Here is a 49,150-nt window from a genome sequence, read left to right as displayed (position 1 = left end):
GGCGGGCACCGGACAAAGCATCGGCGGCTTGAACAAGAACCGCAAGAACGGTATTGGGCTTCTCGTCTTCGTGGTGGGCCATGATAGCGTGAACGATCTTCGGGGATTCGCCATACTTGCGCGCAAGCTCCGCGCCAATAACCGCGTGGGATCCCTCGACCTCGTGATCAACCGCCTTGCCCAAATCGTGAAGAAGGCCGGCGCGCTTGGCTTGCTTAACGTTGATACCAAGCTCGGAAGCCATGATGCCGCAGAGGAACGCAACCTCAAGAGAGTGTTGGTAAACATTCTGGCTGTAAGAGGTGCGATACTTGAGGCGACCGATCAGCTTCAATATTTCAGGGTGAATGCCGTGCACACCAAGGTCGAAAGCAGCCTGATCGCCGGCTTCTTTGATAGTCTGCTCAACTTCCTCTTCGGCCTTGGCCACAACCTCTTCGATGCGGCCGGGATGAATGCGGCCATCAGTGATGAGTTTTTCCAGGGCAATCTTTGCCACTTCGCGGCGAACCGGGTTGAAACCGGACAGAATAACCGCCTCGGGAGTGTCATCGATGATGAGATCAATACCGGTAGCAGCCTCCAATGCCCTGATATTCCGGCCTTCACGACCTATAATCCGCCCTTTCATCTCATCCGAAGGGAGCGCCACAACCGACACGGACCGCTCGGCAACGTACTCGCCCGCGTAACGTTGGATGGCCAGGGCCATTATCTCCTTCGACTTCTTGTCGGCCGTTTCGCGAGCCTCCTCCTCGATGACCTTGATCCGCTTGGCGGCATCGAGCTTGGCCTCGCTCTCCATGGCATCCATGAGGATTTTCTTTGCCTCTGTAGACGAAAGGCCGGAAATACTCTCAAGTTTTTCCCTTTGCTCCGCAATGAGACCGTCAAGCCTCTCTTCCTTCTGAACAAGTCCTTGCTCACGGTTAAGAAGCGCCTGATCCTTTTTCGTAAGGTCAGCGTCGCGTTGGTCAAAGAGGTTCATCTTCTTATCGAGATTCTCTTCCTTCTGCTGGAGACGTTTTTCCAGGGCCTGAAGATCCTTGCGCTTCTCCTTGGCATCTCGCTCCGCCTCAGCCTTTGCCTGAAATACTTCATCCTTGGCCTTGAGTTCTGCTTCCTTGGTTATCGTTTCCGCTTCACGCTTTGCGTCATCGACAATCTTTGACGCAAGCTCTTCTGCCTTGCTGACGAGGGTGTCGGAAATACGCTTGCGCAGCATGTTTCCCACAAAGTATCCAAGCCCGGCGGCTGCAAGGATTAGGACAATGGCGATTTCTATCTTCAATGTCTTGATACCTCCCTTGATCTATTGATAACCGTGAAGAGTGATAACTCTCTTCTCGGTGATAATGACATCGACTGCGACGTCATGGGATTCCGCGACAATCTCGTCCACAAGCTGGAAGTCATAACAAAAGGCGACAAGCTTCCCGCTCCCTTCAAGATGATGGAGCGCCCTGTCGTAGTAGCCCTTCCCGAAACCTATTCGTTTTCCGGCGCGATCGAACGCGACACCGGGGACGACAACAAGGTCAGCAGCATCCGGGGGGTAGGCTTCGCCGGTAAGGCACGGCTCGGCAATCCCGAACGCTCCCTTGGTCATCTCGCTTGGGTCTGAAACCTTGACAAAGCGGAGGCAATCCCCACAGACCACCGGAAAGATCACGATCTTTCCTTCCTTAAGGGCGGCCTCCATCACCTCGCCCGTCTCCACCTCTCCTCCGATAGGTGAATAGAGAGCAACAATGCGGGCCTCAGCAAACTCAGGAAGCGCAACAAATGCCTGCTGGATAAGACGCCCAGAATAGCGCCGTTCTTCGGCGGCCAAGGTGCGCCGTTTATCGAGCATGCATTGCCGAAGCTTTCTCTTGGGCATGGAACCTTATAAACAGCTGTGTTGAATAAAAAAGAAGCTTTGTGGGACGGAAGTCGTCCCGGAATCGGGTCTCCGGCAGGAGGACGGGGGGAGGAAAGCTCAACCAGCAACAGAGGGGGCGTATGCTTTAGAGTAAATCGAATATGGCGTGTGGTTACGGCATTACGTCAATCGTGCTTACCCTTTCGGCATCAGATGAACTTCTGCAGCCTGCTATCAGTGAAACAGATAGTGCCTTAAAACAGCATCAAAGCCATTTCTGTCGTAACTGATCGAACTTTCCAGACCAAACCGTGCTGCTTTATGATGAAATCTCCCCAGGGGAGACCGCGAAACCACTTACAACCGCCTATACTTTCAGGGAAGAGCGCTGTCGATACGTTTGACCAACCGACTCATGACTTCCTTATCGGCCTGTCCCTTTTCCTCAAGTTCCCGTGAAAGAGAGAGGCATGATTCAGCCAGATTCATTAGTGCAAGAATTATTGGTACCTGGGGATCGCCGACTACCGGCACCGACGCCTGAGCTTCGGCCAGCTTGCGATTAACGAGTGCCTCCACTTCACGCACATGCTCGGAGGAAGCCGAGCTCTTAACGGTAATCTCCTTGCCGAGCACGCTGATGCGGTGCGAAGCCTTCACGGACATCAAATCCCTTCGAGCTTCCTCAGAACACCGTCTATTCTTGACTTGACGGCATCCCGCTCCTGCAGGAGCCGACCGTTTTCCTCGCGAAGGACGTCATTCTCCCGCTTAAGGGCGGTGTATCGTTCTACGAGAGTCTCAACGCGCCGTTCGAGATCGGTGAACAGTTCTGTGTCCATGGGATACCTTTTTTGGCCTAAAATACTATTGCAGAGCCCCCGTGAAGTCAAGGCAATTATTGGAAGAGTGCATCCACGAACTCGGCCGGATCGAAGTCCCGAAGGTCGTCGACACCTTCCCCGACACCGATATAGCGGACCGGAATTCGGAACTCATTGCAAATGGCTGCAACGATCCCTCCCTTGGCCGTGCCATCCAGCTTGGTAAGGGCGATGCCGGTCACCTCGGCAGCCTCTTTGAAGAGCTTGGCCTGTGAAAGGGCGTTCTGGCCAGTGGCGGCATCGAGGACCAAGAGCGTTTCGTGGGGGGCGCCGGGAATCTCGCGGTCCATGATGCGACGGACCTTCTTGAGCTCTTCCATGAGGTTTACCTTGGTATGGAGCCGCCCTGCCGTATCAACGATGAGGACGTCCGCCTTGCGGGCCACGGCAGCTTTGATGCCGTCAAAGACCACGGCGGAGGGATCGGCTCCTTCCTTATGGCGAACCACGTCGCACCCGGTCCGCTCGCCCCAGATCTCGAGCTGCTCGGCCGCAGCGGCCCGGAACGTATCGCCGGCCGCGAGTACTACTTTTTTCCCTTCCCGCGAGAACCGGGCGGCGAGTTTGCCAATGGTGGTCGTCTTGCCAACGCCGTTGACACCAATGACCATGATGACGAAGGGGGAGGCGGAATCAACGGCGAGGGGTCTCACATCCCGGCTCAACCGTTTGAGAATCTCATCCTTGAGGGTCTGACGAAGAGCCGCACCATCATTCAATTCATTGCGAGAGAGCCGCTCTTCCAGTATCCGGATAAGTTCCACCGTGGTCTGGACACCGATGTCGGCGGTGATGAGAATCTCTTCGAGTTCCTCCAGAGTGTCAGCATCGATCTCCTTTTTGCCGAGAACAAGCCGGTCGATCCGCCCCACGAGGCTGTCGCGGGTCTTGCTGAGCCCTTGGCGCAAGCGCTCGAACAACCCCGGCTTGCGCTCCTCCGGCTCCTCGGCCTGAACAGGATGTTCAGCCACTTCGGTCCTCTGCTCGGGAATCGGGTTTTCCTCTGCCCCCTCGGCACCGGCAATCTTGTTCCACAACCCCTTGATGAAGCCCTTTTTTTCCTCCGCCATATCAGTAAATCTCCTTGAGCAAAATAGCCTGCACGTGCTCGAATTTGACCATTGCCCACCCGGCGATGGCTTCCCTGTCGAGGGTCAATACCAACAAATAGTCGTCTCCAATGGGGCCAAGGATCACGCGCTGGTCAGCCAGCGTGATAACCGCCTCACGGACGGGATCGGCAGAAAGCCGACCCTGAAGCTCTTTCATCCGGGTCAGAATGATTCCCAGATGGGCCGCGGTGATTTTCAACTCATAGTCGTCCCTGAGGGCGACATGATCCACCGTCTCCCCCTCCCAGTCGGCAATGATCGCGCCGGTGGCTCCGGGAACGGACTGCACCAGCTGGGTCAGGATCGCTTTGAACGACACCGGTCGACCTCCTCTAATTCAGTTTGACAGAAACGATCTTGGACACCCCCGGCTCCTCCATGGTGACGCCGTAGAGGGTGTCGGCAACCGCCATGGTCGCCTTGTTGTGGGTGATGATGATGAACTGGGAAATCTCGCTCATTTCCCGCACCATGTCGTTGAAGCGCCCGATATTGGCATCATCGAGGGGAGCATCAACCTCGTCGAGCAGACAAAAGGGTGACGGCTTGATGAGGAAGATGGAAAAGATGAGCGCCACGGCGGTCAAGGCCTTTTCCCCCCCTGAGAGGAGGGTCACGTTCTGGAGTTTCTTTCCGGGAGGCTGGACGATGATATCGATGCCGGTCTCCAGAAGGTCCTCTTCGTTGGTAAGCTTGAGTTCAGCACGACCGCCACAAAAGAGGCGCGGAAACACTTCCTGAAATTTCTCATTCACAAGATTGAAAGTTTCGAGGAACCGCTTGCGCGTGGTACGGTTGATCCGCTGGATCGCCTGCTGGAGCGAATGGAGCGACTCCTCCAAGTCGGCCTTCTGGCCCGACAGGAAAGTGAAACGCTCGTCCAGTTCCCGGTACTCCTCGATGGCGGTTAGGTTCACCTCCCCCATCTCGTCGATGAGACGCGAGAGCTCTTCCTGGCGCTGGGATGCCGTTTCCTCGTCGAAGGGGGTGTCGGCATACTTCGGGAGGAGGGGCAGCATCTCAAGCCGGTACTTCTCCATGAGTGATGTGACGAGATGGTTGAGTTCCAGGGTAAGCTCCGACTGCCTGAGTCTATCGGTGGCAACGGCATTTTTCGCCTGCTCGGCAAGGACACGGAGTTCCCGGAGAGCACCTTCCTCGACCCGGACCGCCTCGGCCTGGCCGTCGAACTCGCGCTTGAAGGTCGCGCTGGCACCTTCTGCTTCGGCGTGGCGCGCCAAGAGGGATTTCAGCTCGCCATCACCGCCGGCAAGAGAAGCAACCAACCGCTCCCGCTCCTGAGCGCACCGCTCCCGCTCTTCCCGATGTCGGGTAATCCGCGCCTGAAGGTCTGACAGGAGTTCTTCGGTCCGCTTCAGGGCGCGGCTGGCCGCCTCCTTTTTCTCCCGAAGCTGGGCTCCCCTGACCTTGAGGGTGGTGACCGCCTCACGGGCTGCGTCAATCTCGCGCTTCCTGACCGTGAGGGTTTCCTGGAGCCGCTCAAGCTCTGCCTCAAGAGTTCCTTTTTTCTCTTCGCGAACGGCTTTCCGCGTATCGGCATCCACGATCTCACCTTCAAGGGTCTCACGCTCCTCCCGGAGCTGGTCGTCCTCCATGCCGGTGACGGCAAGCCGCTCCTCGACGCGCTGGACTTCCTCCTTTGCCCGGATGAGATCCTTCTCGGCGTTGACGAGCTGGATATCGGTCTGGTGGAGGCTCTGGCGCACCTCCCGCACCTCCTCCTCGGTGCCGGCCCGTTCCTGCTGTGTCCGGCCCCGCGTAGCATCGAGATCATCCAGCACGGCAGTGAGACGCTCCACCTCGCCGGTAAGCTCCCGAATCTCCCGTTTCTTGTGGACCAGCCCCGGACCTGCAGCTTCCGTCGACCCGCCGCTCACAATCCCGCCGCCAAAAGCAACGTCACCACGAAGGGTAACGAAGGTACTGTGGGGGTGAAGCCGCGAAAGGGAACAGGCCGTCGCAAGGTCCCCCACCAGATAGGTGCCCGCCAGGATATGCTCCACAACGGGGTTTCGTCCTTCGGCAATGGTGACGTGGGAAAGGATCGGTACCGCTCCGTCAGGCGCGGCGTCACTGCCCGGCATGGAGGGGATTCCCGCAACCAGGGAACAGCGTCCACCGCCGCTCTCGGAGAGGTACGCGAGCGCCTCGAAGGCATCAGACTCCTGGGGACAGACCACGTACTGGAGCCGCTCGGCCAGCACCGCCTCAAGGGCGGTCTCGAACTCGGGCTCGGTTTCAACGAAATCAGCGATGACGCCGGCGAAGCGCCCCCTGAACGTATCTGCCAGCAGGAGATTCCTGACCCCCTGGCCGTAGCCGGCAAACTGGGCCTCCAGTTCCTGAAGCGAGTGGAGGCGTGATGATTTCCTGCTCAGTTCATCGCGCCGGGAAGCGATCTCCCGGTCAAGGTCGGCGAGTCGTTCCCGCAACTCCGTTTCCCGGCGGGTGAGCAACGGCAGGCGCTCCTGAAGCTCAGTCTTCTGGTCGCCCAGTCCTGCAACGGCCTTCTCGAGTTCAGTGGCCCGACCCGACGATTCCACGAGCCGCTCATTGAGGAGGAGCCCCTCGCGACGGTTCCGCTCGACCCGTTCGGCAAGCCCTTCCAGGCGCCGAGTAGCGGCGGTGCGCTGGTTGTTGAGCTGGGCCACCTCGGCCAGGAGGGAAAAAAGCTCCCGCCGCACCTCCTCAAGGTCGGTGGAGAGCTCCCGTTCGGCAGCAGCCATCTCTTCCAGTTCTTTCTCACGGGTGGCGAGGGTGTCTTCTTCTCCCGCCGCCTCGACAGCATAGGTGCCGCTCTGCTCCACGAGGCGGGCAAGTTCTTCACCAGCCGCTGCAAGCTGGCCCTCCAACCCCTCAAGCTCTCCCACAAGCCGTTCTTCCTGCCGTTCAAGCCCCCCGAGTTCCTTGCGCTGGAACTCGATCCTGCTCTCGTGCCCCTGAATCTCCCCCTTGAGGGAAAAAACCACTTCCTGAGCTGAGGCCAGGGACCGTTCCCGCTCCACCAAGGCTAAGCGCCGTTCGTCGAGCCCCAGTTCGCGCTGCTCCAGGTCCGCCGTCAGGGTGGAGGCCCGGGAAACGCTCTGGCGAAGCGCCTCCTCCACCTGCTCCTTGGCAGCATCGAGAGCTATGAAGCGCCTGACCGTGGCAGCCACCTCGATCTCCCGGAGTTCCTCCCGGTACTCCCGGAACCGCTCGGCCTTCTTGACTTGGCGTTGGAGCGAGTTGAGCTGCCGCCGGATCTCGGCCAGAATGTCGCCGATACGCAGGAGATTCTGACGGGTGAGATCGATCTTTTTCAGGGCCACCTGCTTCTTGGCCTTGAACTTGGTGACTCCGGCCGCCTCTTCGATGAGGAATCGCCTCTCCTCGGGCTTGGAGTGGAGGATCATCCCGATCTTCCCCTGCTCGATGATGGAGTAGGCCCGGGCACCGACACCGGTATCCATGAAGAGCTCGGTGATATCCATGAGCCGGCAGGGAGTCTTGTTGAGGAAGTAGTCGCTCTCACCGTCGCGGTAGAGGCGGCGCGTCACCTGGATTTCGCTGTAGTTCAGGTATTTCGCCGGCACCCTCCCGTCTTCGGTGGAGAAAGCCATGGAAACCTCGGCCATGCCGAGGGGTTTGCGGGATTCGCTCCCGCCGAAGATGATATCCTCCATGGATTTGCCACGGAGGTTCTTGGCCGACTGCTCCCCCATGACCCAGCGAATGGCATCCACCACATTGGACTTGCCGCAACCGTTGGGGCCAACGATGCTGGTTATCCCCTGCTGGAAGTCGAGGGAGACCTTGTCCACGAACGATTTGAAGCCGGATATGTCGAGGCGTTTAATTTTCATAAATCGTGTCATACTATCAGAGAGGAGGGTGTCAATGCAACCAGACCAGCACCGTGTCCGACCTTCCCCCATGACACGAAGATGGTTGCCTCCCCGGGCCGCCGGAGAGTATACTCTCCAGCGGCCCAGACTAAACGAAAGGTCCACTTCCCATGATCTCCCGCGGCGCAAAGACCCTCCTCATCTCCATACTGCTCATCCTGGGCATCCTTGCCGGCGGGGTCGCGATCTTTTTCCTGGCGCACTTCCATGAACTCGACACCTACAAGGACCAGATCCTTGCCGAAGTCCAGAAGAGCCTTAACCGCCAGGTCACGTACGAGAAGGGGGAAGTAACGTTCCGCTTTACCCCTGCCTTCAGCTTTACCAAGGTTGTCATCAAGGAACGGGACGGCCTGACAACGTTCGCCACAGCAGACCGCGTCAGCTTCCGTCTTGCGCTCCTGCCACTCCTTGAAGGGAAAGTCGTCGTCGGAAAGCTCATGGCGGAACGGCCGACCATCCAGATAATCCGCAATAGGGACGGCACCTTCAACATCAGCGACCTGCTGGAAGAAAAAAAAGGGGCTCCTCCCCTCCGGATGAGAGGGATCAGTATCCACGACGGGAAGATTACCTTCACCGACCAAGCGGCAACCGCCAATGGAGTTGTGACCAGGCTGGAAAAGACCGCTCTGGAACTGGACCGGATCGTCCGCGGCAAAGAGACAGAATTCACCATAGCAACCACCCTGGCACAGGGAGCGACCACCGGGACGCTTTTCGCCCGCGGCTTGGCAGATCTTCCGCGAGAGGGGCATCCGATGACGGAAACGCGCATCGATGCGAAGGTCGAGGCCAGGAATCTTTCCGCTGCCCATTACTGGCCCTACTATGGCCGCTTCGTCCCCTTCGATCCCCTAGCGGGGCTCTTCGATGTCAAGGCATCCATCCATGGGACGGCGGCAGACTTCACCTCAAAGGGGACAGTCCACGTCGCCGGGCTTCGCTTTTCCTATCCCAAGGTCTTCCACGCCGTTCTCACCCCTCGCGACCTGCAACTGAACTACAAGTTGAAGCGGGATCGGTACCAGGTTGACGTCTCCGCGGTCGATTTCCGGATGGACGGACTCATGGTCAAGGGGAACTGCGCCATCAGGGACATCAACACCAATGATCCGCGGATCGTGGCCCGGGCCGTCATCGATCCCTTCAAGCTGGAGAGGTTCTTCTACTACATCCCCTTCGGCATCATCGCCGACGATGCATCCCAGTTCATCGAACGGTACATCAAGGCAGGAACGTACCGGTTGGACGAGGGACGGCTCGATGGCAGGGTGAGCCAGATCCTCCACATGGAGAAGGACCAGAACTACAACATCCTCTCCATCAAGGCCCGGGCACTGGAAGGGGGTGTCGTGGACCTGGGGAATGGCGTCCCCTCCTTCAACAGCATCAAAGGGGATCTGTTGCTGTCGGGCAAGAACTTCATCCTGCGCAACATGTCGGGAAAGTTTGGTACGTCACCATTCACCATGAACGGAATGATTGCCGACTACCCCCTCAACACACCATCGTCCTATCCGTTCAACGCAGCATTCACCCCACAACAGCAGGAACTTGCCTGGCTCTTGGGAAAACACCTGGGCGGAGGACTTTCGTTCTCGGGGCACACGCCATTAACCATTACCGGTGCCGGGTATACGTCCGCGTATACTCTGTCCGGCCAGTGGAATCTGGCAAATGCCGGCTACAACGTAACCAATGTCATCGCCAAGCCGGCTGGAGTGGCCAACCAGCTTTCCTTCAGCATGAGCCTCTCAAAGCCAGGAATGAGCGCCTTTGCCTGCCAATACAATCTCCCCCCCCTCTCGCTGGTCCTGTCGACCCGGTATCGGCCGGGGCAAGATGTCCCCAACCATATCGACATACGGACGAACCAGTTCGAGATGGCGCCCCTTGCCCCCCTGCTCCCACGGGTGAAGTCCTATCAACCCCAGGGGAGGATACAGGTTGCGGCCCGTGCCAACGGGAGCGCGGAAACCATTGGCGGACTGAACTGGACAGGGGATGTCCTTCTTGCCGGAGCGGCATTCCAACCACCAGGGGGCATCAAGCGCGTCCGCAACATCAACGGTGGTATCCGCTTCAAGGGCACCGACCTGGAAACACCGCGGCTCTCAGCCATGCTGGGGAACTCCCTCCTCGTCGGCACGGGAACCCTGTCCAACTTTGACAACCCGGCCATCTCTCTCGAATTCTCCGCTCCCGCTCTCGACGTGGCCGACCTGGGGCTAAAGGCCCCTGAGGGAAAGAGCCTAAAAATCAAGAAGGTGCAAGGTTCCGTCACCCTTGCCCAAGACACCCTCCAGGTAAAGTCACTGTCCGGCACGGTGAATGATTCTGCCCTGAATCTGAAGGGGACAGTGGAACGGCTACAAAGCCCACGGGTCGACGTGACGGTTACCTCTCCCTTCCTGAATATCGAAGATGTCCTCCTTCTTGGTGGTCTGGAACGGAGCGCAAAAGCATCGGCCCAGAATGGCACCGCCACCATCAAGGCGTCGGTCACTGCGGATGAGGGAAAATTCAAAGGATTTCGGTTCAGGAAGCTCCATACGGTTGCCATGCTCGACAACCGGATCCTCTATCTCCAGCCCTTCGAATGCGGCGCCTTCGGTGGCCAGGTTGCGGGAACTTTCAGGGCCGACTTCGGCTCAAACGGCCCAACCCGCTACCAGGCAAATCTCAAGGCTGATAAAATTTCCGCCGAAGACTTGGTCCAGGCGCTGAACCTGAGACTCCACAATGAAATAATCACCGGCTCCCTGTCGCTTCATGCAGACGTCACCGCCAAGGGAGAAACCGCCGATGAACTGAGGCGAACCATCCTCGGCAGCGTCAAGCTTCATCTCGAAAACGGCAAACTGCGGCGGTACTCAGTGCTCTCCAAAATATTTTCCCTCCTGAACGTGTCGCAACTCTTCACATTCCATCTCCCCGATATGGTTGCCGACGGCATGCCCTATAACCGGATCGACGCAACCCTCTCTCTCAGGGATGGGATCGTGTCTTCAAAAGACTTCTTCATCGACAGCAACGCCATGAATATTTCGGCTGTGGGCTCCATTGACCTCGTCAAGGAGGAGATTGACGCAACCGTGGGGGTCCAGCCGCTCCAAACCGTCGACAAGGTGGTAAACCGGATACCGATCGTCGGCTGGATCCTTACCGGCAAGGACAAACACCTCATCTCCACCTATTTCGAGGCCAAGGGAAAGTGGAGCGACCCTGTCGTAAAGGCCGTGCCGGTCAAGTCCATGGCCAAGGGAGTGCTCGGAATCTTTAAACGGTTATTCCAGCTTCCCGCCAAACTCATTACCGACACAGGTGAAGTCATCATCGGAAAATAAAGGGTTTTTTTGCTGTTGTAAAATATTTGGGACCTATGGTACTGTTCAGCAGTTGAGAAACGTACACCATACAGGAGGACACAGGTGAAAAAGACAGTATTGGTCGCTCTTGCAGTTGCATCACTTGCCGCAGCCGGATGCAAGGAGAAGCCGAAAGCCCCTGAGACTACAGCACCGCAGCAGAGCGGCATGCCCGCCCAGCCTGGCCAAGGCCAAATGCCCAGTGATGCAGTCCACGGCGGCGCCAACCCCCACGCCGGCCTGAAGGCCGTCGAAGTACCTGCCGGTGCAGGCCATAAGGGAAAGGTTGTCTCCACCATGGACGCTGCCGGATACACCTATCTTGAGGTAGAGGAAAAGGGCCAGAAACTTTGGGTTGCCGTCATGCAAACCAAGGTCAAGGTTGGCGACGAAGTCGAGTTCCCCGACTCTCCGCCGATGGTCAACTTCCACAGCAAGACCCTCAACCGGACCTTCGAAAAGATTATTTTCGCTCCTGGCGTCCGGATTGCCGGCAAGTAATTTCCGGTAAAACCGCAACGAAAAAAGGCGACATCCTTCAGGTGTCGCCTTTTTTCGTACCACGCTCCGCCACCACCATACGCAAACGCTCCCCGACATCGGTATCCCGCGGATTGAGCCTTTTCGCCGTCTCGTATAGCTGCTTTGCTCCCCTTTGATCACCCTCCTCAAGGCGCAGGTCACCAAGTGCCAGGTAAGCAGGAACATGAGCGGGCACAAGTGAGATAGCCCGCTCAAAAGCCTTTCCTGCCCGCGTCACATCTCCCCGTGAACCATGGAGACCTCCAAGGGCCAGCCACCCCCAGGGATTTTCCGGCTGCCGCTCGACGATCTCACGATACAGGGCCTCAGCCTTTCCTATATCTCCTTTGGCTTCAAGCCACTCGCCCTGCCCAAGATTCGTCCCGTGGCAGTAGCCAAGAAACTCGCGCTGGGCAGTGAAGTCGGCCGGCCCAAACCGGGCTTTCCTCTCGACACGGGTCAATGCCCGCAAGAGCGTCTCCATCGAGCGGGCAACGAACGGATCGCGTCGCACATACAGGGCCGCTCCCCTCTCCCTTTCAAAGAGATCAGCGCCCACCCGCCCCTCTCTCACCGCTTCATCGAAGAGAGCCGTCCCGGGGTAGTATGCCAAGGGGGCCACATGGCCATCATGGGGGAGGATGTTGCTGATGAGCGTAAGGGTCGCCTGCAGGTCATCGTCAGTCTCCCCGGGCACTCCGGAGATCAGGTAAATGGAGAGGCTTATCCCGGCACGCCGGGTGGCCTTAGCGGCCCTTCGGACCTGCTCGGGGGTGATCTGCTTACCGAGATACGCGAGTATTTTCTCCGACCCCGACTCGACGCCGTACTGGACGCATTCGCACCCGGCCCTACGCATCCAGATGAGCATCTCCTCGTCCACGGCGTTCACCCGCGACTGGCAGTTCCAGAGGATATGGACCTTTTCCTCCAGAAGCAACCGGCAAAAGTCAATCACCCGATCCTTGCGAACAGTAAAGGTATCGTCACGGAGAGAAAAATAGATAAGGCCGTAGCGGTCGCGAATGGCGCGGATCTCATCGACCATGGCTCGTGGCGAGCGGAAACGGAGTGACTTCCCCCAAAAACGCGGCGACGAACAGAAGCGGCAGGCAGCGGGACATCCGCGGGAGGTGATGATGAATTCCAACTGGCGGCGCACGTCGCATCCCCAGGCATCATTCATGTGGAGTGCCGGCAGCGGGAGCACGTCGAGATCCGCAACAGGGGGTCGCTTCACGGAGTGAACCTTGGCGCCCTTGCGATAAGCCAGTCCCACTATGCCGGTCAGACTGCGATCGCCCCGCTCGACAGCCCGTGCGAGGTCGAGAAAAGTCTCCTCCCCCTCACCGAGGATCACCCCGTCCACCTCCCGATACTTAACCAGGATAGACTCGAAAGCGTGGGTTGCATGGGGACCGCCAAAGATTGTTAGACAGGTGGGGTCGACTTTCTTCGCCAAGGCGGCAAGTCGAAGGGATTCGAAACGGTTGTGGGTAAAAACGGAGATACCAAGGATGGCAGGACGCTCCCGTCGGAGCAGTTCTTCCACCTGGCGCCAGGAAGCAGTAGAGAGGTTGGCAAGGGAGGACGTAAAACCATTTTCTCTCAGAACAGCGTTGAGGTAGCCGAGCCCCGTGGGCAGGAGTGAGGTGAACGGGTCACGGGCCCCTTCTGGATGGGGCCTAGAGACGAGTAGTATCCGCATCGCTGAACTCGTGAACTATCTTCTTCGCCAGAGGGTAGTCGGCGGGAAGGAGATCGAAGCGGAGAATATCCGCGGGATCAACCCAACTGTGGTCGGCCACGTCCAGTTCGCGCAATTCCCCGCCAGTCCAGGCGCACCGGTAGGCCAAAACCAGCACTGGTCGCTCCGGGTAACGGTAATAGACCACATCATATATCCCGTGGACAGAAACATCCATGGCCAGTTCCTCGCGAACCTCCCGAACAATACATGCTTCTGGGTGTTCCTCGGGCTCCAGCTTGCCACCGGGGAACTCCCAGAGCAGCGGATAGGGAGCATCGGGCTTTCTCCTGGTTAAAAGGATCTTGCCTTCATGCTCGATAACGGCGGCTGTCACGATAAGAGGAAGCATGGACACCTCAAAAAAAAATCCGGCCGCAAGAGCCGGATTTTTTCGTGCGCAAACGACGCAGGGCGAAAACCCTATTTCAAAAGACTGACCCCAAGGGTGTCATTCGTCAAAATTTCCTCGAGCCCTTCTTCCTCAACACCGGAAATCAGGTCATCGAGTTTCAGGATATCGGGATTAACCTCGGCAATCCGCTTCGCACCAAGGAAACGGGAACGGTAGTAGGGAGTATCAACAGAGGAAATAACGACCCGACGGTCTCGCGACGAGGCGTGAATCATCTTGTTGTTGCCGAGATAGATGCCAACATGGGACGGGAAACGCGCATAGGTCTGGAAGAAGAGGAGGTCACCCTTCTGCAGGTCGCCGGGAGCAACCGAATTTCCCACATGGAACTGTTCCCGGGCCGTGCGGGGAAGAGTTACGTCGAGCTCGCGGAAGACGTGCTGGACAAAACTGGAACAGTCGAGCCCCCGACGGGTGGTGCCGCCGAAACGATACTTGGTGCCGATGAAGCTGTAGGCAGTTTTTTTGAGTTCAGAGACACCATCGACATCGAGTTTCACGCTCTTCGTGAAGTCAGCTGGACGGTTCGGGTCCAACTCCACCAACTCGCTCAGACTCTGCTCGTATTCTTTTTCATCGTAGATATCAAGGTGTTTCAGGGGCTTTTTCAGGGAAAGCTTCGCGGTAACCGTTTCATTGGATTCCACTGCCTGGAGTGCAAGGAGACGACCGGGCTTGAGTCTGCCCTTCCCTATGCCGTTCAAACGTCGCAACTCAGCCACGGAAACGCCGGTCTTCCGCGCAACCTTTGCCAGGGTATCACCTTTTTTCACCTTATAGCTGGCAGGGGTGGAAGAGTCCGCGCTTGACTCTGCTGCGGCGCGAGACGGGATGACAAGCACTGTTCCCGGCTTTATCCGGGCATTAGTGAGGTTGTTGGCCGATTTTAGATCTTTCGCACTAACGTGGTACTTCTTCGCGATAGAGTAAACGGTTTCGCTTTTTCTGATCTTGTGGGTTTTTGCGGCGTGGGACAGGGCGGGAAAGGCTAAGAGGATTACGGAAAGCGCTGTAAGTCGCAATCGCAGGCTCATATCCCCTCCTTCATTTGTTTTATTAAATTGAAACGAAAACGAGCTTTTTATAACAAACCATCTCTCATCTGTCAACCTTTATTCCCCCCCCGGCCAACATCAGCGTCTTCCCGTGGTCACGATCCTCACCCTGACGGGCTCGTCATTCAGGATCCTAAGCTGCGGCGACGGCGAGACGAGCCTTGACTCCACAACGGTGCTCTGGCGGATTCCCTCCAGGTTAATTACTTCGGTATTGAGGGTATCGAGGCCCGCCAGCACATGTTCCGGCCCCTCCACAACCACCTCCTGAGGCTCAACACGCACCCGTTGCAGCCGTTGACGCCCTGAGGGGGTCCCCTTCAGTACAGGCCGGACCTGGAGAGCCTTCTTTATCTTCTTGCTGATGCTCACTTTTACCACCGACGGATTCACGCTGGTGACCACAACCCCGAGTGGAAGGTTCAAGTCACTCTCCGTGATAGCCAAAGTATTGCTCCCTTCCCTTACTTTGGCGAGATCCAGGTCGGCTACGACATCGAGTTGTTTCGGCGACGGGATGAGACTCGAAAAGACCTTTAGCTGGGCCTCAACCTCCTCGGGACTGCTTTTCAACAACACCGCATTTCCCGGCAAGTTATGGAATTTGATCGGGACAGTGACCGTAAAAATCGCCCCCTGCTTAGTCGTTATAATGAGCCAGCTTACAAACACCACCAACGTGGTCACAAGCTTAGGGACCAGATTGCTAACCAGCCGCTGCCCCAGCGAGATGTGAACCTTCTCCTGGCGCTGGGGATAGAGGAGTCCCTGGAGTTTCTCCGCCAGACTCTCGGCAGTTGCAACTGCCTCAAGTTCTCCTGCAAGTGCCAGGCCAACCTCCCCCCGTTCTTCGGAAACGATTACCACGGCGGCATCACAGCGCTCACTGAGGCCGATTCCTGCTCGATGCCGAGTACCGAAATGACGAGGGAGTTCTGTCTTCATCGAAAGGGGAAGGTGGCACGATGCCTGGGTTATACGCCCCTCCTTAACGATAACGGCGCCGTCATGGAGAGGAGTTCCGTCCTGAAAAATACATTCAATGAGCTGCCCGTTCGGAATACTGTCGAGGGGGACACCATGAAGAAGGTAATCATCAAGCGATTCATGCCGCTGAAAGACAACGATTGCACCGGTGCGCTCTTTGGCAAGGCGAAAGATTGTTGAGGAAATATCCGCAAGATCAATCAACCCTCCGCCATCCTGCCTTCCAAAGAAATTCCGCAACAGACTGAAGCGGTAGAGGGCCTGTCGAATCTCCGCCTGAAAAATGACAATAATGAGAACAAAGAGGACCGTGCCGAGTTCCTGGAGTATCCAGCTCGTCATAAAGAGCCCCAGGTTCTTGGTTATAAAATACACCCCCACCAAAAAGACCATGCCGATAAGAACCTGCATGGCCCTGGTATGCCTGAACCAGCTGTAAAGCTGATAGGCAAGAAAGCTCATAATGATGATGTCGGCGACATCCTGCCACCGGATCACGGGAACCATCTCCTCTTACCCTTCCCTTTCTCGGTTCGCCCCCCCAAGTCCATACAGGGGACGTCCCCGGGAAACCTGCACCACCACGCTCCGAAAATCCGTTTTTTCTGGCATGGAGTGAGGTTTTGTGCTAAAAATATCGGTCTGTATGCCCAGAAAGAATCAGGATTTATACCACCATTACCCGCAAAAGGATAGAAAATTTACGATGTATAAACTGAGCGAAAAAGGCGAGCAGATCCGGGAGATGTTCTCCGACATTGCCCCCCGGTACGACTTCCTCAACCGGCTCCTGAGCTTCGGCATCGACCGGCGCTGGCGGCGCATCGCCGTACAATGCGCCCGATGGAGCGAGGGGGGAAAAATCCTCGACGTTGCCACCGGAACCGGCGACGTGGCGCTGGAAATCGCCCGCCAAACCCCCGACTCAGTCTCCATCATCGGCATCGACATCACGGAAGGGATGGTGGTGCTCGGCCGCGAAAAGGTTGCGCAATCCCCCTATGCCCGCCGGATCACCCTGGAAATCGCCCCCTGCGAGGCGATCCCCTTTCCCGACAATACGTTTGACTCGGTCACCATCGCCTTCGGCATCCGCAACGTGGTCGACCGGCGCCAGGGGCTGGCGGAAATGCAGCGCATCCTGAAGCCCGGCGGCCGGGCCGTCATCCTCGAGTTCTCCACTCCCCGCTCACAGTTCTTCAAACGGGTCTATTATTTCTACTTTCTCCGGTTGCTGCCGGCGATCGGCGGACTTTTCTCCAACTTCAGCGCCTACAAGTACCTCCCCGATTCCGTGCTGGAGTTTCCGTCGCAAGAGGAATTCAAGACTCTCATGCGATCCGTGGGTTTCCATTCCACCACCCATCGTGATCTCACCTTTGGAATCGCGACGATCTACACCGGGGAAAAAGCCGCTCAAAACTGACGCTTTCTTGACACTTGGCTGCTGTTTCCTGTATAACGCGACAGTCGTTCATCCACCACCAAGGGGCACACCATGTTCGTGCTTGCCAACTTTCTCCTGGCCGTCGCCAAGATTGCCGACATCCTCCTCACCATCTATCTCTACATTCTCATTGCACGGGCGATCATCTCCTGGGTTAATCCCGACCCCTACAACCCCATCGTGAACTTCCTCTACCGGAGCACCGAGCCGGTCCTCTCGCGAGTTCGCAGATTCCTTCCCGACATGGGTGGGCTCGACCTGTCACCGATCATCGTGCTCGTCGCCATTTACTTTCTCCAAAGCTTTCTGGTGCGCAGCATCTACGACCTTGCCTACAAGATGAAACTCGGAATGGGAGGGATGCCGTGAGAATTACCCCGCTTGACATCCAGCAGCAGCAGTTCAAGGGCAAGATGCTTGGCGGGCTTGACCCCCATGAAGTGGACGCCTTTCTCCAGACGGTCGCGGAAGAGATGGAAAGCCTCGTGCGGGAGAACGCCGAGTTAAAGGAGCAGTGCAAGAGAGCCACCGTCGAGATGGAACAAATGGCCCAGCAGGAGAAGAACCTGCGGGAAACCATGCTCGCCGCCCAGAAGATCACCGAGGAAATGAAGGCGAACGCCCAGAAAGAGGCAGCTCTGCTCGTCTCCGAGGCCGAGGTCAAGGGGGAGAAAATAGTGGCCGATGCCGAACGCAGGCTCGCCCAACTCAACGACCAGGTCCAGGAAATCCGTCGCCAGCGGCTCCAATTCGAGAGTTCCTTCAAGTCCCTCCTCGACACACACTACAAAATGCTCGCCCTTGATGAAGAGTGACACCCCTTCCGGGGAACTCAGAATCACGGAAAACGCTGATGGCGTCACCTTCTCCGTGCACGTTCAACCCCGCGCCTCAAAAAACGGAATCTGCGGCATCCAGGGGGATGCCATCAAGCTTCGCCTGACATCTCCCCCTGTTGAGGGGGAAGCGAACCGCCTCTGCACTGAATACCTCGCAAAACTACTCAAGGTTCCCAAGTCAGCCGTCACCATAATTGCCGGGGATAAGTCGCGGCACAAGACGATTCGGGTTTCTGGCGCCACGGCTCAGGCTGTTCACAACCTACTGCCCTAATTTCCCCAGTCATTTCATATATTGCGCTTCCAATCATCCACACACGGGGTTGACAACTTCCGTAGTGAATTACTATAGTGAATCAACGATTACCGCAGGAGGTTGTGTGATGCCACTCTACGAATACCAATGCACCGAGTGCAACAAGCAGTTCGAGCTGCGCCAGAAGTTTTCCGACGAACCGGCGAAGGAATGTCCTTCGTGCGGCGGTCCCGTGCAAAAGCTCATCTCCCAGTCAGGGTTCGCCCTCAAGGGAGGAGGATGGTACGCCGAAGGATACAACAGCGGCGGAAAGAAGTCTGAAGCCCCGTCCTGCCCCTCGGGCGGAAGCTGTGCCGGCTGCCCATCAGCAGCAGCGTAACCCTGCAACCCCATTCCTTTTTCCACACCATCACCTCCCCCGGCTCAGTGAGTCGGGGGATTTTAGTTTAGCTCCGGTTAAAAATCTTTACATCACAGCGACGCTTCCGTACTATTTTGGGATTGTTACCAATCCATTGACGGTGCCGGTTTCGGACCGTTCCAGGCAAAGGAGCCGTAGCATGTCGACAATCATTGACGGAAAAGCCATCGCTGCCAAGCTGAGGGCGGAAATTGCCACCGAAGTCAAGATCCTCAAGGAAAAGGGGATTATCCCCGGCCTTGCCACGGTCCTTGTGGGGGAAGACCCCGCCAGCGAGGTCTATGTACGGATGAAAGGCAATGCCTGCCAGGAGTTGGGGATGCACTCCGTTAAACACACCCTGCCGGCGACTACCACTGAAGCAGAACTCCTCGCTCTCGTGGCCCGGCTCAACAGCGACCCGACCATCCACGGAATCCTCGTTCAACTCCCCCTCCCGAAACAGATCAATTCCGACACGATTCTCGAGGCCATCTCGCCGGTGAAGGACGTAGACGGCTTCCACCCCTACAACGTCGGCCGGCTTATGGTCGGCAAGCCCACCTTCCAGCCCTGCACCCCCTATGGCGTCATGGTCATGCTGCGCGAAGCGGGCGTTGACCTGGCCGGCAAGGAAGTGGTCGTCGTGGGGCGCTCAAATATCGTCGGCAAGCCGGTGGCGCTCATGTGCCTCCAGCAGCATGCCACGGTCACCATCTGCCACTCGAAAACCCGTGATTTGCCATCGAAGGTCAAAGAGGCCGACGTGGTCATCGCCGCCGTGGGGGTTCCCGAGATGATCAAGGGGGAGTGGATCAAGGAAGGAGCAGTGGTCATCGATGTGGGAGTCAACCGGGTCGGCGAGAAGAAGCTTGTGGGGGATGTGGAGTTCGCCGCAGCATCCCAGCGGGCATCGGCCATCACCCCCGTTCCCGGCGGCGTCGGCCCCATGACCATCACCATGCTCCTCTACAACACCCTTGAGGCGGCAAAGAAGACAGGGGAAGGAAACCGGTAAGCGGGGAGCAGCAACGCCCTATGTTTTGCGAGTCCTTGATCCCCGGTCCCGGATTCTTTTATGATTGTCAGCAAACAGAAACCCTTTACCGAAATCCTCGCCGCCCTGGAGCCCGTTTCCCGGGTCTTCCTGATCGGCTGCGCCAAATGCGCCACGGTCTGCAAGGCCGGCGGCGAAGAGCAGATCTGGCAGATGCAGGAGGATTTGATCGCTGCCGGCAAGGATGTGACCGGATCGGTGGTGATCGACGAGGCGTGCCACATGCTCCGGGTCCAGCGGGATCTGCGGGCAAAAGGGGAGATGGTTAAGGGCGCTGAAGCGCTCCTCGTCCTTGCCTGCGGGGCAGGTGTCCAGTCGGTCTCCGCCGGTTCTGACCGGTTGACGGTCGCCGGCCTTGACACCCTCTTCCTCGGCAACATCCGCCGATTCGGCCAGTTCGAGCAACGCTGCTCCCTCTGCGGCCAATGCCTCCTCAACGAAACGGCCGGCATCTGTCCGGTAACCGTCTGCCCCAAGGGTCTCCTGAATGGGCCCTGCGGCGGAATGGACGAGGGACGGTGCGAAGTGAACGGCGACGCGGAGTGTGTCTGGTACCAGATATACCTCCGCCTTCGGGAGAGGGGCAAGGAGGCCCCGCTCACTGCCATCAAGCCTCCCCGCGACTTCGCCAGGAACCTCAGGCCCGGAAGCCTGAAACTCGACAAATGATTACTCCGACCCCCATGTCCTCAACCCTTCGCGAAAAGCTCGAATCAAACCGTTTTGTCATCACGGCCGAGGTCTGCCCCCCCAAGGGGTGCGACTGCGGCGAGTTCATGGAGAAGGCGCGAAACCTCAAGGGCCTTGTCGACGCCATCAACGTGACCGACAACCAGGGGGCGAACGTGCGGATCTCCCCCCTTGCCCCGGCCGCCCTCCTGACCAGGGAAGGGATCGAACCGATCCTCCAACTCACCTGCCGGGACCGCAACCGCATGGCCCTCCAGAGCGAGCTCCTGGCAGCCGCAGCCCTTGGCGTAACCAACATCCTGTCCCTCTCGGGCGATTACATCTCCTTCGGCGATCATGCCGGCGCCAAGCCGGTCTTCGACCTGGACTCGGTGCAACTTCTCCAGACCATCGCAGCACTGAACGCGGGGAGGGACTTCTCCGGCGCCCCCCTGGAGGGAGCCCCATCGTTCTTCGCTGGGGCGGCCGCGGCGCCGGAGGCGGACCCCTTCGACCTCACCCTTCCCAAACTGGCCAAAAAAGTATCAGCAGGTGCGCGCTTCTTCCAGACCCAGGCGGTCTTCTCTCCCGATCGCCTTGCCCGGTTCAGCGAGGCGGTGCGCCCCCTGGGCGTCAAGATCATCGCCGGCATCATCCTTTTGAAATCGGCCGGCATGGCCCGCTACATCACGAAAAACATCCCCGGACTCAAGGTTCCCCCCGAGATCGTTGCCGAACTGGAAGCCGCCGGTCGTCCCCTCGAAGTAGGTGTGGCAATCGCCCGGCGGCTTGCGACAGCGGCGCGTCCCTTCTGCGACGGTGTCCACATCATGGCCATGGGAAGGGAAGAGCTTGTTCCGAACATCGTGGCCGGACTACGAAACGAAGACAAGTAACAAGATCGAGAACGCAAGGAGTGCACCGATGCAGGTAAAAAAGGCAGTCTTCCCCGTGGCGGGCCTCGGCACCCGCTTCCTTCCGGCCACCAAGGCTTCACCCAAGGAGATGCTCCCCCTCATCGACAAGCCCCTGGTCCAGTACGTGGTGGAAGAGGCGGTGGCTGCCGGCATCGAACAGATACTCTTCGTGACCGGCCGCGGCAAGCGGGCCATCGAGGACCACTTCGACATCTCCTTCGAGTTGGAGGCGCTCCTCCAGGAAAAGGGGAAGAACGATACCCTCCGCGAAGTGCGGGACATCGCCGAAATGGTGAACATCTTCTACGTTCGCCAGAAGCAGGCCATGGGGCTTGGCCATGCAATCCTCTGCGCCCGGGAGTTCGTGGGTAACGAGCCCTTTGCCGTGCTCCTCGGCGACGACATCATCGATGCCGAGAAACCGTGCCTCGGCCAGCTTCTGGATGTCTACCGCAAGTACCGGGGGCCGGTTCTCGCCCTGGAAAAGGTGCCCATGGAGAACATATCCTCCTACGGCTGCGTCAGGGCCAACGGCATAACCGACCGTATCTTCGAGGTCACCGATCTGGTGGAAAAGCCGAAACGGGAGGAGGCCCCCTCGGACATGGCCATCATCGGCCGCTATGTCCTCACCCCCGAGATATTTCCGATCCTGGAGCGGCAGGAACCGGGCAAGGGGGGGGAAATCCAGCTCACCGACGCCCTCCTCAAGCTCTCGAAGGACGAGGCGATTTACGGCTGCCTCTTTGAGGGGATACGCCACGATTGCGGTGACAAATTGGGATTCCTGAAGGCCACGGTTGACATGGCGCTCAAGCGGGAAGAGTTCAATACGGAATTTGAGGAGTATCTGCGGGAACGACTGTGCAGAAGGCAGGATTGAGGCCGGTCAGCGGAGGGATCTGCTCGCTCCCCGAACGATGCCGTACTGGAAAAAGGCGATGAGGTGGAACTCGTCCCGGTCGTACCCCCTGGGAAAGGGGCCGACCGGTCCCACCATGCGCAGGGTCCGCAGCACCTCGTCATCCAGGATTCTGCTCCCCGAACTCTGCAGAATTTCATACTTTACGATGACACCACTCCTGTTGAAGGTGATTTTTACAGGCGTAACTCCCTCAATGCCGAGCCGGGCCGCTTCCTGGGGATAACGCCATACCCCGTAGATTGCGTTCTCGAACCGGCGCAGGAACGAGCCGAACTGAATATCGTCGGTATCGAGAAACTTCGTATCCCCGTCCGCCACATCATCCCGGTACTTCTTCCGGTAACTTTCCTCGATCTTCGCAAGTCTCTGGGCGCTCGGCATGAGCTGGGCCAGTTCAGGCGCTTCCGCCGACGCGCGTGGTTTGAGAATGCCCCCGCCTCGGGGGGCCTCCCGCACCGGAATCTCCCCTGTCCTGCCGTTTGTGGCCGACGGCCCCACTCCCTCGCCCCGACGGGGCTGCGGCGCGGCCTGATAGGGAACTGCAGGCCGTGACGGTATTGGTTTCGCAACGGGAGGCAGCGAGGCGATACGGTCCCGTTCCCGGTCTCCCCGCGGCGCCATTTCCCGCGGCACCCGCCGGGGTTGCTCGGCCTGACGGCGCACTTCCCTCCGCGAATCGGTCGGCATCGGTGCCTGACGCAGATCGGGAATATCCTCCAAATCGATCATGATCGGCTCCTGGCGCAGCACCGGCTTTGCCTGGGGATACAGAATGATCAGAGCGAACAGACCCACGTGAAGTAGGAGTGAGAGGGCTACGAGATAGAGAAAGGATTTTTCGACGTATTTATCAGGCATCAGGCTCTCTGCCAGGATAGGTATCCGGCAACCATTGTACGGATGCGATGCCGAAAAAGCAATCGGTCAACGGCCGGAAAAGGCCTGATAGAGGACAATGACGCCGAAGACAAGGAAGAGGACTCCTGCCGCCTTCTGGATGGTATAAAGCGATACGACTCGGATAAGCTGTCGTCCCAGGAAGATGCCGATAAGAGAGACAAGCCACAGGGCCAGGGTGGACCCCGTGAAGACCGCCAGAGGAGAGTCGTACTGGGCAGCCAGGCTCGTGGTGACGAGTTGGGTCTTGTCCCCGAGCTCGGCCAGGAGAATCATCACGAACGACGTGACCACCGGCCCCCGGGCAGACGCCTTCTTCCCTTCCTCCTCGTCAGCGTCCTCCCCTCCCCGCAGGGTGGTGACTCCGAAAAAAAGGAAGAGCCCCCCCGACATAAACTTTATCCAAAACAGCGGAAGGACCGCGAACAGAATCTTGCCAACGAGGACCGCCCCCACGTTCAGGAGGGCAAAGGCTGCGGCAATGCCCACGAAGACTTTTTTCCAGGGGTAGCGGATGGCGAGTGCCATGGCGGTGAGCTGGGTCTTGTCACCGAGTTCGGCGAGAAAAATGACGCCGAAGGTGGTCATCAGAACGGCGGTATCCACGGATCCTCCTGGGTAATGACGAATGGCACGTCATGGGATCAAATCGCCCATGAACGGTGGATGCTATAGGATTCCCTCTTCAAAAGCAAGGACAGGCGTGCCTTGAAGGAAAACCCTTGACACGGGAAAGCGGAATCATTACCCTGAAATACGTTAAAGGGGAGTAGCAATCGGCACACAGTGCCGACCCAAAGTCCGTCACCACGGTGGCAACACCCGGGCCAGGGGCTTCCGACTTCCGTCGAAGCATGCAAGACCTTTATCCAAGGCCAATTGACGCCGTGGGTAAAGGTCTTTTTTATTTGCCCCGGCAAAACCCTAAACGCGCCTGCCGCACATCAAAATCCGGGAACAAGGAAACGTCGGCAGCAACGGAGGAATCAAACCATGATGAACCGACTCAAGACCACACTGCTCCTGACCCTTCTCACCCTTCTCATGGTGGCCATGGGAAGCGCCATTGGCGGCAAGTCCGGCATGGTCTTCGCCTTCTTCATGGCCTGCGCCATGAACTTCTTCTCCTACTGGTTCTCGGACAAGATAGTCTTGAAAATGTACGGGGCCAGGGAAATCACCGAGGCGGAGAACCCGGCCTTCTACGGCATGGTGCGGCGTCTGGCTACGTCAGGCGGTCTGCCGATGCCGCGGGTCTACGTGATCCCGAGCGACAGCCCCAACGCCTTTGCCACGGGGCGCAACCCGAACCATGCCGCCGTGGCCGCCACGGAGGGAATCCTCCGCATCCTCTCCTTGGAGGAACTGGAAGGGGTCATGGCCCACGAACTTTCCCACGTAAAGAACCGCGACATCCTTGTCTCCACCATCGCGGCAACCTTCGCGGGGGCCATCTCCATGCTCGGCAACATGCTCCAGTGGGCTGCCATATTCGGCGGCGGGCGCAGCGATGACGACGAGGGGGCCGGCGGCATGATCGGCGGGCTTGCCATGGCGATTATCGCCCCCATAGCCGCGATGCTGATCCAGATGGCGGTCTCCCGCTCCCGCGAGTACCTGGCCGACGAGTCGGGGGCCCGGATCTGCGGTAATCCCCTGGCCCTGGCCAACGCCCTCAAGAAGCTGCAGATGGCATCGCAGATGGTCCCGATGCAACAGGCGACCCCTGCCTCGGCCCACCTTTTCATCGTGAATCCGCTCACGGGCGGTGCGCTCCTCAACCTCTTCTCCACCCATCCCCCCATGGAGGAGCGGATCGCACGACTGGAGCAGATGGCTTACAACAGAACCTTCTGACGCACTTCCCCGTGGGGACGGTAACGGGCCGTCCCCGCCTCCTCTACCACGACTACCATCCACGGAGAATTTACATGTCACTGCAAACCATGATGTGGCTCGGATTCGGGGCGATCATCCTCGTGATGTTCGTCATCGACCTGGGAGTTTTCAGCCGCAAGAGCCACGAGATCAGATTCCGCGAGGCCCTCACCTGGACCATCGTCTGGGTTTCCCTGGCATTGGCCTTCAACGTCTGGATCTATTTCGAGATGGGTTCCACGAAGGCGCTGGAGTTCTTCACCGGCTACCTGATCGAGCAGTCCCTGTCGGTGGATAACCTCTTCGTTTTCATCATGATTTTCTCCTACTTCCACATCACGAAGGTCCACCAGCCCAAGATACTGAAATGGGGGATCATCGGTGCGCTCATAATGCGGGCCATCTTCATCATGACCGGCATCGAACTGATCGAGCGGTTTCACTGGATCATCTACCTCTTCGGTGGGATTCTCGTAGTGACGGGCTTCAAGATGGCCTTTGGGGGGGACGAAAAGATCGATCCGGAGAAAAACTTCCTTATCCGGCTCGTACGGAAGTTTGTGCCAGTCACCAAGCGAGTCCGTGATGACCGTTTTTTCATCAACAAGGGGGGAATCCGGGCGGCCACGCCGCTTTTTCTGACCCTGGTCATGATCGAGTCCAGCGACCTGATCTTTGCCGTCGACTCGATTCCCGCTGTCCTGGCGGTAAGCCATGACCCCTTCATCGTCTACACATCAAACGTGTTCGCGATCATGGGCTTGCGGTCCCTCTACTATCTCCTCTCCAACGTCATGGAGATGTTCGTCTACCTCAAGTTGGGCGTTTCCATCATCCTGGTCTACGTGGGGGCGAAGATGCTCTTGGTGGATGTCTACCAGATTCCCATCATTTTCTCTCTCGGCACCATCGTGGGAGTGCTCGCCATCTCCATCCTCATCTCGGTCACCATCGGCAACCGCCGGGCCAAAGCGGCGCATCGGGCCTGATATCGACACTTCACCGGAAGGCGTCCATACCGTAGGGGCAATTCATGAATTGCCCCTACCCTCCCCCGTTTCCACCTCATCCCGATACATCTCGAACAGTGCCAGGAAAAGCGCCAGCACGATGGGGCCAGCCACCGCGCCCAGAAGCCCGAAAGAGGCCAATCCGCCGAGGCCGCCGATGGCAATGACCAGGACTGGCAGCTTTGCCCTGCCGCTGATGAAGAAGGGCCTGATCACGTTGTCGATGGAACTCACCGCAACGAATCCCCAGATAATGAGCCCGATTCCCTTCACGACCTCGCCGTTTGCCAGGAGGTAGATGGCGGCGGGAAGCCAGATGAGCCCCGTCCCCACCACCGGAATGAGGGCGCAGACCGCCATGATGGCCCCGAAAAGAAGCGGCGAAGGGAGCCCCGCCGCCCAAAACCCGATGCCGCCGAGAGCACCCTGAACGAGGCAGGTGAGAAAGACGCCATACATGACCGCCTTCAGAACGCGGCGAACCGTATCGGTGAGGATCTGCTTGTTGGCTTCCGTGAGGGGGATGACGGCAAGGGCATGGCGCTGGACCCGCTCGCCGTCACGGTAGATGAAAAAGAGGGTAATCACCATCAGGAGCAGCTTGATGCTGAAGATAAAGACGTTCTTGACGATCTCCTTGGAGTAGTTGAGCACCCTTGCCGCCACTTCCTTCATTTCGGGGAGGAACCGGGTGTCGATCTCAAAGCCGAGTGGGCCGGTGTAAGCCTCGATGCGCGCGATCCACGGCTTGACAACGGGATGATTCTGGATGCTCATCACCAGGGATTCGCCCCCATCGGCGGCAATCTTTTCGAGGAAACCGTAGGCGACGGCTGCCTCCTGAACGAGAAAAAAGGTAAGCCCCACAAAGGGTACGACGAGAGTGAGAACCGTGGCAGGAGTCATGAGTCCAGCGGCAAGCGTGTCCCGTGCGCCGAGCCCCGCACGCAGTCGACGATAAATGGGGAAGGTAAGTATGCCGATCACGGCAGCCCAGCCGAGGGAGTTCAGAAACGGTGACACAATGGCATAGACCACGTAACCGAGAATCGCACAAAAGGAAAATGCCACCAGCGCGTAGAAGTGTCCTCTATCCATCCTTGACCTCAGACCTTCACATCCCCGTCTTCTTCGTGACCTGAATCCGACGGTACCGTTTCCACGATCCGGACCTTGACAACGGCGGTCTTTTTCACCTCCTCGCAGATGAGGGTAAATCGGTCCCACTCAACGCGCTCCCCCTTTTCCGGGAAACGGCCAAGCCGATCGAGAATGAGCCCTGCCAGGGTATCATAGGGGATATCGTCCCCAAGCTTTATTTCCAGATGCTCCGCAAGGTCGCTGATGGAGACGAGGGCGTCCACCAGGAGGCTGCCGTCTGGAAGCCGCTGGATGCTCCCCGGCTCGCCGATGTCGTGCTCATCCTCGATCTCACCCACGAGTTCCTCCAGAAGATCCTCCGTCGTGGCAAGGCCGCTGATGCCGCCGTATTCGTCCACCACGAGGGCCATGTGAATCCGCTTGCGTTGCATTTCCTTCAGCAGCTCATTGACCTTCTTTCCCTCAGGGACATAAAACGGCGGACGAATGATCGACTTGATGTCGAAGGCAGGGTCAGTCACTATTCCCCCGAGAAGATCCTTTCCGTGGATAAAACCAGTTACGTTCTCGATGCTCTCCCGGTAGACGGGATAGCGGGAATACTTGTTTTCGAGCACCGTGTTGACCAGTTCGTCTCGCGAAAGTCCCAGATCAAGGGCGACAACGCGGGTACGGGGCACCATCACCTCCCGGACACAGGTGTGGGTAAAATCAAAGATATTGCGGATGAACTCCTGCTCGGTGGAACTGAATACACCCGCCTCGTGACCTTCCGCCACGATATGCTGGACCTCCTCGGGGGTGACGAAGGCCTGATCTCCTTCTGCCTTGATCCCCAGCACGGCGAGGACAGCCCGATTGGAGAGGGTGAGGAAACTTACCACCACCCCGGTGACGCGAGCCATGAAATTGATCGGCTTGGCCACATGGAGGGCCATCCGGTCCGCGTACTGAAGCCCGACGGTCTTGGGGACCAACTCGCCGAAAATGAGGGAAAAGTAGGAGATCAGGACCACCACGATGCCGATGGAAAGCGGTTCGGCGGCATTATGGAAAAACTTGATGGAACTCCCCTCCAGGAGGGGTTTCAGGTAACGGACCGCCGTGGCGCCGCCGACGGCCGAGGCAAGGGAGCCCACCAGCGTGACCCCGATCTGGACGGTGGCGAGAAACCGGTGCGGATCGTCTTGAAGTTGTTCGACGATCTTCGCCTTCGGGTCGCCGGCGGCGACCAGTTGCGCGATCCTGCTCTTGCGGGCAGAAATGATGGCAAGCTCTGAACCGGCAAAAAAACCGTTACCAAGGATAAGAAGGAATATGACGGCCAACTCGCCTAAAACCGACTCCAAACAGTACCTCCACAGGGCAAGTGCACAGCACGGGACCAGCGCACAATTAAATAGTTGAATAGTAGCATAATTTTGGCATAGTGAAACCGCACCCCGCGCTCCAAAACGCGCAGGGACAGTTCAGCATCAAAAGAGGTGCCTCCTTGGAATTTCGCCTCATTGCCCTAACGGCGTTGTTCGTCCTCGTGGCCGGGTGCGCTGCCGGTGATCGGTCAATGATGGCCACCCGCCCGTATCCCCACAGTCACTCATTCTACGATCTTCTGGTCTCCTGGGAGACGACCGGCAACAGGGGAAGCGTCACCATCGACGGCACCCTGAAAAATCAGAGTTACTACTACCTGAGCGATCCGGAAATCACGGCGACGCTTCTTGACGCCAACGGGAAAATCATCGGCGAAGGCACGTTCCTTTTCTTTCCGCACCAGTTCTCCCTGGATGAAATCGCCCCCTTCACCATCCGGATTCCCCTAAAGGAAGGAGAGGTTCCGAAAAGGATCAGGTTCACCTACCGCTACCGCCTCGCCGAGGAGGGGATGGCTGGCTCTCTTCGTTTCAACAGTTTCGAGGCGACACCGTAATCGCCCTAAAGACGGCCATAGCCACCGCGCCTTCCCATCCTCGCAAGCAAGACAAAGGTCACGCCGGCCACGAACCCGCCGATGTGGGCAAAATAGGCGACCCCTCCCCGCAGCAACTCCCCTCCCCCCAGCCAGGTGGCATTCAGAAACTGGATAAGCACCCAGTAACCGATAATGATGAACGCCGGCACTTCCAGGAACGTAAAAAAGAACAGGATCGGCACCAGGGTCAGAATCCGCGCCTTGGGAAAGAGGAGAAGATAGGCCCCCATGACCCCTGCCACGGCGCCGCTCGCCCCCACCATCGGAATATCCGAGCCAGGCGCGCTCATGACCTGTGCCAGGGCAGCTACCGCTCCGCAGGTGAAATAAAAGAGGATAAACCGTCCACGTCCCAGAACGTCTTCAACATTGTTGCCGAAGATCCAGAGGTAAAGCATATTTGAGCCGATGTGAAGCCAGTTGCCGTGGAGGAACATGGAGCTGAACACGGTGGGCCAGGCAAGGAGGGGGTGGGAGGTGAGGGCCGCCGGAACGAGGGCAAAGTCGGCGGAGAGCCCGCCGACAAACTGCCTCGTCCTGATCAGCCCCCGTGAGGTTTCAATGATCAGAGGCTCGTAATGACCGGAAATGCGGTCAAGGATGAAAACGATGACATTCAGAACGATAAAAGCGACGCTCACCAAGGGAAAGCGTCGCGTCGGATTATAGTCCTTTATCGGGATCACTGATGGTTAACCTGCTCCCCGGTCACTTCCCCTGCTCATCATCGCACACCTTCGGCTCACCTGGAGCAGTTCCTTGCCGGAGGTTGCACTTGCCGATGATCTTTTCGATAAGCGGGATATTCGCGCCATTCACAAAAGTACCGTCTACCCAGAAGGCAGGGGTCGACTGGATGCCGAGCTTTGCCACCACCGCCTTGTGCGCGGAGAGCAACCCCTTGTCGTCATAGGGCTTGTTCAGCTTCTCGCGGTTATTGTCGAGTTCCCCCGAATAGACCTCCCAGAGGGCTTGTTCCTTATTGTCGGCCGCCAGGATATAGCGGGCCTTCTTTTCAGCATCCTTATGCATCGCAAGGGGGAGGAAGAAAACATAACGCGTCACATCGGGACGGTTTCCCCAGTACTCATGCATCTTGCGGCAGAAGGGGCAGTCGGGGTCGGTGATCTCGATGACCACATGCTTGCCGTTCCCCACCTTCACCGCCTTCTCTTTGTCGGCCTCGGTAATGAGCTTATAGCGCTCGGCAGTGAGGCGGGTGCGAGCCTCGGCCGTCAGGTTTTTCCCCTCCCGCGTAAAAATGTCACCCACAAACACGTGACCGGTCTTCACGTTGACATAGAGAATATTCCCGTCAGCCACAACCTCATAGAACCCGTCGATATCGGTTTTTTTCACCGCGGTGGCGGGAAGCTTCGGAAAGAGCCGTTTTACGGCCGCCTCAGGGGTTTCCCCCTTGGCTTGTTCTTTCGGCGCCGCAAAGGCAGTCGGTGCAGCGAGGCACGCTGTCAGGGAAAGTGCCCCCACGAATCGTAACAGTTGAAGTCGCATAGATCCTCCGAAAGAATTTCTGGGTAATTTCGCAACCATATCCTTCAGGCAAATTGATACCATTTAATACCATATTCATCAAGTTACATCTGTGCCGATAGGGCCGGATGTTCAGGTAAGGATGTTATGTCGACAATAATTTGGGGGTTGTCTTGCAAGATGAAATATCCTATTTTGGCAGTAACGATAACGCTTATGGAAGCACGTCCGTCGCTGGTGGGCGGCCCAGTCTTCAAAACTGGTGGGGGGGATGAGAAATCTCCTCGGTGGGTTCGATTCCCATGTGCTTCCGCCAGTCAAACATAAGGTCTTGAAAAACTGAACTTAAAAGACCTTTTCACTCACAGACTCTCTTCTGGTACACCGGAAGGGAGTTTTTTGTGGTCAGACCCCACCGGAAACTTCAAGATTTACTGGTCGAGCTTGGGACACTTGAGAAGACCTTTGCTCATCTGAGGATTACAAGGAGCCGGCCAACATCCACGCGAACGCGATAGCTTAGACCTTTCCAGTAATGCAGTGGAATTACTCAATACAGCTGGTAGAATCTCTGGTACATGGACGTAATGCGGGAGTGTTCCCGCCATACGCGGCAGAGTCTGGTCCCAAATGGCTAACGCGCCGGTATGAAGTCGGCTTTCAGACTGATGCGGAGGGTGCTGTCATGGACGAGCGAAAAGAGTACGTGGAAAAACTCTCGGCACAAATCGTCGAATGGGATGCACAGATCGATCGGCTCAAGGACAAGGCGGAAAGTGCCACGCCCGAGGAGAGGTTTGACTATCACAACACGATCACGGCATTGCAGCTCAAGCGGGATGAAGCCGCGGAAAAACTGCAGGGTATATCTGCCGCCACCGATGATGAGTGGGAAGACCTCAAAACGGGAACGGAGCAGATCTGGGGCGAGGTCAAATCCATTTTGTGCGACGCTATCAAAAAGGTTACGTGAGCACAGCCCTGAACCGCCCCGCTAAGCAAGACCGGTTTTGACGGGGACATGGGGCATGCCGCATGACTGCAGTTTCCCATTTCATAGGGATTGATCAATTTCAGTTCCACACAGGTCTTGCCATCAAACTGTATTGATCTGGAGAGGATACGAATCATGGCCAAGGAAAAACTCGTTGTCATCGGCGGAGATGCCGCGGGGATGAGCGCCGCATCCCAGGCGAAGCGCCGCCGGCCCGAACTGGAGATCGTCGTTTTCGAGCGAAGCCCCCACACGTCCTTTTCCGCGTGAGGGATTCCCTACTACGTCGGCCGGGTTGTCGACAAGGAAGAAAAGCTCGTTATCCGTTCCCCGGAAAAGTTCCGGGAGAAATATGGAATCGATGCAAGGGCCCTGCATGAGGTAGTGGAAATCGACGCGGCACAGGGAAAGGTGCGGGTGCGCGATCTGCAGCGCGGCGGGTCGGCGTGGGAGTCCTACGACCAGCTTCTGATCGCCACCGGCGCGGTCCCCCTCTGCCCGGACCTTCCCGGCTCCGATGCCGTTGACATCTGCGGGGTGAACACCCTTGAAAGTGGCCTGGAGATCCGCAGGCGTCTCGACAAGGGGGGGATGAAAAAGGGAGTTGTCGTCGGGGGCGGGTACATCGGCCTGGAGATGGCGGAAGCGTTGGTACGGCATGGCCTTGAGGTTTCCCTCGTCAACAGGGCACCGCAGGTCATGGGAACCCTCGACTACGACATGGGGGCCATGGTCTCACAGGCCCTGCGCGATGTGGGGGTCAGCCTTTATCTGGAGGAGACTCTCACCGCGTTCGAGACAAAGGGGGGGAAAGTGACCGGGGTGGTCACGGACAGGCGCACCCTGCCGGCTGACATCGTGATCCTCGGCCTGGGGGTGCGCCCTAACACGGCCCTTGCCTCGGCTGCCGGCATCCCCCTCGGGGAGAAGGGGTCGATCAGGGTGAACGAACGGATGCAGACCGGCGTTGCCGGTATCTGGGCGGCAGGGGATTGCGCCGAATCGTTCCATCTGGTGAGCCGCAAACCCGTCCATATCGCCCTCGGCACCGTCGCCAACCGGCACGGAAGGGTCGCGGGGATCAACCTGGGGGGCGGCTATGCCACGTTTCCCGGGGTCGTGGGGACAGCGGTCACAAAAATATGCCAGGTGGAGGTCGCACGGACCGGCCTCCAGGAAGAGGAACTCAGGGAACTGGGGATTGAGTGGATCAGCGCCGTCATTAAGAGCCGCACCAGGGCCGGCTACTTTCCCGGCGCAGGGGGAATAACCGTAAAGGTGTTGGCGGAACGGGGGAGCGGCCGCCTGCTGGGAGGGCAGATCGTCGGGATGGAAGGCTCGGCCAAGCGGATAGATACCCTGGCGACCGCCCTTCATGCCGGTTTTACGGTGGAGGAGATGATCAACCTGGACCTGGGCTATGCCCCCCCGTTCTCACCGGTCTGGGACCCGGTCGTAATCGCTGCCCGTGAGGTTGCAAAGGAACTTTAGGAGGAATCGGGGTCGCCGCCTCAAGGAAGGGGGGCCATGCCGATGCCAGACCCGATGGAGAGATCAGTCAATGGGCCATAGGAAGCTATCCTCCGGGGCAAAGGGTGGTTCCACGGCAGCCCCGTTGAGAAGTTCACTGAGATAGCGCCAGAACCACGCCGTTACCCATCCACCCAGATCGAGCCGCTGGTAAGGACTTACCCGTGCTCCCTTCGCGAGCACTTCAGGATGCTCAGCCAAATACGTGGAAATCTCCACCTGCAAGACAATAAGCTTTCCCCGCCCATTCTCGACCTTCTGAAACGCGACGTCCAGGGCCTGCCGGTAGGGAGCGATCGTTTTCTGGTACTCGTTCTCGGCTTCGGCCTGCCCCGTCCCGCCGGCGGCAGCCTGGAGGCGGGCATGGGCCTTGCGGATCGCATCCCGGTGCTTAAGCCAGATGCCGCGCCCCTCCGCGTTCCAGAACGGCACATAGGTTTCATTGAACCATTCTTTATACATTTTGAGGAGTTCCAGATACTTGAGATCGAACTGGTAGTGGGGGGAGCCGGGGTTGCCGATGGCGGCGCTGAAGAGTTCGGCGGGGGCGACTCGCCTGGTGTAGAGCTTCCAGAGCTGATCCTTTATCTCCGCGGGCTTCCCCTTGGGGGGTGGAAGGTCGATAATACGGAACGGGATGTCCACGTTGGGGACGAACTGCGAGGCGGAAACCTCTCCCAGGAACTGCCGCTCGTCAAGGGGGGCGGGCTTGCGCGGGTCCCCCATCGCGTCGGTTTCCCGCCACTGCTTTCGCAGATCGGCCATTTCGGCTTGGCTCACGGGGATGAACTGGTCGTTGTGGACCACATACGCCGGGAGCCCCGTCCCGGTAATCACGAGCCCCACGTGGAGCGGGAGGCGCACGAACCGGAACTCCAGATCAAGCTCAGTGCGGACCAGGGAAAGGATATAGGCGATCCGGATGGCGTAGACCCCGCAGTCGTGGATGAGCTGGCCGGTCAGCGCCCGGGGGAAGGTGCGGTTCAGGTAGTTGACGCCGAAATCCTCGATGTTGTAAGGGGTGTGGGTGGTGAAGGCGAGGAGGTAGAACCTCAGCAGATCGATCACCTTGGCAAAGGCCTTCTCCCGTCCCACCTGTGGCTCCAGTGCCCGGAACTTGGCCAGGAGGAAGGTGCGCCAGTCGTCGTTATTGTGGAGCCGCATCCTCCCCTTAAGGGACTGCTCGATGAGCTCCCGGTTCTCCTTCGCCTCGGCCGTCACGGCGCCGGTTTTGTCGCGGGCCTCGCCGTAGAGGAGCTCCAGCACTTCGATCTGCTTGCGCCGAACCTGGAGTATGCGTCCAAGAGGAAGTTCCTTCTCCTCAGCAAAGGTCCCCCCCATCTCCCTTTCGTAGTATTCGATGCCGATGCTCCGTTTTTCCGCAGCCTTTCCCTCCAGAAAGATATCGAGGTGCCGCCCCTTCTTCTCACTGAACACTGACTTGGTGACTTCCACGCGGAGGCCGGGAATTCTCTTCCCTTCCTCCATTTTTCCCTCAGGCATCACCACGCCCTGGAGCCGCGCAAGCCGTTCCTTTGCTTCACCCAGCCGCCCCCCTTTCCCCTTCTCCAGGTCGGCCACGGCTAGGTCGAGGACGGCCTGGAAGGCCTTCTGGGTGCCGGTTGCCGCGGCCTTCATCAGTTCCACCAGCTGCCCGTAATACCCGGACAGGGTATGCCTGATGCTCGGCATGAGGGACCCTCCGAAAGTCGCGATCTCGGCATTGTTCCGGGCGTCCTCCTTGACGGCGTCCATGTCCAGGGCGGCATACCGGTCGCGGAGCCACCGCAGCGCTTCGATGAACCCGTCCAGCGCCCCGAGGGCCCCATCGGCGCCGGCCGATTCCAGGAATGCCGTTGCCCGCTCCACGACGGTTTCCGCCAGATACGCTTCTTCGGCATATTTTCGCCACGGCGAGGTGTATGTCTGTTCCTTCTTTTTGCGCCCCAGAAACCACTCCTGGAGCTTGAGCGCCTCCCCGTGGCGTCCCTGCACGGCCATCCGGGCCACCAACTCCCGGAAAACCGTATCGAAAATGACATAGGGGGCATTGACCGGAGGATCTTCCTTGATGAACTCCGGCACCTGACTGGCAATCTCCTTGGCGTCGCCCGCGTCGACGGCCTCGCACAGGTCCTTCAGTTTATTGAAAAACCGGAGGCGCTCGGGAAAGAGGTTTATCCCCCCCGACTCCGAAACGCTCTTCTCTTCGCCGGCGATCTCGTCAAGCACCAACTGGTAGAAGACGGTCTTTTTTGCGGCGGTCTTTTTCCGCAGGACCATCCCTTGCCGCAGATCGCCCCGAAGGATCAACCGCACCTGTTTGGACGAAGCCCCTTGGGGCAAGGATGCTCCAGACGCGGGATGCTGGTTTCGCAGACCGGTGCGGTTCGGTTTTCGGAGAAAGACTTTCATAGGGCGTCCTTGATTCAGGGCGAAGAGGGAACGGTTGCGGTGCGGACCAGAAAGAGCTCCACCCGGCGGTTCAGGGTCCGGCCGAATTTCATGCCTCGCGTACCTCGCCAGGGAGTGAAGGCATCGGCTTAAACTCAGGAGGCGGAGTCTCCATCTCTTCTACCCTCAGGCTCCTGGTCATCCTGGCCGCCCCGTTGAATCACCGTTCTCCCGTTCTGCTGAACCGTATGAACCAGTTCATGGGCCAACAACTGCCGGCCCACTGGGGTATCAGGTGCATAGTGACCTGCCCCGAACACGATGTCCTGCCCAAACGTGAAGGCCAGGGCGTTCAGCGACCGGACCATCTCTTCGGCCGCTGAACCCGTATGGATCCGCACCTGGCTGAAATCGGCGCCGAAGCGGGGCTCGAAGAAAGCCCTCTCCCCTTCGCCAAGGGGAACCCCGCCCCCCTCCAAGGCACGTATTCGCTCATCCAATTCGCCAGAAAGTGGAACTTCTCCATCACCGTCCGCTTTGAGACTGACGAGCTTTTCCTCTTCCTCCTCGGAGAGTTCGCCGGCAATCGGTGCGGCCTCACCGGCAGATTTTGCCTGGACAGCGTCATCCTCGCGGCCGGTAAGCCCGGAAAAAACCGTCCCGTCGGGCATCCGCATCACCGCGTCCGCCACGTGGTCGGCCTCGCGCTCGTAGACATCGTTGGGTGTACCGACCACCAGTCTGGGCTGAATTTTGGTGCTGCGAATAATCTGTTGAACCTCCAGCCGATTCTTACCTGGTGACCCATAGAGAGAAACCTCTGAAACTGGCGTCCGTCGGACGGGCCCAGGGCTGGTTTTCAGTTTGTCGGCGAAAGTTTTCATGTTCGCCTCCCTATTCTCCACATACTGAGGTAGCCTGCGCCATCGCCATTTCTGTTCAGGGACCGCAGGGAGAACTCACGCCGCGCCCCAGGACCGACTGGACAACGGCGAACACCCGCCGGCATCGCTCGGCATAGGCCCGCCGCTCATCATCGGAAAGGGCGCCCCACAGGGCGGGGGCGCGGAGCTGCCGCCACCAGCCGACCGCCTCGTCCCAGGTGTGGCGAAACGGCTCCCGCTGGCCTGCCAGCCCCGTCGCACGGCTGTTTTCGATATCCGCGAAAAAGGCATCCACCTCAAGGCGAACCCTCCCCATGGCCGTTGCTTCGGCGGGGCGCTGCCACTGGGTCGCGTGCCGGTATTCGTGGGTGATTGCGGTGTAGAGACGGACCACCAGCTCTCTGACAAGGTCTCGATTGGATGGGTCGATGAGGGGGCCGAAGGCAGTCGGGCCGATGAGCACCAGCGGCAGCGGGTCGGGGTTGAGCTGTGTTCGGGGATGCACGGTTATGCCGTTTCGGGGCTCACTCCGCTGTTCTGCTGGAAGCTGCTGCATTGCCCGCTGCCAGAGATCACTGTCATAGACCGGTCGGCCGCGCACCATTATGCTGAAATCGGTCCCTTTGCGCTGTCGGTCGGAGACTATTGCATCCACCATCTGCTGTCGCAACTGGTCGGAACGGGCCATCGGCATGTACGATTCCAGGTCGTTTACCGTGGCTTCCTCCAGGTCGGGGACAAGACGTGAGGGTCTGCCGGGGGTGCGTTGCAGTCGCTTCTCCGGCGTCCGGAGGCACTGGCGAATGCCTGCCGAATTTTCGCGACAGGTTTCGACGGTGGAGGGAGAACCCGCTTCCTTCCCGTCATTGAGTTGATCATAGTCACCGGCCTGGATTGCCCCGGCACGAACGATCCGGCGAACTGCCGCATCCGGAGTCAAATGGATTCCGGAAAGCGCGGCATTGTTCCGGCCAACAAGAGGGCTCGTGGCGGTTGTATGAATACGGATCATTCCCATTGGGATCTCCATCCGATGGCAAGAGTTATCACAGCTCCGTTCGGTGCACCTTCAGCCCCTCACCTCCTACCCCGCGATGGTTATCCCCAGGTTGGCAGCCTGCTGGGAGCGCCCCTTGGGCGTGACGTTCATGATGACCGCCTCCCCCTCGCTCCGGTTGCCGACATAGATGGCGGAACTCCCCATGACCACGGCGGCGTGGCTCCCCTCTATCTCGAAGACCGTCGAGGAGAGGCTGGTGTTCAGGAACGCCATCTGGTTCCCCTCGTGCAGCAGCGTCAGGTCGCCCAACAGGGCGGAGGAGAAGAGAGACGGGATCGTCCCGTCACCGCCGGCGACGATCTCCTGGATCCGCTGTTGGATGGCGGTGCTGACATCGATCCGGGTCATGCGGCACCCCGTGGCCCGGAAGGTGGTACCGGCCCCGCCGAACGTTGCCTTCCCCTGTTTCACCAGCGCATCGAGCCCCTTTACCATGCCCGCGGGGAGAGGATCTGCCGGATGGGTGCCGTAGAGGGTGACGATACCGAGGATATCGCACTCCCCGAGGGTCATGTCGGCGGCGGCATCGTCCACCACCAGGGCAACGGCGGGATGCTCCCGGATCGCCTCCACGCGGATATTCCCGAGCACCCCGGCCAACTGGACCGGGCTCACGGTGGTCTGGTTCAGAAGGACAACCAATTCCTCGTAACTCTGACGTTCCCGGGCCGAAAGGGCCGAGCCCAGTTCCTGCACCCGTTGGCCGATGGCCGTCGCCAGCTTCCGGCGCTCCGCAGCCGAAAGGGCGGCCACTACCTGGGCCACAGGGAGCACCTTACTGTTGAAGAAGGTCAGGTCGGGCACTTGGTAGAGGTCAAAGAGCGTCGGGTTGATGTCAAACAGCTTGGAGGGCCTGGCGAGGCTGGCGGGATTGGATGCCTCCAGCATGAGGCCGTGCATGGCCGCGGAGCGGACGTTATTGAACCCCACGAGGAAGCCGTCGGTGACGACCCCGTGGACCTCCACCCCCTTCAGGGAGACATCACCGCAACGGTCAAAGACCAGCGCCCCGGTCGGGGCGTCGCGGGTGATGACCAGCATGTCCGAGAGGCAGACCGCCGAGAAAGCTCTGAAGCGGATTGGCCCGTTCAAGAGATGGAGCCGCGTGCCATGGCCGCACCCCGACAGGCAGATGGTAACGCCGTCGACCTTCGGTTCGACGAGCTGGCCGGGAAACTCGTGATCCCCAGCCAGGAGACAGAGACAGATATCGCGCACTCCCTTGTCGATAAGGGTCTTGAGGGCCTCCTCCAGGGTGGCGAAGAGCCCCCCATCCTTCCCGACAGTGATCCGGCACCCCCCGCCGCCACCGGCGGGGCGGGCGCAGAGAGCGTCGAGGGCCTCCTGCACCGTGTCGATCCCCGGCTGGTTGAGATAGGTGCAGGAGCCCCCCGGCGTGTAGGCGATCTGCCCCGCGGTGACGTTGCAGAGGAGCTTCAGGGCGTCCTCCACGGTGGCAACGGTCTGTCCCTGGTAGATGCTCGTGTCGCACGGCTTGGCAAAGCCGATCTGCCCTGCAGTAACATTGCAAAGGAGTTTCAAGGCATCCTCCACCGTGGCGATGGTGCTCCCCTTGTAGACGCTTGTATCGCAGGGTTTTGCGAACCCCACGTGAGAGGCCTGGATCTCGCAGATCTTGTCGAGGGCCTCTTTCACGGTACCGACAAAACCGGCGTAGAGCCCCTTGGTGCAGTCGGCGGTGTAGGCGATATGCTCGGCGGCCAGCTGGCAGAGGCGGTTCAGGGCCTTTTCCACGTTGTCGTGGCTGGCGTCGAAGAGGCCGCTGGAGCAAGTGGTCACGTACCCAACATCGTTGGCATGGAGGTCGGTGAGTGGCGGAAAGGCGTGGCGCCGCTTGTCGGCGTCGTTCTCGAAGGGAACCACCGTCCCGTCGGCCTGAACCCGAGCCAGCCGCAGGTAGTGGTGGACGATCCCCCGGGGCTCGGCGCCGGTCAGCACCGCATCGCCCGGATCGAGGACCGCCTCCCGGACCGTGCCGAGCCAGAAATCGCCCGCCACGAAGGTCTTGCCCGTGAGGTCGAGGGTGAGCTGCAGCGCCTCCAGGTTTATCTGGACGCTGGAACCGAGGGTCACGTGGCCCGGGGCCGTGGGTAAACCGCTCGTGGTGAGGGTCACCCCCTTGTCGACACCGGCCGCCAAGGACCAGACACCGCCCGCCCGGGTCAGTTCGCAGAAGCCGTCCCAACGTCGGACCAACTCCTTGGGAGGAGCCATGGGAATCTCGTAGGCAGTCGTGATGGCGCCATGGGTGGGCGTGAACCCCGTCCCCAGGAATACCCCCAGGTGCTTCTCGGTGGTGAGGTTATGGAACTCATAGACGTAGTTGGAGGCCACGAAGCCCGGAGGCATCTTCTCCACGGAAAGGGCCTCGTACTGCTCGGCCCCGTTCTCGCTGGACCACTTGAGGATGAGGCGGGTGGGGTTTGCGGCCGTCCCCTCAACGGCGTGGACCTCCAGCCGGAAGAGGTAGCTCCCGACCCGCCCCGTGCCGGCGGCGATGAGGCCGGCGCAGGGGTCGCAGGGGTCCCCCGCCTCCAGGTTCGCGTGGAGGGCAAGGGAGAGGGTGGCGTTCCCGCGTTTCGGGATTCCCGTCTCGGGGTTCGCCGCCTCGGGGCAGGTCTTCACCTGGAGCATGGTCTGGGTGCGGGTGCAGGTGTCGGCCCCGTGGAGCCCCGGATCCCGCAGCGCGCCGTCCTCCAGGGAGGTGACGACCCGGTCCCAGACGTCGGCATAGACGATGTAGGGCCCCGTGGCAGGGAGCGCCGGGTAGCCCGGCAGGTCGGGCTGGGCACTGGCCAGAAGCGGCGCGCTCCCCGGCAGTTCCGCCCGGATGCCGTCCACGTAGAGGTCGCCGGGCAGGATCTTCCTGTCGGCCGTGATGGCGACGGCGCCGGTTCGGGGCGAGCCGTTCCCTACCACATCAGCGAGGGCCTGGAGGAGCTGCTCCCGGCAGACGGCCACCAGCTCGTTCCAGTCGGCGTCGGTGATCACCCGCCCCTGCTGCTGGTGGACGCCGGTATAGCGTTTGTCCGGCTGGAAACTGTCGCGTGAGATCTGAGTTTTCATGGGCTACCCCTGGATATGAAAGTCGATTGGAATAACACGGAGCAACCGTGTTCTCAGTCAACAAATTAGTGCAGAAGTGGAGTGAATTTCGAGTGATCCCACTTCTGGTTGTTTTTCACCATGGCATTGAGGATGGTGAGTAGTTTTCGCATGCAAGCGGTGATCGCGACTTTGTGAAGTTTTCCGGCGCTTGTAAGGCGTTGATAGAAGGCTTTTATAACCGGGTTAAACCTGGCGGCACACAATGTTGCCATGTACAGGACAGAACGCACGGTTGCTCTGCCACCGGAGATTGCGCGCTTTCCACGGAATTTGCCACTGTCCCGATTATAGGGGCATACTCCGACCAGAGCGCCAAGCTGCTGTCGGGAAATGGTCCCCAGCTCCGGAAGTGCTGCCAGTATGGTGGCCGCAGTCACAGGGCCGATGCCCTTGACACTGGTAAGGATTTCTTCTTTTGCCTTCCAGGATTCGCTGGACTGAATAAGAGTTGAGATGTCTTTATCAACGTCATCGATCTGCTGTGTCAGCCAGGCAATATGGGTCATGATGCCTTTGCGGACCGTAGGTGCAGCGGAAATCACGCGATTTTTTTCCGCCACAAGCATCTCGACCAACTGCCGGCGGCGGGCCAGCAGTGCTGCTAGATTTTGGCTTGTCTCGTCCTTGAGCGGCCTGATTTCAGGCTTGATGGCTTGGGCAAATCGGGCAATGATCTTGGCATCAAGAATATCGGTTTTCGCCAGCAGCCCGCATGCTTTGGCAAAGTTTCTGACCTGCCGAGGATTAACCACGACCACTGGCAGACCCGCTGCTGATAAGGTGCTGACAGCTAGCATCTCTAGGCCGCCGGTGGCTTCGAGAACAATCCGACAAGGGGCGTTCGTAATGAGCCACGTCGTCAGCTCAGCACAACCGGCATCATCGTTAGTCACCCTTTTCTGGTCACCAGTTGGCATGAGGTAGACATCAAGATGCTCTTTACTAACGTCGACTCCAACAACTGCATCATTGGGTTCCATATTCTCTCCAGTCCCTTTCTTGCGAAAATTCGGGCTCGTTTCGGCCCAAGCAACCGTTCGGGTTGAGGAAAGATGGACACGACGCATTACGCTCTGTGACGGGCTCAATTGGCCCAAGCAACGACCAAGCTGTCGTGTCCAATTCTGGAGAACATATAACCGGTTACTGAAACATACAAGCAACGGAGCACACGGAGAACTGCAAAAAAGATTTTCAACATAAATAACAGGTTGGCTTTTCTCCGTTGCTCCGTCGCTCCGTGTTATTAATTTGTATTTTCTCACATACTGCACGGCGGAAACGGCTTCCGGTGCAGCCGGAGGTCCGGGACGATGACCGCCTCCATCCCCACCGGGAGAAACTCCTTCAGTTTGTCGAGCACCGCCGCCATGAGGAGGCTGTAGCGCCACCCGTGGTGTACCCCCATCTCGCCGCCGTCCTCGGCCCCGAAGTGGACCGCCTCGGGAGTTGCCGGGTGGAACACGGCGCACCCCGGCTCGCCGAATTTAGCGGTGCGGCGCACCGTCTCACCCACTTCGTCGAACTCAAAGGCATAGAAGACCGGCCGCTCGGTGGTGTTACGGTGGGTGAGGAGCGCGGCGGCCGCCGTCCCCGGCGGAATCCGGGAAAACCGGATGCAGTGGGGATTTTTCAGCATTCCCGGCTTCAGGTCCAGCGTCCCGGCAAAGAGGGAGTCGCTGGCTTGGAGCCGGCCGCACTCACACAGGCCCAGAACGGTGCAGTACTCGAAGCGCGCCAGCCCTGGCACGGCCAGCTTGTCGAAGAGACACTCCCGGGCATCCACTGCCGGCTCCTCCATGGTCCCGGCGGGGACGGTGACCTCAAGGACCCGGACCGCGCACCTCTTGAGCTTCACCGTTCCGGCGGTCACCTTCAGGGTGCCGTCGATGATGAGATCCTCCAGGAGATGCTCCTGGTCCTCGTCCAGGAGCATGTCACCCGTATGGACGGGGAAGCGCCCCGGCTCGAAGAACCCCAGGGGGGGCGGTGCCGAGAGGATCACCCGCTTGGGGTGGATGTGACCCTGGCGCCAGTCAGGGGTCCGGAGATCCACGGTGCGGCGGGAGACGTCGTCGAAGCTCCCGGGGAAGCAGGGGGCGCCGTGGGGATTCACCTGGCGCCACCAGACGGGCCTTCCGGCAAAAGTGGTGAGCTTCGCGGCGGGGTTCGCGGGGAACTCACCGGCGGCCACCACCACCTCCATGGCCCGGGCAGGGTAGCGGAAATCCGTCGTGGCCGCGGGAAGGTCGGGGTGCCGGGCCGCCCAGAGGGGATGATCCTGGAAATCGTCGAAGCGGGGGTCCTCCCCCAGTGCCCCGGCCGGAAGCTGTGGCATGCCGATGCGGGGAGTGACGGCGCTCCGCCGCCACCCCTCCTGTATCTCCACCTCCATCTGTCCCACCGCCTCGGCGATCTGCTCGATGGCCGTGAGGGTTCCCTTGCGCTGCCGCCACGCAACGGCGTTGGCCACCTCGTCGCGGCGCCCCTCCTCGTCCGGCGAAACGAGGCGCACGTCAAGGAGCTGGGCAAAGTAGGGGATGAGCCACGGCTGGCAGGAGAGCCCCGACGGCGGGTTGTCGGGGAAGGAGTCGGCCAGGCGCTGGTCCATGGTGGCGCGGATCCGGTCCAGAAGCTCGCCGCAGGTATCGAGAAACCGCGCCAGATCCCCCTCTCCCCCGAATTCTACACTATCGCGAGTGCGGTAAACCTCGGGTAGGATGCCGTAGAGCTGCGTGCCGGTGGTGGTTGTCGGTTTGTCGGTGGCCATGATCGTCTCCGTTTAATCCAGCTCGCTCAGAAGCTCCCGCAGGGTCACTGCGGCAAAGACCTCTTCGTCCAGGGCGATCTGCAGGAGGCGGAGCTTCGCCTTCAGCTCGTCCACCGCCGCCGCTGACTCGCCGGTAAGCCGGACCAGGTCGGCGGAGGAACCCTCGGCCAGGTCGTGGATGGTGCGTTCCAGGAGCGGCGCGAGCCGGGAGCGGTCAGCAGCGAGCCCCACTACAATCTCCGCCTTGGTCCTGAACTCCCACAATCTGACTGGCGGGATATCGACCGTCGGGAGGTGGGCGGGGTCGATACCCCGCAGGTCGTTCAGGGTCCGGATCCCCGCCCCCCGCAGGAGCTGGCCGTAGCGGTCCCCCACCCCCTGGATGACTCCCACTCCCCGGCGCCCCACCAGCCGTGGCTTGGGTGCCGGCGGACTGGCCTCGATAGCCTCTCCCGGCGAGGGGCCTGTCGCAGCCTCCCCTTCCACAGCGACCACCAGTTGCCCCAGGATGAGAACCTCCCGGTCGCCGGCAGCCACCCTCCGCACGCTCCGGTCGCCATTGATGACTGCCACCGAGTGCTCAACGCCGGTCACCCCTTCCACAACCTGGTAGACCTCACTCAGGAAGAGATCCTGCCCCAGCTTCCGTTTCCGGAGGGAGAAGGCATCCTGAAGGGCGCTCTTCACGGCAGCGGTCACTACATCGGGATTGTAGGCGGCGGTATCCACGGTCAGGAGCACCTCCAGGGCGAAGGTGCGGGATTGGTAGGGGAGGACCGTCACCTCCACCTCGGGCACGGCATTGGCCGTGAGGAAATCGGTGAGGGTCGCGGCGAGGGTTCCCAGTGCCCCGCCACCGGCGGGAACCGCGACCACCTCCACCTTCTCGTTGCGGCCGAGCCCCGTGGGGCGGCTGAAGGCCCGGGCCTGCCAGACGCTGCTCTGGGACATGGCCAGCCAGGCGAAGTCGTCCAGGGAGACGGCCCGCTCCAGGGTGAGGAGGGTTGCCGGGGCGTTCTCCCGCAGCGACTCCACTCCTTCCCGGTCATTGCCGCCGGTGGCGGGGAGGGGTTGGCGCACCTTCTCCACCAGGCGGTGGGGCCGGGAGGGCTTGAAGGGACTTCCGGCCGGGAGGTTCCCGCTGAGCCCCGTTCCGGAGCGGAAGGTGACGCGCACGTTGTTCACGCCGCTGGGGAGGCGCCGTCCCCGCACCCCGTCGCCGAAGGCGATGAGGAGCTGCCCCGCCTCGGTCATCCTCACCGTGTAGTGGTGGTCGGTGGGCCCCGAGTCGGCGAAGCTACCCACCTGCTTCCAGACCCGTCCGGCCACGGAGAGGTCGATGGCGGCCCGCACCCCGGCGGGCTGGGTCGGATCGGCCACGAAGGAGACCTCCGCCTCGGCGAAGACGAAGGACTGGTTGGCCCGGGTGGCGTCGCCGCTCCCCAGGACCTTCTCCCCCTTGCTCTCGCCATGGCCCGCAAGGGCCACGTTGCCGGCAATGAGGGTGTTTCCACGGGTGAATCCCGCCGGCAGATCCCGGGCGAGAACCAGGGTGGTCCCCTCGATCCTGGCCACCGTGGTGAAGAAGGCGGCGGTGGCGTCGTCGGTCCGCTCCACCATGAGGACGCGCCCCTTCTCCAGGGCAGACGGCACCAACGCCAGGGGGATGCGGTTTCCGGTCACGGGCTGGCGGTTCTCCTGCCAGGCCACGGTCCGGAGCGCCTCCTTGAAGTGGGCGTAGACCTTCGTCTCCGTGAGGAAGAAGTCGCCGCCCCCCCGGTCGTCCCACCCATCTTCCGCCGTAAGGGTCGCCTCCTCCCGCGCCAGGTCGACGCTCACGGAGGCAAGCCGGGCCCAGGCGGCCTGGTGCCCCATGACCACCACGGCCAGGTCGCCGACCGTGGTCTTCTTGGGCTTGGCGGTGACGATGGCGGCCGTGAGATGGCCATCCTGCTTCTCCAGGAAGGTATCGGTCCGCCACGGCCCCACCCCCACCGGCGGCACCAGCAGCGTCTGGGGGTTGTCCAGGGGGAAGGGATGTTCGCTCTTCAGCCACGAGACGGTCAGTATGGTGTAGCCCTTGCGGAGATGGTCGCTGTCGGCCGGATGGTAGCGGGCCGCCGTCACCGTGTAGAAGGGAAGATGCTTCTGCTTCGTGGCATCCACGGTCTCCTGGACAACCCGCCGGTCGGCGAGGCGCGACCAGTCTCCGGCCACCCTGAGGGCGTAGATTACGGAGCCGGGGCTGTCCACGGGGCGCTCCTCCTGAGCGCTCACCGTGATGGTGACCGGGTAGCCGACCCGGGCGGTATCGAGCCGCAGGGGGCCCACGTCGGTGTCGAGGACAAGCCGTTTTCCGGTCACGGAGTAGACCCGGCGGTAGAGCTCTTCGGCACCGTCGTCGATGTAGATCACCGCCCCGGTAAGGAGCCCCTCAGGCTCCTCGGTGAGGCGTAGGACCCGCTCCAGCTCCGCCCCTTTGGCGGCCGGACCGATCGGGGCAAGCCCCTCGGCCGGCTTGGCGTGGATGAGGGTGTACCCTTTGCGGAGCCGGTGGGAGAGGCGCGGCGTCACCCGCACCTCGGTGTTCCCCGCCACGGTGCGCGTGCCGACGATGAGGTAGGCCCGAAGGACGCCGCTCTGCTCGTCTTCCAGGACCAGCGGCTCGCCGGTCTTGAGATCCTCCACCTCCCCTTCCAGGAGGAGAGTGTCGCCGCCGAGCCGTTCCGGGTTCCGGTTATATTCAGCGGAGCGGAGGGCGTTGAGGAGCGGGTCGACCTTCAGTTCCTCCAGGGTCTCGTAGACCACCGGTGGACTCCCATCGGCGGGGGTATGCTTCACGGCGAACCCCGCCGCAAGGGTCCCCGCCTCCTTGGCCTCGATGACGAACCGGGTGGCGGCCGAGGCCGGGGGGGCCGGGTGGTAGTCGATCATCTCCACCAAGCGCCGCACGGTATCCCACTGGGTGGCGGTCCCCAGGAACCCCTCGTTGGCGTAGGCGTCCAGGTGCTCGGCCAGGACGTGGGAGGAGCGGGCCAGGACCCGGGTGATCTCCCAGGCCCAGTCCCGCCGCGGAGCGTGGTATTGCTCCAGCATCCGTTCCTGGCGCTCGCTTTCCGTTTCGGCCAGGGGGAGCTGGGTCACCTCCTGCCAGGCGGGGAAGCGCTCGGCCAGCTCAGCCCGCAGCAGTTCCAGAAAAGTGACGGCGTTGCCGTCCACGTACCTGAAGCGGCTTAGTCCGGCGCGGTTCCAGCGGGTAAGGTCGGTTGCGGTGCTCATCCTCGGCGCCCTCCGGTCAGGGTGAGGTTGATGTAGCCCCGCTCGGGGCGGCTCGGGTCGTTGTCACATACGGCAATTTCGAGCCCCTGGAGCGGGATGCGTCCCGTGTCGGTCTGGTCCGGGTACTGGTCCCCGAACCGCTTAAAGCGGTTGAGGCAGACGTTCTCGACCCCATTCAGGGACATGAGGGTCTGGAAGAGGTCGCTGGCGTAGAGGTCTTCGCCGAAGTCGTGGCGCCCAGGCTCGAAGAAGCCCCCCGGCCCGGTGCCGAGGGCCTGGTGAACGGCGTTGCGGACTTCGGACTGGAAGTAATTCTCCCGCACCCGGATGGAGATGAACATCTTGATCCCCACGGGAACTGCGTCCTCCAGCACCACCTCCTGGCCGGCCATGCGCCAGGCCTCCAGATAGGGGCGGAGGATGGTCCGGATGGTGGGGGGCTCCGGCTCCCAGACCGGTTCCCAGATCCGGTGCTCTTGGTGGAACGCCATAACCCGCTCCCGCAGGTCATCGGGATAGGGGAGCCCCTCCTCATCGAGGGGGTGGTCGTTCCAGAGGACCGTGGCCACCCGGACTGTGGGCCACGAGCCGGTCCAGGCGCTCCAGCCGCTGGCCCGCAGCACCAGTGGGTGGTCGGTGAGCCGGTCGGCGTAGTCGGCCACGGTCACCATCCGCCGCTGGGTGTGGATGGCCCGGGGCCCTTCGAGGCGGGCCGGGTCCATGAGCAGAGGGTTGCGGCGCCAGAGTTCGTCCAGCTTCTGGTGGCGGCTCTTGCCATCGGGGGTGGCGGGGGGGTCATCCTCCAGCCCCGCCGCAGTGGCGGCGTCGTAGCCGATAAGGGAGAGGAGCCGCCGCACCGACTCGGGACGCCGCGCCGTCTCCAGGTACGCCTCCGTCGCCACCCGGTCGGCCGTGTCTGAAAGCTGGTCGAGGACCGCGGCCAGGGCCTCCACGAGGACCACCTCCAGGTCGCCGGCGGTCCAGCGGGTTCGCTCCGGGAAGCGCCCCGCCAGCTCTTCCAGCATGAGGCGGCGGAAGCTGTCGTAGTCCCGCGCGAGCCAGTCGAAATCGTCTCCCGGCTCGGGAAGGGGTTGGGGAAGCTCCACCCGGCGCTCGGCGCAGTCGGGGCAACGTCCTTCGAAGGTCAATATGCTTTTCGGGTTCTCGGCCATGGTCTCACACCAGGAATTCGTGCCGCTCGCCGTGGCCGATGGCGGCCAGGGCATAGGAAACGGTTATCAGGAGCTTCTCCCCCTCCCCTCGCACATCCACCTCCAGGCTCTTGGGGTCCACCTCCCCCCGGAGGGCCTCGGCCAGGGACGAGGAGATCCGCTTGCGGGTGATCTCCCAGAGGACCGAGGAATTGGGCTCGAAGACCAGTTGCTTGAGCCCCGCCCCGAAGTCGGGCCGAAAGACCCGCTCGCCCGGGTTGGTGAAGAGAACCTGCTCGATCTGCTGCCGCACGTGGGACCGGCGGTCGGCCGTGGCGGCCCCGTGGTCGCCGATGCGTAGTGGAAAGGCCATGTATGGTGGATCGGCCAGACGGTTCATATTGTCCTCCCAGATGGGGCTGCGGCTTTCACGCCATCTCGCCGCCGTCCTCGTCGTTTCCTTGTGCGGCGTAGCTTGGGCTACGCCTCCGCGGTCGCTCCTGCGGGTGCGACGATCTGCCGCAAATTCCGCAGCCCTTGCGTTGTGCTTTATACAAGGTACAACCACGTGGGGTTTACATCTACGACGTCATCACCTTCATGGACAAAGTACTCATCTCCCCCTGCGGAATGGGAGGCCCCGTGGGTCCCATGGCGCTGGGGTGGACGTGGGTGGCGAAGAGGGTGAGGAAGCTCTGCCCCTTGATGATCGGTTCGCCCCCCTGCCCCGCCAGCATCACCGTCTGCGCATCCACCACCACCTGCTGTCCCTTGACGGTGACCCCAGAAGCGGCCATCTCCACCTTGTTGCCGTTGGCGTCCTCGATGGTGGTGCCGCTGGAGGACATGGTGATGGTGTTGCCGTTACTGTCCTCCACCACCACTTTCCCCGCGTCGGCGTCGAGGGTCAGGGTGTTTCCCTTGGCGTCTGCCACGATCACCGTCCCCTTCTCGTCCACTGTCATCTCGGTCCCGGCCGGGTGGGCCAGACGGAACTTCTCGGCCCCCGACTCGTCGTCGAACTGGAGGATGTGGCCCGACGGAGTCTTCAGCACCCGGGTCGTGGGGGGAGACTTGGCCGCCTCCGCCGGCGGGTCGCCGCTCGCCTGCCAGAAAGTGCCGGTCCAGATGGGAAGGTTCACGTTCCCCGCCTCGAACTCAACCCAGACCTGGGCATCCACCTCGGGGACCATGAAGAGCCCCTGGTCGGCCAGACCGCCGAAGGGGAGGCTCGGCAG

At 60.2% G+C, this 49,150-nt stretch carries 43 protein-coding genes and 1 tRNA gene (2 of these 44 running past the window's edge); 17 read left to right on the top strand and 27 right to left on the bottom strand.

What is annotated here, in order from left to right:
* The 7 genes from rny to smc form a co-directional block, all read right to left on the bottom strand.
* Nucleotides 1-1,291, bottom strand: partial view of a ribonuclease Y gene (gene rny, locus GMET_RS05915; protein WP_004513446.1) — the 5' portion only. Its footprint begins 272 nt before the window's first position; only the first 1,291 of its 1,563 coding nucleotides appear in the window; its start codon is at nucleotides 1,289-1,291; its stop codon lies beyond the left edge, outside the window.
* 21 nt (nucleotides 1,292-1,312) lie between these two features.
* A complete protein-coding gene (locus tag GMET_RS05910) occupies nucleotides 1,313-1,882 on the bottom strand; it encodes a 5-formyltetrahydrofolate cyclo-ligase (RefSeq protein WP_004513445.1) in 570 nt (189 codons plus the stop codon).
* Nucleotides 1,883-2,239: 357 nt separating this feature from the next.
* Nucleotides 2,240-2,530, bottom strand: a complete 291-nt coding sequence (locus GMET_RS05905) for a cell division protein ZapA (protein ID WP_004513444.1) — start codon at nucleotides 2,528-2,530, stop codon at nucleotides 2,240-2,242.
* The gene (locus GMET_RS05900; RefSeq protein ID WP_004513443.1) at nucleotides 2,530-2,706 is read right to left on the bottom strand and encodes a cell division protein ZapB; all 177 of its coding nucleotides are present in this window, start codon (nucleotides 2,704-2,706) and stop codon (nucleotides 2,530-2,532) included. Before GMET_RS05900 ends, GMET_RS05905 begins: the two co-directional genes overlap by 1 nt.
* A 56-nt stretch (nucleotides 2,707-2,762) precedes the next feature.
* On the bottom strand, nucleotides 2,763-3,818 hold the full coding sequence (gene ftsY / locus GMET_RS05895) for a signal recognition particle-docking protein FtsY (RefSeq protein ID WP_004513442.1): 1,056 nt from the start codon (nucleotides 3,816-3,818) through the stop codon (nucleotides 2,763-2,765).
* 1 nt (nucleotide 3,819) lies between these two features.
* Nucleotides 3,820-4,179, bottom strand: a complete 360-nt coding sequence (locus tag GMET_RS05890; protein ID WP_004513441.1) for a roadblock/LC7 domain-containing protein — start codon at nucleotides 4,177-4,179, stop codon at nucleotides 3,820-3,822.
* Between the two features lie 13 nt (nucleotides 4,180-4,192).
* Nucleotides 4,193-7,723 (bottom strand): chromosome segregation protein SMC, encoded by a 3,531-nt coding sequence (smc, locus tag GMET_RS05885; RefSeq protein WP_004513440.1) that lies wholly within the window; start codon nucleotides 7,721-7,723, stop codon nucleotides 4,193-4,195.
* 152 nt (nucleotides 7,724-7,875) lie between these two features.
* On the opposite strand from smc, the gene GMET_RS05880 reads away from it, so the two are divergent.
* Nucleotides 7,876-11,115: an AsmA family protein gene (locus tag GMET_RS05880; protein ID WP_004513439.1), complete on the top strand. Its 3,240-nt coding sequence runs from the start codon at nucleotides 7,876-7,878 to the stop codon at nucleotides 11,113-11,115.
* Between the two features lie 84 nt (nucleotides 11,116-11,199).
* Nucleotides 11,200-11,637 (top strand): hypothetical protein, encoded by a 438-nt coding sequence (locus GMET_RS05875; protein ID WP_004513438.1) that lies wholly within the window; start codon nucleotides 11,200-11,202, stop codon nucleotides 11,635-11,637.
* A gap of 37 nt (nucleotides 11,638-11,674) precedes the next feature.
* On the opposite strand, the gene GMET_RS05870 is transcribed toward GMET_RS05875, so the two are convergent.
* The 4 genes from GMET_RS05870 to cdaA all read right to left on the bottom strand — a co-directional run bounded on the left by GMET_RS05870 (nucleotide 11,675) and on the right by cdaA (nucleotide 16,369).
* Nucleotides 11,675-13,366, bottom strand: coding sequence for a B12-binding domain-containing radical SAM protein (locus GMET_RS05870; RefSeq protein WP_004513437.1), 1,692 nt, complete (start codon nucleotides 13,364-13,366; stop codon nucleotides 11,675-11,677).
* Nucleotides 13,344-13,757: a (deoxy)nucleoside triphosphate pyrophosphohydrolase gene (locus GMET_RS05865; protein ID WP_004513436.1), complete on the bottom strand. Its 414-nt coding sequence runs from the start codon at nucleotides 13,755-13,757 to the stop codon at nucleotides 13,344-13,346. The genes GMET_RS05870 and GMET_RS05865 overlap by 23 nt, the downstream gene beginning before the upstream one ends.
* A 71-nt stretch (nucleotides 13,758-13,828) precedes the next feature.
* Nucleotides 13,829-14,854, bottom strand: a complete 1,026-nt coding sequence (locus GMET_RS05860; RefSeq protein WP_011365778.1) for a C40 family peptidase — start codon at nucleotides 14,852-14,854, stop codon at nucleotides 13,829-13,831.
* Nucleotides 14,855-14,953: 99 nt separating this feature from the next.
* Nucleotides 14,954-16,369, bottom strand: coding sequence for a diadenylate cyclase CdaA (cdaA, locus tag GMET_RS05855; protein WP_011365777.1), 1,416 nt, complete (start codon nucleotides 16,367-16,369; stop codon nucleotides 14,954-14,956).
* A 199-nt stretch (nucleotides 16,370-16,568) separates the two neighbouring features.
* On the opposite strand from cdaA, the gene ubiE reads away from it, so the two are divergent.
* The 9 genes from ubiE to galU all read left to right on the top strand — a co-directional run bounded on the left by ubiE (nucleotide 16,569) and on the right by galU (nucleotide 22,330).
* Nucleotides 16,569-17,288: a bifunctional demethylmenaquinone methyltransferase/2-methoxy-6-polyprenyl-1,4-benzoquinol methylase UbiE gene (ubiE, locus tag GMET_RS05850; RefSeq protein ID WP_004513432.1), complete on the top strand. Its 720-nt coding sequence runs from the start codon at nucleotides 16,569-16,571 to the stop codon at nucleotides 17,286-17,288.
* 72 nt (nucleotides 17,289-17,360) lie between these two features.
* Nucleotides 17,361-17,678 carry a YggT family protein gene (locus GMET_RS05845; protein ID WP_004513431.1) on the top strand — a complete coding sequence of 106 codons (318 nt, stop codon included), beginning with the start codon at nucleotides 17,361-17,363 and terminating at the stop codon, nucleotides 17,676-17,678.
* Nucleotides 17,675-18,124: a DivIVA domain-containing protein gene (locus tag GMET_RS05840; RefSeq protein WP_004513430.1), complete on the top strand. Its 450-nt coding sequence runs from the start codon at nucleotides 17,675-17,677 to the stop codon at nucleotides 18,122-18,124. Before GMET_RS05845 ends, GMET_RS05840 begins: the two co-directional genes overlap by 4 nt.
* Complete coding sequence (locus GMET_RS05835; protein ID WP_004513429.1) at nucleotides 18,114-18,422, top strand: DUF167 domain-containing protein; 309 nt, start codon at nucleotides 18,114-18,116, stop codon at nucleotides 18,420-18,422. The genes GMET_RS05840 and GMET_RS05835 overlap by 11 nt, the downstream gene beginning before the upstream one ends.
* Before the next feature lie 109 nt (nucleotides 18,423-18,531).
* A complete protein-coding gene (locus GMET_RS05830; RefSeq protein WP_004513428.1) occupies nucleotides 18,532-18,783 on the top strand; it encodes an FmdB family zinc ribbon protein in 252 nt (83 codons plus the stop codon).
* 181 nt (nucleotides 18,784-18,964) lie between these two features.
* Entirely contained in the window at nucleotides 18,965-19,822 is an 858-nt protein-coding gene (folD, locus tag GMET_RS05825; RefSeq protein ID WP_004513427.1) for a bifunctional methylenetetrahydrofolate dehydrogenase/methenyltetrahydrofolate cyclohydrolase FolD, read from the top strand.
* A gap of 60 nt (nucleotides 19,823-19,882) precedes the next feature.
* On the top strand, nucleotides 19,883-20,530 hold the full coding sequence (locus GMET_RS05820; RefSeq protein WP_004513426.1) for a methylenetetrahydrofolate reductase C-terminal domain-containing protein: 648 nt from the start codon (nucleotides 19,883-19,885) through the stop codon (nucleotides 20,528-20,530).
* Between the two features lie 14 nt (nucleotides 20,531-20,544).
* The gene (locus GMET_RS05815; protein WP_011365775.1) at nucleotides 20,545-21,426 is read left to right on the top strand and encodes a methylenetetrahydrofolate reductase; all 882 of its coding nucleotides are present in this window, start codon (nucleotides 20,545-20,547) and stop codon (nucleotides 21,424-21,426) included.
* 28 nt (nucleotides 21,427-21,454) lie between these two features.
* Nucleotides 21,455-22,330, top strand: coding sequence for a UTP--glucose-1-phosphate uridylyltransferase GalU (gene galU / locus GMET_RS05810; RefSeq protein WP_004513424.1), 876 nt, complete (start codon nucleotides 21,455-21,457; stop codon nucleotides 22,328-22,330).
* 6 nt (nucleotides 22,331-22,336) lie between these two features.
* Here the strand turns inward: galU and GMET_RS05805 are convergent, their stop codons facing one another.
* Together GMET_RS05805 and GMET_RS05800 are read right to left on the bottom strand one after the other, a co-directional pair.
* Nucleotides 22,337-23,230: an energy transducer TonB gene (locus GMET_RS05805; protein WP_004513423.1), complete on the bottom strand. Its 894-nt coding sequence runs from the start codon at nucleotides 23,228-23,230 to the stop codon at nucleotides 22,337-22,339.
* A gap of 66 nt (nucleotides 23,231-23,296) precedes the next feature.
* The gene (locus tag GMET_RS05800) at nucleotides 23,297-23,875 is read right to left on the bottom strand and encodes a TMEM165/GDT1 family protein (RefSeq protein WP_004513422.1); all 579 of its coding nucleotides are present in this window, start codon (nucleotides 23,873-23,875) and stop codon (nucleotides 23,297-23,299) included.
* 390 nt (nucleotides 23,876-24,265) lie between these two features.
* Between GMET_RS05800 and htpX the strand changes: the two genes are divergently transcribed.
* On the top strand, nucleotides 24,266-25,126 hold the full coding sequence (gene htpX, locus GMET_RS05795; protein ID WP_187148478.1) for a zinc metalloprotease HtpX: 861 nt from the start codon (nucleotides 24,266-24,268) through the stop codon (nucleotides 25,124-25,126).
* Between the two features lie 74 nt (nucleotides 25,127-25,200).
* A complete protein-coding gene (locus tag GMET_RS05790) occupies nucleotides 25,201-26,136 on the top strand; it encodes a TerC family protein (protein ID WP_004513420.1) in 936 nt (311 codons plus the stop codon).
* Between the two features lie 42 nt (nucleotides 26,137-26,178).
* Here the strand turns inward: GMET_RS05790 and GMET_RS05785 are convergent, their stop codons facing one another.
* The gene (locus GMET_RS05785; protein ID WP_004513419.1) at nucleotides 26,179-27,255 is read right to left on the bottom strand and encodes an AI-2E family transporter; all 1,077 of its coding nucleotides are present in this window, start codon (nucleotides 27,253-27,255) and stop codon (nucleotides 26,179-26,181) included.
* 8 nt (nucleotides 27,256-27,263) lie between these two features.
* Entirely contained in the window at nucleotides 27,264-28,607 is a 1,344-nt protein-coding gene (locus GMET_RS05780; RefSeq protein ID WP_004513418.1) for a hemolysin family protein, read from the bottom strand.
* A 143-nt stretch (nucleotides 28,608-28,750) separates the two neighbouring features.
* Between GMET_RS05780 and GMET_RS05775 the strand changes: the two genes are divergently transcribed.
* Entirely contained in the window at nucleotides 28,751-29,188 is a 438-nt protein-coding gene (locus GMET_RS05775) for an FxLYD domain-containing protein (protein ID WP_004513417.1), read from the top strand.
* A gap of 5 nt (nucleotides 29,189-29,193) precedes the next feature.
* Here the strand turns inward: GMET_RS05775 and GMET_RS05770 are convergent, their stop codons facing one another.
* A complete protein-coding gene (locus GMET_RS05770; RefSeq protein ID WP_004513416.1) occupies nucleotides 29,194-29,916 on the bottom strand; it encodes a rhomboid family intramembrane serine protease in 723 nt (240 codons plus the stop codon).
* Nucleotides 29,917-29,938: 22 nt separating this feature from the next.
* Complete coding sequence (locus GMET_RS05765) at nucleotides 29,939-30,742, bottom strand: DsbC family protein (RefSeq protein WP_004513415.1); 804 nt, start codon at nucleotides 30,740-30,742, stop codon at nucleotides 29,939-29,941.
* A 197-nt stretch (nucleotides 30,743-30,939) separates the two neighbouring features.
* On the opposite strand from GMET_RS05765, the gene GMET_RS05760 reads away from it, so the two are divergent.
* From GMET_RS05760 to GMET_RS05750, 3 genes are all read left to right on the top strand, one after another.
* Nucleotides 30,940-31,037, top strand: a tRNA-Sec gene (locus GMET_RS05760).
* Between the two features lie 369 nt (nucleotides 31,038-31,406).
* Nucleotides 31,407-31,694 carry a hypothetical protein gene (locus GMET_RS05755; protein WP_004513414.1) on the top strand — a complete coding sequence of 96 codons (288 nt, stop codon included), beginning with the start codon at nucleotides 31,407-31,409 and terminating at the stop codon, nucleotides 31,692-31,694.
* A gap of 156 nt (nucleotides 31,695-31,850) precedes the next feature.
* Nucleotides 31,851-33,206 carry an FAD-dependent oxidoreductase gene (locus GMET_RS05750; RefSeq protein ID WP_011365774.1) on the top strand — a complete coding sequence of 452 codons (1,356 nt, stop codon included), beginning with the start codon at nucleotides 31,851-31,853 and terminating at the stop codon, nucleotides 33,204-33,206.
* A 63-nt stretch (nucleotides 33,207-33,269) separates the two neighbouring features.
* Here the strand turns inward: GMET_RS05750 and GMET_RS05745 are convergent, their stop codons facing one another.
* The 10 genes from GMET_RS05745 to GMET_RS05700 form a co-directional block, all read right to left on the bottom strand.
* Nucleotides 33,270-35,660: a hypothetical protein gene (locus GMET_RS05745; protein ID WP_004513411.1), complete on the bottom strand. Its 2,391-nt coding sequence runs from the start codon at nucleotides 35,658-35,660 to the stop codon at nucleotides 33,270-33,272.
* Between the two features lie 134 nt (nucleotides 35,661-35,794).
* Nucleotides 35,795-36,376, bottom strand: coding sequence for an eCIS core domain-containing protein (locus GMET_RS05740; protein WP_238378983.1), 582 nt, complete (start codon nucleotides 36,374-36,376; stop codon nucleotides 35,795-35,797).
* A 202-nt stretch (nucleotides 36,377-36,578) separates the two neighbouring features.
* Nucleotides 36,579-37,541 (bottom strand): hypothetical protein, encoded by a 963-nt coding sequence (locus GMET_RS05735; RefSeq protein WP_004513409.1) that lies wholly within the window; start codon nucleotides 37,539-37,541, stop codon nucleotides 36,579-36,581.
* A 66-nt stretch (nucleotides 37,542-37,607) separates the two neighbouring features.
* Nucleotides 37,608-40,670: a DUF6519 domain-containing protein gene (locus GMET_RS05730; RefSeq protein ID WP_004513408.1), complete on the bottom strand. Its 3,063-nt coding sequence runs from the start codon at nucleotides 40,668-40,670 to the stop codon at nucleotides 37,608-37,610.
* Between the two features lie 65 nt (nucleotides 40,671-40,735).
* The gene (locus GMET_RS05725; protein WP_004513407.1) at nucleotides 40,736-41,692 is read right to left on the bottom strand and encodes an IS110-like element ISGme8 family transposase; all 957 of its coding nucleotides are present in this window, start codon (nucleotides 41,690-41,692) and stop codon (nucleotides 40,736-40,738) included.
* 281 nt (nucleotides 41,693-41,973) lie between these two features.
* A complete protein-coding gene (locus tag GMET_RS05720) occupies nucleotides 41,974-43,482 on the bottom strand; it encodes a phage tail protein (protein ID WP_004513406.1) in 1,509 nt (502 codons plus the stop codon).
* Nucleotides 43,483-43,494: 12 nt separating this feature from the next.
* Entirely contained in the window at nucleotides 43,495-46,761 is a 3,267-nt protein-coding gene (locus tag GMET_RS05715; RefSeq protein WP_004513405.1) for a baseplate J/gp47 family protein, read from the bottom strand.
* Nucleotides 46,758-47,987, bottom strand: a complete 1,230-nt coding sequence (locus tag GMET_RS05710) for a hypothetical protein (protein WP_238378982.1) — start codon at nucleotides 47,985-47,987, stop codon at nucleotides 46,758-46,760. Before GMET_RS05710 ends, GMET_RS05715 begins: the two co-directional genes overlap by 4 nt.
* Complete coding sequence (locus tag GMET_RS05705; RefSeq protein ID WP_004513403.1) at nucleotides 47,938-48,312, bottom strand: GPW/gp25 family protein; 375 nt, start codon at nucleotides 48,310-48,312, stop codon at nucleotides 47,938-47,940. Before GMET_RS05705 ends, GMET_RS05710 begins: the two co-directional genes overlap by 50 nt.
* A 181-nt stretch (nucleotides 48,313-48,493) precedes the next feature.
* Nucleotides 48,494-49,150: the 3' portion of a phage baseplate assembly protein V gene (locus GMET_RS05700; RefSeq protein ID WP_004513402.1), read on the bottom strand. 156 nt of this gene lie beyond the right edge of the window; only the last 657 of its 813 coding nucleotides appear in the window; the start codon falls outside the window, past its right edge; the stop codon is at nucleotides 48,494-48,496.

Origin of the sequence: Geobacter metallireducens GS-15 (assembly GCF_000012925.1) — a bacterium.
Classification (GTDB): Bacteria; Desulfobacterota; Desulfuromonadia; order Geobacterales; family Geobacteraceae; genus Geobacter; species Geobacter metallireducens.
This window is presented reverse-complemented; position numbering and strand designations above follow the sequence as displayed.

Bases quoted from the DNA above. Each gene is read 5' to 3' on its own strand.
- GMET_RS05820 (WP_004513426.1), top strand. From the start codon at position 19,883: ATGATTGTCAGCAAACAGAAACCCTTTACCGAAATCCTCGCCGCCCTG.
- cdaA (WP_011365777.1), bottom strand. From the start codon at position 16,369: ATGGTTCCCGTGATCCGGTGGCAGGATGTCGCCGACATCATCATTATG.
- GMET_RS05860 (WP_011365778.1), bottom strand. From the start codon at position 14,854: ATGAGCCTGCGATTGCGACTTACAGCGCTTTCCGTAATCCTCTTAGCC.
- GMET_RS05785 (WP_004513419.1), bottom strand. From the start codon at position 27,255: ATGGATAGAGGACACTTCTACGCGCTGGTGGCATTTTCCTTTTGTGCG.
- GMET_RS05865 (WP_004513436.1), bottom strand. From the start codon at position 13,757: ATGCTTCCTCTTATCGTGACAGCCGCCGTTATCGAGCATGAAGGCAAG.
- smc (WP_004513440.1), bottom strand. From the start codon at position 7,723: ATGAAAATTAAACGCCTCGACATATCCGGCTTCAAATCGTTCGTGGAC.
- GMET_RS05730 (WP_004513408.1), bottom strand. From the start codon at position 40,670: ATGAAAACTCAGATCTCACGCGACAGTTTCCAGCCGGACAAACGCTAT.
- GMET_RS05835 (WP_004513429.1), top strand. From the start codon at position 18,114: ATGAAGAGTGACACCCCTTCCGGGGAACTCAGAATCACGGAAAACGCT.
- GMET_RS05755 (WP_004513414.1), top strand. From the start codon at position 31,407: ATGGACGAGCGAAAAGAGTACGTGGAAAAACTCTCGGCACAAATCGTC.
- GMET_RS05765 (WP_004513415.1), bottom strand. From the start codon at position 30,742: ATGCGACTTCAACTGTTACGATTCGTGGGGGCACTTTCCCTGACAGCG.
- GMET_RS05715 (WP_004513405.1), bottom strand. From the start codon at position 46,761: ATGAGCACCGCAACCGACCTTACCCGCTGGAACCGCGCCGGACTAAGC.
- GMET_RS05720 (WP_004513406.1), bottom strand. From the start codon at position 43,482: ATGGCCACCGACAAACCGACAACCACCACCGGCACGCAGCTCTACGGC.
- GMET_RS05790 (WP_004513420.1), top strand. From the start codon at position 25,201: ATGTCACTGCAAACCATGATGTGGCTCGGATTCGGGGCGATCATCCTC.
- GMET_RS05705 (WP_004513403.1), bottom strand. From the start codon at position 48,312: ATGAACCGTCTGGCCGATCCACCATACATGGCCTTTCCACTACGCATC.
- GMET_RS05735 (WP_004513409.1), bottom strand. From the start codon at position 37,541: ATGGGAATGATCCGTATTCATACAACCGCCACGAGCCCTCTTGTTGGC.
- GMET_RS05880 (WP_004513439.1), top strand. From the start codon at position 7,876: ATGATCTCCCGCGGCGCAAAGACCCTCCTCATCTCCATACTGCTCATC.
- GMET_RS05725 (WP_004513407.1), bottom strand. From the start codon at position 41,692: ATGGAACCCAATGATGCAGTTGTTGGAGTCGACGTTAGTAAAGAGCAT.
- GMET_RS05905 (WP_004513444.1), bottom strand. From the start codon at position 2,530: ATGTCCGTGAAGGCTTCGCACCGCATCAGCGTGCTCGGCAAGGAGATT.
- GMET_RS05710 (WP_238378982.1), bottom strand. From the start codon at position 47,987: ATGCCCTGGCCGCCATCGGCCACGGCGAGCGGCACGAATTCCTGGTGT.
- GMET_RS05870 (WP_004513437.1), bottom strand. From the start codon at position 13,366: ATGCGGATACTACTCGTCTCTAGGCCCCATCCAGAAGGGGCCCGTGAC.
- GMET_RS05845 (WP_004513431.1), top strand. From the start codon at position 17,361: ATGTTCGTGCTTGCCAACTTTCTCCTGGCCGTCGCCAAGATTGCCGAC.
- htpX (WP_187148478.1), top strand. From the start codon at position 24,266: ATGAACCGACTCAAGACCACACTGCTCCTGACCCTTCTCACCCTTCTC.
- ftsY (WP_004513442.1), bottom strand. From the start codon at position 3,818: ATGGCGGAGGAAAAAAAGGGCTTCATCAAGGGGTTGTGGAACAAGATT.
- GMET_RS05830 (WP_004513428.1), top strand. From the start codon at position 18,532: ATGCCACTCTACGAATACCAATGCACCGAGTGCAACAAGCAGTTCGAG.
- ubiE (WP_004513432.1), top strand. From the start codon at position 16,569: ATGTATAAACTGAGCGAAAAAGGCGAGCAGATCCGGGAGATGTTCTCC.
- GMET_RS05910 (WP_004513445.1), bottom strand. From the start codon at position 1,882: ATGCCCAAGAGAAAGCTTCGGCAATGCATGCTCGATAAACGGCGCACC.
- galU (WP_004513424.1), top strand. From the start codon at position 21,455: ATGCAGGTAAAAAAGGCAGTCTTCCCCGTGGCGGGCCTCGGCACCCGC.
- GMET_RS05745 (WP_004513411.1), bottom strand. From the start codon at position 35,660: ATGAAAGTCTTTCTCCGAAAACCGAACCGCACCGGTCTGCGAAACCAG.
- GMET_RS05900 (WP_004513443.1), bottom strand. From the start codon at position 2,706: ATGGACACAGAACTGTTCACCGATCTCGAACGGCGCGTTGAGACTCTC.
- GMET_RS05805 (WP_004513423.1), bottom strand. From the start codon at position 23,230: ATGCCTGATAAATACGTCGAAAAATCCTTTCTCTATCTCGTAGCCCTC.
- folD (WP_004513427.1), top strand. From the start codon at position 18,965: ATGTCGACAATCATTGACGGAAAAGCCATCGCTGCCAAGCTGAGGGCG.
- GMET_RS05815 (WP_011365775.1), top strand. From the start codon at position 20,545: ATGTCCTCAACCCTTCGCGAAAAGCTCGAATCAAACCGTTTTGTCATC.